Raw genomic sequence first — 57,671 nt, 5'->3', positions numbered from 1 at the left:
GTGACCGTGCTGCGCCGCGGCGAAGTGCAGGAGCAGGGCGCCACCGCGGACGTGTTCTCGACCCCCGCCGGCGAGTACACCCGGCGATTGGTGGAGTCGATCCCGAAACCGCCGGGACACACCGTGATTCAGCCGATTTCCGGAGGCCGCTCGTGAGCCGTTATCTGCATTTCACCGTCAACCTGATCCCGGGACCGTTGCAGGCATCCGACGGTTCGCATCCCTTTATCGACATCGACGACTTCGTCCGCTCGGCGCAACTGGCCGAGCGGGTGCGGCTCGACTCGGTGTTCTTCGCCGACTCGCAGGGAATAGGGCCGGACGGAAGGAGTTTCGCGTATCTGGACCCGCTGGTGACGCTGCCCGCGCTGGCTCGGGAGACCGAGCGAATCGGCCTCGTCGCGACGGTGTCGACCACCTACACCACACCGTACGCGCTGGCGCGGGCAATCCTGTCCCTGGATCACATCTCCCACGGTCGTGCGGGCTGGAACGTCATCACCACGATGGAGCCGACCGTCGCCCGCAACTTCGGCCTCACCGAGCCACCGCCACGTGCCGAACGCTACCGGCGCGCACAGGAATTCGCGGAGGTGGTCGAGAAGCTCTGGGCATCGTGGGAAGACGACGTCACCGCCACATGGGATCTGCGCAATCTGCGGCGTGCGTCGATCGACCATCGCGGCGAATTCTTCTCCGTCGCCGGGCCGTTGCAGCTTCCCCGGTCGCGGCAGGGTAAGCCGGTGATCTTCCAGGCCGGTGGGTCCGACGACGGCATCGACACCGCGGCCCGCTTCGCCGACGCGGTCTTCTCGGTCGGAGTCGACGAGGAAGCGTCGCGAACCTACCGCGAGCGGCTGAACAAGGAGGCCCGGAGCCGGCGCGGCGATTCGGCGGGCGTCCTCGTCCTGCCCGGCATCTTTCTCACCGTCGGCAGTACGGACGCCGAGGTACGGCGGCTGTTGCACGAGGCGGAACAGGCGCTGGAGGACTCGGAAACGGTGCACCGCTTCCTCTCCCGGTTCGACCTGGATCCGGCGGCGGTGAACCTCGACGGCCCGGTGCCGCCGGAGGTCGCGGTCACCGACAGCACCCGCTCGATCGGATTCGCCCAGGGCGGCGTGGATTTGGCACGCCGCCATCCGGATCTGACACTGCGCCGATTCATCGTGCTGGGTGGCGGCGGGCATCGGCGGATCTTCGGAACCCCGGAGTCGATCACCGACGAACTGATCGGCTGGGCCGAGCGCGGCGCCGCCGACGGGTTCACGGTGTTCGTCGAATCGCTGCCGCAGTTCGCCGAACACATCGTTCCGCGGCTCTGGGAGCGCGGCGTCCATCGCCGCGAATACACCGGCACCACGCTCCGTGACCATTTCGGCCAGAACGACGGCTGACCCTACATATCCAGGCCCAGGTCCAGCACCCGCACCGAATGGGTGAGGGCGCCGACCGCGAGGTAGTCGACTCCGGTGCGCGCGTAGTCGGCGGCGGCCTCGAGGGAGAGCCCGCCGGAGGATTCGAGTTTCGTGCGCGGCGAGCGGCTGTTGCGGCGCTGGACGGCGGCCTGGGTGGCCCACAGCGGGAAGTTGTCCAGCAGTACCAGTTCCACGTCTTCGGCGAGGACGGCGTCGAGCTGGTCGAGGCTGTCCACCTCGACCTCACATTCGATGTCGGGTTTCAGTTCGCGCACCGCGCGCAATGCGGCGACCACCGATCCGGCGGCCACGACGTGGTTGTCCTTGATCAGGGCGGCGTCGCCGAGGCCCATGCGATGGTTCACACCACCGCCGACACGCACCGAATACTTCTGCAGCGCACGCAGACCCGGCAGCGTTTTACGGCTGTCGCGGATCCGGCAGTTCGTGCCCTCGACCGCGTCCACCCAGGCGGCGGTGGCGGTGGCGATTCCGGACATGTGGGTGACCAGATTGAGCATGGTGCGTTCGGCGGTGAGCAGCTGCCGGGTCGGCGCGACGACGGTCAGCACCGCGTCGCCGGGGCCGACCCGGGTGCCGTCGGCGACGCGATCGGTCACCTCGTAGTTTCCGGCGCCGATCACCTCGTCGAGCACCAGCAGCCCGACATCGATGCCCGCGACCGTGCCCGGCTGCCGCGAGACCATCGCGGCCTTGACGGTCGCCTCGGCGGGAACGGTTGCCGCCGAGGTGATGTCGGGCCCATAGCGCAGATCCTCGTCGAGGGCCGTGCGGATCAGGGTGCGCAGTTCCCCGGGGTCGAGTTGCGGGTCCAGTGCCATCATCTACTCCTCGGCATGTGCGTGGGGGTCATCGGGCGCTCACCGCCGGCAGGGGGTCGGCGGTGGTGAGTGGATCGGCGACGACCTGCGGGCGGCCGTCGTCGCCGAGCCGGATCGCGACGCTGCGCCGCAACTCATCTCGTGGATCGGGATAATCGGATCGGGTGTGGCAGCCGCGGCTTTCGGCGCGGGCGGTGGCCGCGAGGAGCAGGGTCCGCGCCGCCAGTGTCAGGGCGGCGTCCTCCACCGCGGCCAGCACTCCGGCCTGTTCGCCGTGCAGCCGCGAAACCGCCTGCGGCGAGGGCATTTCCGCCGGCGCGGCATCGGAATTCGCCTGCCCGGGCGCCGATGTCGTACCGGTATCCGTTTGTGCCGCAGCGTCTTCCGGCGCATCCGCGGTCCCGGGCTTCGCCGTGCCGCTGCCCCGCAGATGCAGTACGCGCAGCATCGCCCCGCGCAGCCCGTCACCGTCGCGCACCACGGCGGCATGTGCCGACATCAACTGCTGCAGCGCGGTGCGATCGATACGCGGCAGCGACATCTCCGGCACCGACGTCACCTCCGGGGCGGAAGCGACCCGCTCGGCCGCGGCGGCCCCCGCCCGCTCGCCGACGACCAAACCCTCGAGCAGGCTGTTCGATGCCAGCCGGTTCGCGCCGTGCAGACCGGTGCGCGCCACCTCACCGGCCGCGTACAGGCCGGGGACGGCGGTGCGCCCGTGCGTATCGGTGACGACGCCGCCGCACTGGAAGTGCGCGGCCGGCGCGACCGGGATCAGATCGGTGCGTGGATCCAGGCCCGCCGCTCGGCACGAGGTCGTGATCGTCGGAAACCGTTGTGCGAAACCGTCGATCGCGCGGGCGTCGAGATACACGTGATCGGTGCCGAGCTGTCGCATCCGGGCGGCGATGGCCTTGGAGACGATATCGCGCGGCGCCAGATCGCCCCGCGGATCGACACCGGCGGTCACCGAATCACCGTTCGAGTCGACCAGTACCGCGCCCTCCCCGCGCACCGCCTCGCTGATCAGCGGCCGCCTGCCCAGCCCGCCGGGGCTGAACAGCACGGTGGGGTGAAACTGCACGAATTCCAGATCGGCGACGAGCGCACCGGCCCGCAGCGCCAGCGCGATGCCGTCGGCCGTGGCCCCGGGCGGGTTGGTGCTGCAGGCGTAGAGCTGTCCGAGGCCGCCGGTGGCCAGCAGGACGGCCGGGGCGTGGACGACCCCGAAACCCTGATCCGACACCACGATCACACCGCGTACCCCGTCGGGCCCGGTGACGATGTCGAGGGCGGCGGTGCCGAACAGCACCGGCAGTCCGGCGGCGTTCAGCGCGCGCTGCACCTCGGCGCCGGTGGCGTCACCACCGGCGTGGATGATGCGGCGCGTGCTGTGCCCACCCTCGCGGGTGCGCGACACCTGACCGTCGCGGCCGAGGTCGAAGACCGCGCCCAGATCGGTCAGCGCCGCGACGGCATCCCGGCCGCCCGACACGATGGAGCGCACCGCCTGCGCGTCGCACAGTCCGGCTCCGGCGTCGACGGTGTCGGCGACATGCGAGTCGACGGTGTCGCCGTCCGGCGCGACCACCGCGATCCCACCCTGTGCGTATTGCGTGGAGGTATCCGTCGGGCCACCCTTGCTCAGGGTCAGGACCCGCAACCCCCGCAGCGAGGCGGTGCGGGCCGCGGTCAAACCCGCGACACCACCACCGATCACCACCAGATCAGCTTCGGCTTCCCAGCCGATCGAAGGCGTCATCATCATCGATCGAACCTTTCCGGCCCGCCCGCAGGCGGGTGCCGGTGCTATTCGCCGCCGCCGGGATTGCCGATGGCGATCATGCGCTGCACCGAATTGCGTGCCAGCGCTGCGGTTTCCGGCTCGACGTGCACCTCGTCGAGTTCGTCGGTCAGGCAGCGCAGCAGCGCGGCCGGCGTGATCATCTTCATATACTTGCAGGACGCGCGATCGTTGACGGCCTGGAAGTCGATGCCGGGGGCGGCCTTGCGCAGCTGATGCAGCATGCCGACCTCGGTGGCGACGAGGACCTGGTTGGACTGCGCGGCCTTCGCGGCGTCGATCATGCCGCCGGTGGACAGGATGTGGACCCGGTCGGCCGGGAACGCCCCCTCCCCCGCGAGGTACAGAGCCGAGGTGGCGCACCCGCATTCGGGATGTACGAACAGCTCGGCATCGGGATGGGTGCGGGCCTGTTCGGTCAGTTCGTCGCCGTTGATGCCTGCGTGCACGTGGCATTCACCGGCCCAGATGTGCATGTTCTGCCGACCGGTCACCCGCTTCACGTGGGCGCCGAGGAACTGGTCGGGCAGGAACAGCACCTCGCGGTCGGGATCGATGGAGGCGACCACGTCGACGGCATTGGACGAGGTGCAGCAGATGTCGGTCAGCGCCTTCACCGCGGCGGTGGTGTTCACATACGACACCACGAGGGCGCCGGGATGTTCGGCCTTCCACGCGCGCAGGTCGTCGGCGGTGATGGAGTCGGCCAGCGAGCAGCCCGCGCGCTGGTCCGGAATCAGCACGGTCTTGTCCGGGCTGAGGATCTTCGCGGTCTCGGCCATGAAGTGCACACCGCAGAACACGATGGTGTCCTCGGGCGCCTCGGCGGCGATCCGCGACAGGGCCAGGGAATCGCCGACGTGATCGGCCACATCCTGGATCTCGGGTAGCTGGTAGTTGTGCGCCAGGATGGTGGCGTTGCGCTCGCGCGCCAGCCGCTTGATCTCCTGCGCCCACTCCGGTGTGGCCTCGACTCCGCCGAACCCGGCCGGACCGTCGATGACCTGCGCTGCGAATGCCCGCGTCGTCGGACCAGTGGTCGCTGTCGTCAGACTCGTTGACGCCATGGCATGGCTCCTTCCTCATGCGCGCGGCACTCGCGCCACGCGCATCACCCCGGGCCGATTCGCTTCAACCCGGTTTTCGACTTACAATCGAAAACGTGGCCCATAGTAGCACCATTCACGAATCGCTCACCGCGGTGTTCCAGGTTCGTCGCTTCATGGACACCGTCACCGCAGGTCCAGAGGGTGATCACTCGGTGATCGCGAGCGAACCGGTGGATCCGCAGAGTCCGCGCGGCAATCACGGCCTCCGCACCGAACTCGGGGTGCTGCTGTGGCAGCGGGCGATGGAACCCCAGACCGGCACCTGGTCGCTGCCCGGCGGCCGGCTGCGCGACGACGAGGATCTCGACACCTCCGCCCGCCGTCAGCTGGCCGAGAAGGTCGATGTACGTGAGCTGTGGCACATCGAGCAGCTGTCGGTCTTCAGCGATCCACATCGTGTGCCCGGGGTACGCCGCATCGCCTCGGCCTATCTGGGACTGGTGCCACTGACCGCGGATCCGCAACTGCCCGCCGACACCCGCTGGCATCCGGTGTCGGCCCTGCCGAACATGTCGTTCGACCACGGCACCGTCGTCCACCACGCCCGCACCCGGCTGGCGGCGAAGCTGTCCTACACCAATATCGCCTTCGCCCTGGCGCCTTCGTCGTTCACCATGTCGACGTTGCGCGAAATCTATTGCACCGCACTCGGTTACGACGTCGACACCACGAACCTGCAACGAGTGTTGAGCCGCCGCAAGGTGATCACGCCGACCGGGGAGACCGCCGCGCCGGGAAAGTCGGGCGGACGGCCCGCGGCGGTCTATCGGTTCACCGACGACGAGATCCGCGTGACCGACGAATTCGCGGCGTTGCGGCCCCCGGGGTGAGCGGCTCGCGCGGTGTGTTCCGGGCTGTGCGTGATGGGGTCCGCTTCCACCGGTTCGTGAGCCGGCGGCCAGTGGCCGCTGCTCGGGACGGGCGGACGCCCGCGGTCCGCGCACGGTAGCGTCGGCGGAATGGAATCGCTGATGCACCGGATTCTCGATATCGCGCCGGTGTGGATCTACCTGACGGTCGGTCTGCTCGTTTTCGCCGAGGACGCGATCTTCGTCGGCTTCGTGATTCCGGGCGAGACGGCGGCCGTTCTCGGCGGTGTCGCCGCCAGCCAGGGCCATGTCCTGCTGTGGGCGATGATCCTGCTGGTGGTGGCCGCCGCGATCATCGGCGACTCGGTGGGCTACGAGGTGGGCAAACATTTCGGCAGCCGCCTGCTCGCCGCCTCCTACCTGGACAAACACCGCGGCCGCCTGGACAACGCTCAGGACTTTCTCGCCCGCCGCGGCGGCTGGGCCGTCTTCCTCGGCCGCTTCACCGCCTTCTTCCGCGCGGTGATGCCGGCCCTGGTCGGCGCCTCCCGTATGCCCTACCCGAAGTTCCTTTCGTTCAACGCCATCGGCGGCATCGTCTGGGGAACGACCTTCGTGGTCCTCGGCTACGTCGCCGGCAATTCCTACGAGAAGGTCGCGAAAACCGTCGGCCGCGATATGGCGATCGCGGTCGTGGTGATCGTCGTCCTGGCGCTGATCGTGTGGAAGCTGCGCGAACGGCGCCAGGAGAAGAAGATCGAATCCGAATATCACGCCACCCACGACGGACGGTGAATCTCTACCCCCGCCGATTCATCCCCGCCGATTTACTCCGGCCGATTCACCACTGGCGATCCCGATGCTTGACCGTGCGCCGATAGGTGCGCTTGTTCGCCACCGGCTGCGCCGCAGCCGATCTGCGAAGTTCGTGCCGCCGCCGCCACGCACCGAGATCGGGCCGCTCACTCGGTTCGATTGCCGCACAATCACTTTCCGATCGCGCTCGCACTCCTGCCATTCCTACACCTCCCCTCCTGACCGATCCGGCGCAACGGTAACGAGCGTGAGCCCGGATCGCCATCGAATAAATGGCGATCCGGGGTTCGAGGACGGTCATCCACACGGGGGGGCCGATACGCCATCTGCGACAGGCGTTCCCGCCACTCGATGCCAGCCGATCGAGCAGGGCACTTCGGTTCAGCAGACGGTGACGGAACACCACAGCGTGCAGACCGGCTTGCTACCGGCTAGGGCAGCGCACCACGGTATTGTCCAGTGGCGCAACGCCCGCGGCGCGAACGACTCAGCGTTGTGAGTCGGCGTTCTGATACGACCCGGGCCGATGGTAGGGCCCGTAAGTCACCTCGGACAGCGGGGTATGCGGTGCGGGTTCCGGCGGTTCACCGCGTCCGCTTCCCAGGTCCTCGGAGGTGCTCAGCGCCGAGAGCAGGAGCACGACCAGGCCGGCGACCAGCGGTTGCAGCAGCAGCGCGGTCCAGCCTTCGACGGTGGGCGCGAGCTCCACGACGGTGTGCACGGGCGGGTTGTGGGAGCGGGGGTGGATCCAGCGCGCGACCTGTTCGCCGAACCACGACATCACCCAGGCTCCGGCCAGCGAACCGATCAGCAGACTCACCAACATGATCGGCCCGCGGATCGCGCGCCGGCGCCACACCGCGGCGGCACTCAGCAGTCCGGTCACCAGGCCGACGCAGGCGAAGATCGCCACCGCGTCGAAGCGATGCGCGCTTTCCCCGGTGAGCGCCATACCGCTACCGGGTTCGACGACGAAGACCTTCTCGGTCGGTGCGAGCATGGCCCACACTCCGCCGCCGATGACGCTGACCACCAGCACCGCCGCGACGATCCACAGCGCCGCGCGCAGCTCGCGCGGTGCGGGAGAGGCTGCGGCGGCGCCGCGGGAGGTCATCAGCGATGGTCCAGGCTGTGGGAATCGATCACCCCGTGCCGTGAGCATTTCGCCCACCAGCCGTCCGGACTCACCTGCACGATCATCCGGCGGCCGCACTGCTCGCAGAAGCGCGGCGGTTCCAGGCCCAGGGCCGCGGCCGCCGGCACCGGATCGTCGAGGCCCACGACGATCCGCTTCCCGGTGTACGGGTTGTAGCGCTCTTGCATATCAGGCTGTGGCATCTGGACCACCATTCGCGAAACCCCTCATGAAGTGCAGCTCTCCAGCTGCTCGACAATACCCGAACCGCCGCGGCCGCGGGAGCTCAGAGGGTCTCGTTGAGCGCCTTGATCGGCATCTTCAGATCGGTGAGCAGGTCCAGGTCCGCTTCGGCGGGGCGGCCGAGCGTGGTCAGGTAGTTGCCGACGATCACGGCGTTGATGCCACCGAGGATGCCCTGCTTGGCGCCCAGGTCGCCGAGGGTGATCTCCCGGCCGCCCGCGAAACGCAGGATGGTGCGCGGCAGCGCGAGCCGGAACGCGGCGACGGCGCGCAGCGCATCGGCCGCGGGCAGCACCTCGAGGTCACCGAACGGGGTGCCCGGGCGCGGGTTGAGGAAGTTCAGCGGAACCTCGTCGGGCTCCAATTCGGCCAGGTTGGCAGCGAATTCGGCCCGCTGCTCCAGGGTTTCACCCATGCCGAGGATGCCGCCGCAGCACACCTCCATACCGGCCTCGCGCACCATGCGCAGGGTGTCCCAGCGCTCCTCCCAGGTGTGGGTGGTGACCACGTTCGGGAAGTGCGAGCGCGAGGTCTCGAGGTTGTGGTTGTAGCGGTGCACGCCCATCGCGGCGAGCTGATCGACCTGTTCCTGGTTCAGCATGCCCAGCGAGCAGGCGACCTGGATGTCGACCTCGTTGCGGATGGCCTCGACGCCGGCGGCGACCTGCGCCATCAGCCGCTCGTCCGGACCGCGCACGGCGGCGACGATGCAGAATTCGGTGGCGCCGGTCTTGGCGGTCTGCTTCGCGGCCTCGACCAGGCTCGGGATGTCGAGCCAGGCGGCGCGCACCGGCGACTGGAACAGGCCCGACTGCGAGCAGAAGTGGCAGTCCTCGGGGCAGCCGCCGGTCTTGAGCGAGATGATGCCCTCGACCTCGACCTCCGGGCCACACCACTTCATCCGCACCTCGTGCGCGAGCTCCAGCAGCGCCTCGAGCTGGTCGTCGCCCAGGCGCAGCACCTCGAGGGTCTGCTCCTGAGTCAGTCCGACGCCACGTTCGAGAACCTGCTCGCGCGCGGTGGCCAGAATGTCGGTCTTCACGGGTGCCTGCGTCACAGCACGAATCCCTTCGTCCGGCCAGTACGGCCGTGCTTATTGCGGCATGGACTGGGCCCTCCGTGGTTACGCGGGCTGCCGCCTCCGGGCCTGCGCGTCCATACCGTGCAACTTGAACGGTGTTCAGGCTAGGGTAGCGGGGTCAGTGAGTCAAAACACGCGAGGGGTAGAAGTGCAGCTACATCGGGCGGATGTGATCGACGGTGCCATCGCCATCCTCGATCAGTACGGGCTCGCCGATCTGACCATGCGCCGCCTCGCCACCGCTCTGCACGTGCAGCCGGGGGCGCTGTACTGGCATTTCCCGAACAAGCAGGCGCTGCTCGGCGCGGTCGCCGACCGCATCCTCACCCCGATGGAGGAACCGGTCGCCGCCGCGGACTGGCCGGGCCAGATCAGCGAACTCGCGCATCGGCTGCGGTCGTGCCTGCTGGCCTATCGCGACGGCGCGGAGGTGGTCTCGGCCACCTACGCCTCCCGGCTGACCACCAGCAAGGGCCGGGAACGCTTGGCCAGTGCGATGATTCGCGGCGGCATGACCCACGAGGAAGCGGATCTGGCGGCCTACACGCTGCTGTACTACGTCCTCGGCGAGACGGTGGACGAGCAGTCGCGGATGCAGATGGATTCCGCGGGCGCGCTGGCGGAGGAGGATTCCCCGCTCTACGAGAACACCTCGGCCACCGAGCGATTCGACTTCGGGTTGCAGCTGTTCGTGGGCGGGGTGCTGCATCTGCTCGGGAGCCGGGTGCGCTAGCCGGACATTTCGGACGGTAGCATTCGGACCGTCATCCCCGGCGGCGCGGGAATCCGGTGGAAATCCGGAACGGTCGCGCCACTGTGACCGCGGGCGGGCGCCGATGTGCGGACCCGCTGCGGGAGTCAGACCTCGGTCGCCGGGCACTGCTCTGAAGAGGTCGCGTGATGCCTGTGGAGTTCCGGCGATGAATCGCGTCCGGACAACGATCGTCGTTCCCGTAACGCTGGCGTCGCTGCTCGTCGCGATGGTGGTGGCGACCGCGTGTGGCGCCGAACCGCTTCCGATCCCGGCGGTGCTCGAGGTGCTGGGCGGACATCTGGGCGGCTCCGGTGCGGTCGATTCCGCCTTCGACACCATCGTGTGGCAGTTGCGGGTTCCGCGCACGATCCTGGCCGCGGTGGTCGGCGCGGGCCTGGCACTCGCCGGGGCCGCCATGCAGACATTGGTGCGCAATCCCCTGGCCGATCCCTATCTGCTGGGTGTGTCCTCGGGCGCGGGGGTGGGCGCCGCTGCCGTGATCACGTCGGGGTGGTTCGCCGGGGCCGGCATCTGGGCGCTGTCGGGCGGCGCGCTCGCCGGCGCGTTGACAGCGGCGGCCACGGTGTTCGCGATCGCGATGGCGCAGGGCGGGTTGACGCCGCTGCGCCTCGTCCTGACCGGAACCGTGCTGGGATCGGCGTTTTCGGCGCTGAGCAGCTATCTCATCTTCCGCAGCGCCGACCCGAAGGCCGCGCAGTCGGTGCTGTTCTGGCTGCTCGGCAGCCTGGCCGGAGCCGATTGGACACGAATCGCGGTGCCCGCCATCGTCGTTGCGCTCGCGGCGGCGACTCTGCTGGCCGTACACGGGTGGCTCGACGCGTTGAGCGTGGGCGCCGAAACCGCCGCATCGGTGGGAGTGCCGGTGCGGGCCCTGCGATACGGGCTGTTCGTCGGACTGGCCATCCTGGTCGGCGTGCTGGTCGCGGTGTCCGGCGGGATCGGCTTCGTGGGTTTGGTGGTACCGCATGCGGCGCGGATGCTGGTGGGCTCCACCCATCGGCGATTGCTGCCGGTCGCGGCGCTGTGCGGTGCGCTGTTCCTGGTCGTGGCCGACGCGGCGGCACGAGTTCTCGTGCGGCCCACCGAAATTCCGGTGGGTGTGCTCACCGGGCTGATCGGCGCGCCGGTGTTTCTGCTGCTGATGGGCCGGCGGCACTACCGATTCGGTGCGGCGTGAACGGGCCACTCGCGTCCGGCGCGCCGGAAACCGCCGCCGCGACACTGCGGGTGGAGCGGATGACATGCGGGCCGCGCGGCAGAGTCGTTCTGACGGACGTCGATTTCGAGGTCCGGCCCGGTGAGGTGATCGGCATCGTCGGACCCAACGGCGCCGGGAAGTCGACGCTGCTGCGCACACTGGCCGGACTGCTGCGACCGCGGACCGGCCGGGTTCTGGTCGACGGTGAAGCGCTGCGGGCGATGTCGCCGCGCCGGCGTGCTCGCCTGGTCGCCCTCGTCGGACAGGACGAGCAGCCGCCCGCCGATCTGTACGCCGGTGAGGTGGTCGCGCTGGGGCGGACACCGTATCTGCCGCCGTGGGGCGCCGGCAGTCCGGCCGAACGCCGCGCGGTCGAGGACGCCTTGGCCGCGGTCGATCTCGGCGGATTCGCCGATCGCCCGGTGCGTCGGATGTCCGGTGGTGAGCGGCAGCGAGTGCTGCTGGCCCGGGCCCTGGCGCAGACGAGCCCGCTGCTGTTGCTCGACGAGCCGACCAATCACCTGGACATCACCCACCGGCTCGCGCTCCTGGATCTGGTTCGGGGACTGGGCCGCACCGTCGTGGTCGCCCTGCACGATCTGACCCTGGCGGACCGCTACTGCGACCGGGTGCTGGTCGTGCACGACGGATCCGCTTCAGACCTGCGGGCACCGCGGGAAGCATTGAGTCCGGAGGTTCTCGCCACGGTCTTCGATGTGCGGGCAGCGCGCGTGCGGCATCCGGACACGGGCGCGACACATCTTCTGCTGGAACCGAATACGGAGGCTTAGACGATATGCAACTGCTGCGATGGCTCGCCGTCGGGTCGACTGTCGCGTCCTTGGTGGCGTGTGGCCCCGCGCAGACCTCCGACGGCAATCTGACCCTCACCAATTGCGGTGAACAGGTGCGCTTTCCGGCTCCGGCGCAGCGCATGTTCGTCAACGACACCAATATGGTCGCGATGACACTGGCCTTGGGCGCACAGGATTCGGTGGCCGCGGTGGCCGGTCTGCAACAGGACGTCGTGACCCTGCGGCGGCACTACGGTGACGTCGTCGATCGGTTGAACAATGTCGCGCCGAGCTCGCCGTCCCGGGAGACGGTGCTGGCCCGGCGCCCCGATGTGATGGTGGCCGGCTGGAACTACGGCTACAGCGAGGCCACCGATCTCACGCCGGATACGCTGCGCGCCAATGGTATCGCGCCCTACATCCTCACCGAGAGCTGCCGACCGCACGCCGGTCAGCGGCAACGCGGCACCGTCGAACCGTGGGCGGCGCTGCGCGCGGATCTGTCGAATCTGGGCGCGATCACCGGTCATACCGACCGGGCCACCGCACTCGTCGCCGACATCGATACCCGCCTCCAGCGCTTGCGCGCCGCGCCGCGGGCCGCGACACCGCCGACCCTGTTCGTCTTCGACAGCGCGAGCGAAACCATCTTCTCCAGCGGCAGATTCGGCGGCCCCCAGGCCGTCCTCGAGGCCGCCGGTGCCCGCAACGCACTCGACGATGTGGCCGACACGTGGACGGCGGTGTCGTGGGAGCGACTGGCCGCCGCGGACCCGGACGCCCTCGTCTTCGTCGACTACCCGGGGCAGAGCTTCGCCCAGAAGGTGGACGCGCTGCGCGCCAAACCCGGCATCAACCGGCTGCGCGCGGTGACCGAGCAGCGGTTCCTCAACCTGCCCTATGTGCTCTGGACGTCGAGCCCGCTCAACATCGATGCCGCCGAGCAGCTGCGGGCACAACTCGAGCGGTGGAATATGCTGCCGCCCTCGGGTATTCGCCCGGCATTCGACGACACCGTGCGCTGATCCACACGCCGGATCACGGCATACCCATGGTCTGCTCGGAGTGCACCAGCCCGATGAACGGCACGATCTGCTGCGCGATCACCGTGTTGTATTCGCGCGGATGCTGCCGCGGATCGGCATGGCCGGTGCTGCGGGTCAGCACCACCAGGAGCGTGCCGTCGACACCGCCGACGGTGTCGATCAGCGCGCGATGGGTGTATTCGTCGTCCACGACGGAATCCCGGTACGGATCGTGCGGGCGGATGAAGACGATGGCCGGCCGGGCTTTGCCGGACGCGGGCTTCGCCAGCGCGTGCAGGTCGTCGATCGCGCCGCTGGCGACGATGGCCTTGAACTGATCCTCGATGAGGCCGTTGCTGGCGGCGTCGGTGTTGAAGATCTTCTGCCGCAGCACATCGGTGACCGTGCGGCCCAGCGACGCCGTCCGGATCCCCGGCGGATCGGAGCCGTAGTCGATGAATTGGTTACGGCGGGAATAGGTTTCCGCCAGCAGCCGCAACCCCCGGCTCTCCCGCGTGCCGGGGAACCAGCCGAACCAGCGCAGCAGATCCTCACCCTGGTCGCGGCTTTCCGGCCGTACCGCGGCCAGGTCGACCGGCGTGCAATCCAGGATCACCCCGGACAGGGTGCGCGTGCTGTGGGTGTGGATGTGCTTGGCGATCTCGAGTGCGATCACCCCGCCCATGCTGTGGCCGACCAACACCACCTTGTGGATGCGGGCGGCCTCGGTGACGCGGATGATCAGATCACTGATCACCTTGGTGTCGATACCGGTGTTGTCGTAGCGCACCGCCCACACCGAACCCAGCTGCCGCAGTGAGGGCAGGGCGCGCGCGGTGTCGGAGGCATCGAGCGAACCCAGGCCGACGAGGTCGAAAACCGCGGTATCGCGGTCGCTCGCGGCGGCCGGGCCCGAAATGGGCAGCACCGCGGGATCGGTGCGCGCCAGCCGTGCCTGCTCGGGGGAAACGTCGTAGTGCCAGTACTGCGCGAACACGACGAGTACGACGATCGGGACCAGCGCCGCCCGCAGCAGCACGCGCCGCGTCCGCCCCAGCGTCCGCCAGCGGTGCCCTGCACGGGTTTCGGTCAGCCGGGCCCGCCGTCGCGCATCGTCGTAATCCGCGACCGTGGAAGGGTGCCGATCTCGCATGGACATCCCTACCCACTGTAAGGGCGTTCGCGACCGGCGCATCCGTTCCGCGGTGCGGCGCGGTGATACCCGTTGTCGATTACCGCTGGTCGTCGAGGAGGTGACGGGGCGCGGCCTGGCGCCACGAATCCAGAATGATCGCCTCCAATTCGGCCCGGTCGTCCAGGGCGGCCAGCCGGGCGCGAACCCACGCGTTACCGGCCTCGTGCGCGGCGATCCAGAATTTCGCGGGCTCGGCCGCGACCAGCTCGTCGCGGTCGATGATCGGGCAGCGCACCGCCATCGAGGTCTCGGCCTCGGGCAGGGTCAGAAACAGCTTGCCCGCGACCCGGAAAGTGGGCATCCCCCAGGCGAATTGCTCCGATGTCTCCGGCAGCGACAGGGCATAGTCGCGGGCATCCTCCCCGGTTGCGCTCATGTCCCGCATCCTGCCAGGCCCCACCGACACGAACGGGGCCTCGCCACGACGGGCGGCTCAGCCCAGGTATCGGCGAACCCAGTCGGCGTGGAACCATCCGGAGGCGGTGTCGGCGAATCGCTCGGGCAGCCACTGTCCGGCGCCCTCGGGGATCACCCCCACGACCTCGACGCCGGTGACCTCCGGCAGGTCGGTGCGGTTGCATTCGGAGGCGAGATCCGGTGCGCTCGGCCAGGATCCGATGACCAGCCCCGCGCACCGCACACCGGCGGCGGCGAGGGCCCGGGTGGTGAGTTCGCTGTGGTTGAGAGTGCCCAGCCCCGCGGCCGCGACCACGAGCACCGGCGCGTCGAGTTTCTGTGCCAGGTCGAGCAGCGTGAACTCCCCGACCCGAACCAGCAGGCCACCGGCGCCCTCGATCAGGGTGAGGTCGGCATCGGCCAGGGAGTCGATGCCGGCCACCGTCTCACCGAGGGTGAGCAGCGGTTGCCCGCAGCGGCGGGCGGCGGTGTCGGGAGCCAGCGGTTCGGGATAGCGGGCCAGTTCGAGCGTGCGGGTCACACCCGCCAGCCGCTCGATCACCGCGAGGTCGCCGGCTTCGCCCGGAGCCATGCCGGTCTGTGCCGGTTTGCACACCGCGACCGTGCGCCCGGCCGAGCGCGCCGCCGCGGCCAGCGCGGCCGTGACGACGGTCTTCCCGACGTCGGTCGAGGTGCCCGTCACGATCAACCTGCTCATATCGCCTCGCTCCTCCAATTCTCGCATCACTCAGGCAGCTTGCGGGTCCCGCGCCGCGGTCAGCACCTCGTCCAGCACCGTGGCGATGATCTCCATCTCGGCCTCGGTGAGGTCGGCACGCGCGGTCAATCGCAGCCGCGAGGTGCCCTCCGGCACCGACGGCGGCCGGAAACAGCCCACGCTCAGACCGCGCGCCCGGCACTGCTGCGCGGCGTCGAAGGCCACCTGCGCCTGCCCGAGCACCACCGAGACGACCGCCGAATCCGGTTGCGGCACATCGGCGATGCGGGCGATCTCGGCGGCACGGGTGAGGACTCGCCCGCCCAGTTCCGGTTCCTTGCGCAGCAGCCGCAACGCCGCATGGGCGGCGCCCACCGCGGCGGGCGCCAATCCGGTGTCGAAGATGAAGGTGCGCGCGGTATCGATGAGGTGGGCGCGTACCCGTTCGTCGCAGAGCACGATTCCACCTTGCGCGGCAAGGGCTTTCGACAGGGTGGCGGTCACGATCAGATCCGGTTGCCCGGCCAGGCCGAGTTCCTGCACCAGGCCGCGGCCGCCGTCGCCGCGCACGCCGATGCCGTGCGCCTCGTCGACGATCAGCACCGCGCCGTTCGCGCGGACCACCCGATGCAGGTCGGTCAGCGGCGCGAGGTCGCCGTCGGCGCTGAACACCGAATCGGTGAGCACCAGCGCACGCTCCTCCGTCCGCTGCGACAGCAGCCGGTCGACGGCCTCGACATCGCGATGCGGCGCGATCTCCACCCGGGCCCGCGAGAGCCGGCAGGCGTCGACCAGCGAGGCATGACTACCGGCGTCGGAGACCACCAGCGCACCGCGACCGGCCAGCGCGGTGACGACACCGAGATTGGCGGCGTAGCCGGAGGCGAAGACCAGGCCCGCCTGCGCCCCCACGAAGTCGGCCAGGTCGGCCTCGAAGTCCTCGTGCGCGACGGTGGTGCCGGTGACCAGCCGCGATCCGGTCGCGCCGGCGCCCCAGGTCCGGACCGCCTCGACCGCGCCCGCGATCACCTCGGGGTGGCGCGACAGACCCAGGTAATCGTTGGAGGCGAGGTCGATGAGATCGCTGTGCGCCGGTCGCGCCCGCAACCGCCGCCGCAACCCGGCGCGCACCCGGTCACCCGCACGCTCGTCCAACCAGCTCAACGGATCCTCGTTCACAGCTCGGAAGCATACTTGAACGCCGTTCAGGACGGTGGCGGCGGGTGCGATCCACCGTGCCCGCCGCAGGTGGCGAACCCGTCAGGCCGGTGGCGTCCAGTCGAGGGCGCGCGCGAAGGCGCGCGGCATCGCCCAGCCGGGCATCAGCCGCAACGCGGTGTCGCGGGCACGCACCGCGGGCGTCCACGACCATTGCGCGACCGTTCCGATCCGCCGGGAACGGTGGGCGAGGGCCCGGGTGCGCGGGCGACGCAGCGCGTCGTAGCGGCGCAGCGCGTCGTCGATCTCGCCGTTGTCGAGCAACGCGGCCAGGGTGACCGCATCCTCGAGGGCGAGGTTCGCGCCCTGGCCCATATTCGGCGTCATGGCGTGTGCGGCGTCGCCGAGCAGCGCGACGCGTCCGCGGACGAACGTCGGTAGATCGGGCAGATGGTAGATGTCGTGGCGCATCACCGAATCCGGCGACACCGCGTCCAGCAGCGGCGGAACCGGATCGGGCCACGCGCCGAAACGTCTGCGCACGGCGGCGAATTCGCCGTCGGGCGCGCGCTCGCCTTCGGCCGCGTTCACCGCGCCGAACATGTATACCCGATGGTCGGCGAGCGGGACGATGCCGAAAATCTCACCGCTGCCCCAGATCTGGCCGCCCTGGCGAAGGTCGGGCTGCGGTTCGGTGATCATTCGCCACGCGGTGTATCCGGCGTAGCGGGGTGGGCGGGCATGCGGGCAGACCGCGGTCCGCACGACGCTGCGCAGGCCGTCGGCACCGATCACGAGATCCGCCGTCTCCGCTCCCCCGCTGTGCAGAACCTGCACCGCCGGGTCTTCGATGTCGACCCCGGTGACGGTGACTCCCAGGCGCAGACGGTCCTCGCCGAGCGCCGTGCGCAGGATGTCGAACAGGTCCGCGCGATGGACCGCCACCACCGGGCCGTACCGGTCGGCCACTTTCTCGGTGTCGGTGCGGGTCAGCCAGCGGCCGGAGCGGTCACGGATTCCGCCCTCGGTATCGGCCATCGCGCGCGAGCGCACCTCCGCGCCCACGCCGATCGCATCCAGTGCGCGTAACCCGTTGGGCCACAAGGTCAATCCCGAGCCGACCTCACCGACGGCGGCGGCTCGCTCCCAGACCTCGACGTCGTGTCCGCGCCGATGCAACGCGATCGCGGCGGCCATACCGCCGATTCCCCCGCCGACGACGATCACTCGCAGTGCCCGCATTCCCCACTCCTCGGCTCCTAGGCGTCGCGGTCCAGCCAAACACACCGCGCACGCCGCCGCGGGTCAGCCGCCGATGCGCGCATGTGCAAGCCGGCACAGATCCACCGGTTGCAGCGCATCGGCCCGCTCCCACCAGCCCGCCGGTACGGCCGCTCGGTGGCTGATGTGCTCGACCGTGGCGAATCCGTACCGGCGCAGGACGTCGTCGAGGGTTTCCGGGGTGAAGGTGCTCAGCCACGGTTCGCCCTGTGCGCTGGTGACGGGCTGGACGGATTCGGCGTAGGCGTGCCCGTTGCCGTCGCGCAGTGCCGGATCGAGCATGTACTCCATCACCAGTTCCGACCCCGGGGCCAGACCGGACAGGGCGGCCAGCGTGGCGCCGATCGCCTCGGCGGTGAGATACATGCTGACTCCGAGCCAGCTGACCACGGCGCGGCGTTCACAGTCGAATCCGGCATCGGCCAATTGCCGTGGCAATTCGTCGCGTTCGAAATCGACTGGTACGAAAATCACCTCGCCGACCGGCTGGATATCGCCGATGGCGAGGATTTCCCTTTTCCACCGCTGGGTGCCGGGATGGTCGACCTCGAATACCCGGACGCCTTCGGCCGGACCGCGATATCCGAAACTGTCGAGTCCCGCACCGAGAACGACATATTGCGCCGCGGCCGATTCGGCGAGGCGCTGTTCGGTCCAGTGGCTGCGCACCGTCGCCTGCGCCCGGACCGCCGCCAGCAGCGGATGGTCGCCGTGGTGCAGGTGGTAGCCGATGAGCTCTTCCGCATGCGGGCCGAGCAGGGCGGAGGCCATGGTGTCGCGGAACAGATAGGGCTCGCTGTCGATCAGCAGATGGGCCGCGCGGGCCGCGGCCGCCATCATCGCCGTGCGACTGGGTTCGGTGCCGATCATCGAATTCCCTTTCACCGTCCTGCGGACCCGGTGGATATCACCGGGCGAATTCCGATGATAGACAGGAATTTTCGCGCTCGCCGTCACCATATCACACGAAAATGAATATCCGATATACGACAAACGGCGGGCCGGAAGGGAATTCGGCTCACCCCGCCGCGGCGGTGGCGACGACACCGGCGGCGATGCGCGCGATATCGTCGGCGCTGCTGATGAACGGCGGCATGGTGTAGACCAGATTGCGGAACGGCCGCAGCCATACGCCGGCCTCGACGGCGGCGCGGGTCGCGGCGACCATATCGATCGAATGGTCGAGTTCGACCACCCCGATCGCGCCGAGCACGCGCACGTCCACCACGCGCGGATTGTCCTGCGCCGCGGCGAGTCCCGATTTCAGACCGGCCTCGATCGCGGCGACCTCGCCCGCCCAGTCCCGCGAGAGCAGCAGCTCGACGGAGGCCACCGCGACCGCACAGGCCAGCGGATTGCCCATGAAGGTGGGCCCGTGCATGAGCCCGCCGTGCGCCGCGCTGACGGTCTCGGCGATGCGGGTGGTGCACAGTGCTGCCGCCAGGGTCATATATCCGCCGGTGATGGCCTTGCCCACGCACATCACGTCAGGCGCCACGCCGGCGGCCTCGGCGGCGAAAAGCGTTCCGGTGCGGCCGAATCCGGTGGCGATCTCGTCGAAGACCAGCAGCACACCGTGCTGGTCGCACAACCGGCGCAGCTCGTTCAGGTAGCGCGGATGATGAAAACGCATGCCGCCCGCGCCCTGCACGACGGGCTCGACGATCACCGCCGCGGTCTCGTGCGCGTGCGCGGCCAGCAGCCGATCCAGTTCCGCGACGTAGGCGGGATCGAAGTCGACCGGCGGTACGGGCGCGAAGATCTGCTCGGCCAGCACGTCGGTCCACAGCGAGTGCATGCCGCCCTCGGGATCGCACACGCTCATCGGGGTGAAGGTGTCGCCGTGGTATCCGCCGCGCCAGGTGAACAGCCGCCGCTTGCCCGGCTGTCCGAGCGCCCGCCAGTACTGCAGGCACATCTTGGCCGCGACCTCGACCGACACCGACCCCGAATCGCAGAGGAACACCTTGTCCAGACCGTCGGGAGTCAGCTCCACGAGCAGCTGGGACAGTCGCACCGCCGGCTCGTGGGTGAGCCCGCCGAACATGACATGACTCATCCGCCGCGACTGCTCGACCAGTGCGGCGTCCAGCACCGGATGCCGGTAGCCGTGGACCGCCGCCCACCACGAACTCATCCCGTCGACCAGTTCGCGGCCGTCGGCGAGGGTCAGGCGGGTGCCCGCGGCCGAGGCGACCACCAGCGGTTCGGTGCTCGCGGGGAAGCCGCCGTAGGGATGCCACACATGGGCGGCGTCGAGGGCGGTGATCTGGTCGGCTGTCAGGGCCACGCGGATCCCTTCACGAGACGGTCTTGAACGCTGTTCAAGTTATCACCGCGATGAATCACGTCGGCACCGGGACCGCGCCTCCGAATATTCGTTCTCCCGCACCGCGAGGCGTTCGCGCGATATCTTTGACTCAGTCAAAGAACTGGAGGGCAGCCATGACGACTGCGGCACTCGACCACGACGACGTCGGCGCGGTGCGCGCGTTCAACCGCCGCTACACCCGGTTGATCGGCGTCCTCGAAGAACATCTGCTCGACAGCGACTTCTCGCTCACGGAGGCGCGAGTCCTGTTCGAACTCGCCCACTCCGGACCGCTCGGCGTCCGCGCGCTGCGCACCGAACTGGGTCTGGATCCGGGCTATCTGAGCCGGATCCTCGCCCGCTTCGAGAGCGCCGGGCTGGTGCGGCGGCACCGATCCGAGTCCGACGCTCGCCTGCAACTCGTACACCTCACCGACGCGGGACGCGCCGCCGCCGACGACCTCGACCGCCGGTCCGCGCACGACATCGCCGAGCTGCTGGCCGGGCACAGCGCCGCGGACCGGCAGCGCCTGCGCACCGCGATGCGCACGATCGAAGAGCTGCTCGATCCGGCCACCGCGCCAGGCCAGGTGAACACGTCCGCGGCAGGTCACACGAGCGAGGTCCGCCTCCGATCTCCGCGCCCGGGCGACTACGGCTGGATCATCCAGCGCAACGCGGTGCTCTATGCCGCCGAATACGGCTGGGACACCGAGTACGAGGCGCTGGTCGCGAAGATCGTGGCCGAGTTCCTGGCCGGGCACGACCCCGACACCGAGCGGGCGTGGATCGCCGAGGCCGGCGGCGTCGCGGCCGGCGCGGTGTTCTGTGTGCGCGAGGACGACACCACCGCCCGGCTGCGGCTGCTGCTCGTGGAACCGTCGGCGCGCGGGCTCGGCGTGGGCACCGCGCTGGTCGAGCGGTGCCTGCGGTTCGCGGCCGAGGCCGGATATCGGGACATGGTGCTGTGGACCAACGATGTGCTCACCGCGGCGCGGCGGATCTACCAGCGCGCCGGATTCGAACTCGTCGATTCCCGGCCGCACCACAGTTTCGGCGCCGACCTCGTCGGCCAGACCTGGCGGCGCGGCCTGCGGTAACCGCAGCCCATCGATAGCCACCGGATTACCGGACCGGCACGACCCGGCCCACCCGCACCGGCGACTCCGGCACGACGGTTACTGTCGATACATGGTTCGGCCCGATACATCCGGTGAGATGACGCCTCTCGGCGTCTGGCCGGGCGCCGCCTATCCGCTGGGCGCGACCTACGACGGGGCCGGTACCAACTTCTCGGTGTTCTCCGAAGTTGCCGAACAGGTCGAGCTGTGCCTGATCGATCGCGCGGGCGGTGAGCACCGCATCCCGCTCGACGAGGTCGACGGGTACGTCTGGCACGCCTATCTGCCCACCGTCGCCCCCGGCCAGCGCTACGGGTTCCGCGTGCACGGACCCTACGATCCCGCCCGCGGATTGCGCTGCGACAGCAGCAAATTACTGCTCGACCCCTACGGCAAGGCCTTCGCGGGCCGGTTCGCCACCGACGCCACCCTGCACACCTACGGCGCGGATACGCTGGGGCACACCATGACCGGCGTGGTGGTCAACCCGTACTTCGACTGGGCCGGCGACCGCCCGCCGCGGCGGCCCTACCACGAAACCGTCATTTACGAAGCCCACGTGAAGGGGCTGACGATGACGCATCCGGCGATTCCGCAGCGACTGCGCGGCACCTACGCGGGTATCGCGCACCCGGCGATCATCGACCATCTGCTGGCGCTGGGGGTCACCGCCATCGAGCTCATGCCGGTCCACCAGTTCCTGCACGACCGGATCCTGCTCGACCGCGGTCTGCGAAACTACTGGGGGTACAACAGTTTCGGTTATCTGGCGCCGCACCACGAGTACGCCGCCGACCCGCGCGCCGGGGCCGCGGTCACCGAATTCAAGGCGATGGTCCGGGCACTGCACAGCGCCGGCATCGAGGTGATCCTCGACGTGGTCTACAACCACACCGGCGAGGGCAATCACCTCGGGCCGACGATCGGCCTGCGCGGGATCGACAACGCGGCGTACTACCGTCTGGCCGAGGACGATCCGGCGCACTACATGGACTACACCGGTACCGGCAACAGCCTCAACGTGCGCCACCCGCACACGTTGCAGCTGATCATGGATTCGCTGCGGTACTGGATTGTCGATATGCACGTCGACGGCTTCCGCTTCGATCTGGCGGCCACGCTGGCGCGCGAATTGCACGATGTGGACCGGCTTTCCACCTTCTTCGACCTGGTGCAGCAGGATCCGGTGGTCAGTCAGGTCAAACTGATCGCCGAGCCGTGGGATGTCGGCGAGGGCGGCTACCAGGTCGGGAACTTCCCCGGCCTGTGGACCGAGTGGAACGGCAAGTACCGCGACACCGTGCGCGACTACTGGCGCGGCCGACCGGCGACCCTGGGTGAATTCGCCTCGAGGTTCACCGGCAGTTCCGACCTGTACGAGGCCACCGGCCGCCGGCCGGGTGCGAGTATCAACTTCGTCACCGCCCACGACGGCTTCACGCTGCGAGATCTGGTGTCCTACAACGACAAACACAATCACGCCAACGGCGAGGACAATCGCGACGGCGAGGACTACAACCGGTCCTGGAACTGCGGGATCGAAGGTCCCACCGACGATCCGGAGGTGTGTGCGCTGCGAGATCGCCAGAGCCGCAACATGATCGCCACCCTGGCGCTGTCGCAGGGCACACCCATGCTGCTGCACGGCGACGAGATCGGGCGTACGCAGCAGGGCAACAACAATGCCTACTGCCAGGATTCGCCGGTCTCCTGGATGGATTGGGGGGCCGCGCAGAAATACGCCGATCTGCTGACGTTCACGCGCGCCGCGTTCGCGCTGCGCCGTGCCCATCCGGTGTTCCGGCGCCGGCGCTTCTTCGACGGACGTCCCGGCACCCCCGGCGAACTGCCCGGCGCACACGCCGGCGATATCGCGTGGTTCACCCCCGGCGGCACGGAGATGACGACCGCCGACTGGAATACCGGCTTCGCCCGGTCGCTGGCGGTGTTCCTCAACGGCGAGGCGATCGCCGAACCGGGCCCACGCGGGGAACGAGTGCGCGATGATTCGTTCCTGCTGTGTTTCAATGCCCACGACGCACCCCTCGAATTCGCCGTACCCGGACCGGAATTCGGCGCGCACTGGACGGTGGCGCTGGACTGCTCGACACCCACCGGGCGCGCAGATGCCACCTATTCCGCAGCGACCACGGTCGCCGTACCCGCTCGCTGCCTGCTCGTTCTCCGCCGTTCCGAATCCACACCGATATCGAGATGACAGACACCCCTTCCCCTGAACACCGCACCGGCCCGATCGCCCGCCGGACGCCCGTGCGCAGTACGTACCGACTGCAGCTGCGCCCGGACGCCCTGACCTTCGCCGATGCCCGCGCGATCGCCGAATATCTACAGCAGCTGGGCATTTCGCATCTCTACCTGTCTCCGGTGATGACCGCGATGCCGGGCTCCGCGCACGGCTACGACGTCACCGATCCGACCACCGTGTCGGCGGCACTGGGCGGGCCGGGTGGGCTGAAGGCTCTCGCCGACGAGGTCCGCGCCCGCGGCATGGGGCTGATCGTCGATCTGGTGCCCAACCACGTCGGCGTCGGCGATCCGCGGCGCAATCCGTGGTGGTGGGATGTGCTGCGCAACGGCAAGAATTCGAAGTTCGCGCATTTCTTCGACATCGACTGGAGCCCGGGCAACGGCGCGGGCGGGCGGCTCGCGCTGCCGGTCCTGCACAGTGAGAACGATCCGGCGGCGCTGACCGTCGATCGCTCGGGCCCCGAACCCGTCCTCGCCCTGCGCGACCTGCGCTTCCCGATCGCCCCGGGCACCGACGGGGAGAACGCGCTGCGCATCCACGACCGCCAGCACTATCGCCTCGTCAGCTGGAAGGCCGGGATCTGCAGCTATCGGCGATTCCTGGCGGTCTCCGAACTGGCGGCCATCCGGCAGGAGGAGCCGGCGGTGTTCGACCTGACCCATCGCGAACTGGCCGCCTGGTGCGAGCACGATCTGATCGACGGGGTGCGCGTCGATCATCCCGACGGATTGTCGTATCCGGCCGCCTATCTGGCGAAACTGCGCCGGCTGATCGGTCCGCAGCGGCTGCTGATCGTGGAGAAGGTGCTCGGCCGGAACGAACCGCTCGACGCCACCCTGCCCGTGGACGGCACCACCGGATACGAAGCGCTCGCGGAGGTCGGCGGCATCTTCGTCGATCCGGCCGGGGAACACGCGCTCACCGAACTGTCGCGGCGGATATCGGGGCACGGCAGCGATGCCGCATGGATGGCCGACACCGAACATCGCATCAAACGCGCGGTGGCCGAACGGCTGCTCGTTCCCGAGGTCCGGCGATTGGTCGGCGCGGTGAAGCGCGACGCCGCGGTGAACGGATTCGATTCGGCGGCGATCAGCGATATGGCGCTGACCAATGCCACCATCGAGGTGCTGTCCTATATGCCGGTGTACCGCACCGACTACGCACCCCTGTCCGGTGTGCTCAGCGCCGTCGTGGCCGAGGTACAGCAGCGCAACCGGGAGCTGACCGCCCCGCTGTCGGTCCTGGTGCGGGCGCTGGCCGCCGGCGGAGAAGCGGCGCGGCGGATGCATCAGGTCGGCGGCGCGGTCGCGGCCAAGGCGGTCGACGACACCATGTTCTATCAGGCGGCGCGTCTGGTGTCGCTGCAGGAGATGGGCGGTGATCCGAGCCGGTTCGGCCGGTCGGTGCTGGAATTCCATCTGGCCAATGCCGAACGCGCGGTGCGCCGCCCGACCACGATGACGACGCTGTCAACGCACGACACCAAGCGCGGTGAGGATGTGCGAGCCCGCATCACGGTGCTCTCGCAGGTGGCCGACGGCTGGGCGAAGGCGGTGGGCGCGTGGCTGGAACTGGCGCCCGCACCGGACGGGCAGACCGCGATCTTCCTGCTGCAGAACATGTTCGGCGTGTGGCCGGTGGACGGCCGTCGTCCCGCCACGGTGCCGCGGTTTCGCGAACGCCTGCACCTGTTCGCCGAGAAGGCGGTGCGCGAGGCGGGACTGCGTTCCTCGTGGGAGGAGCCCGACGTCGACTTCGAGGCGGAGGTGCATCGCTGGCTGGACACCGTGATCGACGGGCCGGTCGGCGCCGAACTCGGTGAGCTGGCGACCCGGCTCGCACCGCACGCATGGTCGGATTCGCTGGGGCAGAAGCTGCTTCAGCTGTGCGGCCCCGGCATCCCCGACGTGTATCAGGGGTGCGAGTTGTGGGAGGACTCGCTGGTCGATCCGGACAATCGGCGGCCGGTCGACTTCGGTCATCGCCTGGCGATGCTGCAATCACTCACGGGCACACCGGAATTGGACAATTCCGGGGCGGCGAAGATGTGGATCGTCGCCTACGCACTGTGGTTGCGGCGGGAGCGGCCGGACTGCTTCGTCGGCGGCTCCTATACACCGCTGTTCGGCAGCGGCGACCGCAGCGAACACCTGGTGGGGTACGCGCGCGGCCGCAGCGGCGAGGCGCCGCAGGTGATCGTGGCCGCGACCCGCTACAGCGTGGCCCTGGCCGAGGGCGGGTGGGCCGATACCGTCCTCGACCTGCCCTCGGGCACCTGGACCGACCGCCTCACCGGCCATACGTTCACCGGCCGCACCCGGCTGGAGAAGCTGTTCGCCCGCCTGCCGGTGGCGCTGCTGGTGCGCTGAGGCCGGAGCGAGCCCGGATCAGTACGCCGAGAACACGCTGTCGATCGTGCCGTAGCGGTGTGCGGCGTAGTTGCAGGCGGCGGCGATGTTGGCGACCGGGTCGTAGATGTCACCCGAGGTGCCGTCGACGTGATAGGCGGCGAAGGTGGGATCGATGACCTGCATCAGGCCCTTGGACGGGATGCCGGCCGCGGCGTTGGAGTCGTAGAGGTTGATGGCACGCGGGTTGCCGCCCGACTCGCGCATGACGTTGCGGTAGATGCCGTCGTAGCTGCCCGGAATGCCGTGCTGACCCATCACGAACAGCGCGTGCTTGATCCAGCCGTCGAGGTTGTCGGCATAAGTCTGCGGGACCACCTGCTGCAGCGGCTGCGGCAGGTTCTGCAGGAATTGCTGAGCCTGATCCTGCTGCGGCTGCGGCAATCCCTGCGCCCACTGCTGGGCGCCCTGCTGCAGTTGCGGCGGCACAGCCGGGGCGTCGGCGTGGGCCGCGACGGGCACGGTGACGACGGCGGCGAGGACGGCGAGGGGTAACAGTCTTCTGATCTGCATGGCGATACGAGCTCCGGGTATGTCGAACGGTGGTGGGACCATCGCGACGATCCACAGAACAAAAGCCCGCTCGCCGCGGTGAAAACAGACCGTTGGTCTGCTTCCTGGCGAGTCACAGAATGATTGCGGCAAGTTAACGTAACCATAACGACAAATGAACAGCGGGTGTTATTACGCTGAGAAAAATCCGCTGGACCTGCAGTAATGTGTGCAACGGATCACACGCCGGTTTTATCTCGATCAGATCACGCACCACTGCCCTGCTCCGAACCGAGATCGCTCCCCACCCTTAAGCCGCTGAGACACAAGCGAACCCGGGCGCGTACCGGAAGCGCCCGGGACAGGTTTCAGCGGCCGGGGATCACCCGGCTCGGGACCACTCCACACGCCGGAAAAACACCGCCATGCCGCCACCGGTTCCGAGGCGGCACTCCCGCCGAGCGTCGAGAACCGGTCATTTCCGGCAGCAGCAAGCGGCAGCTCCCCTGAGCCGCCGCACCGCGCCGCCGGCGAACGCGCCGGGGGCACGCGGTGACTGTCAGGCGGCGGTGCCGGCGACCGAGCCGCTGCCCGCCGGATGCTCCGCGCCCGGCACATGCTGTTCGGCTGCCGGGTGGTGACCGTCGACGCCGTCGTCGTGCTCGTCGTTGTGCTCGCCGACCGGCAGGGTGGGCAGCGGTCCGGCGAGTTCCTCGGCCCAGCGGACGACGTTCGGCGGGCGGTAGGTCGCGCACGGCGCGGCACAGTCGGCGAGGTAGACGAGCCGATCGCCGGGTGCGCACAGACGGCGCCAGGAATCGGCGTAGAAGCGGGGGTTGCGCGGATGCAACGCCCACCCCACCCGATTGAGGACGCGGTAGAAGACGGTCAGCGAATCATGCGCCCGCGGAGGCGAATTCGGCGTCGAATCCGCCACGGCGACAGTCGAATCCGGCGCGGCGGCCGATTGCGCCGGGGTACCGCGGCCCAGGAGCTGTTCGACGCGCTCGTCGTCGAAACTCAATCCGGCCCCGCGAGCCTGGTCGACCATCCAGCGCAGCGTGATGTCGGAGAGCCGGCTGTCGGCGTAGCCGCCGCCGATATCGGTGTGCACTCCCTGGAACCACACCTGCTGCACCCGGTCGGCACCGACCGGGCCGCCCTCGGGGTCGTCGGTGACCTCCCACAGGCAGGGCGCGTACATCCGGCGGCGCTCGTCGATCGCCAGCGCTTGCCGCGCGTACCGCACATTGCGCGACAGCCGCACATCGTGGAAGCGGTAGCGCCACGAGGTCAGCAGCGGCACCCCGAGCGCGCCGACGGTGTCGAAGACGCCGACGAAGTGGATCGGCACCGGATAGACGCAATGCCGCTCACGGAATTCGATCCACTCCGGCCGATCCGGGCCGTCGGGATCCAGTTTGCGCTGGCGGTAGATCGCCAGCGCCTCCGGATACGTCCGCTCGATCATCGCGTCGGCGGTGAGCAGCCCGAGCCGGTTGACCATCCCGACCAGGCTGCGGGCCGTATAGGCCCCGCGGCTGAAGCCGAAGACGTAGATCTCGTCCCCCGGCTCCCAATTCAGGGCGAGCTGCCAGTACATCGTGGACAGATTGGCGTCGAGTCCGAGCCCGAACGCGCCGCCGAGCAGTTTATCGGCCAGATAGCCGCGGGAGCCGGGGCCGTCGACATAGAAAACCCGTTGTCCCACATGGTCGCCCGCGTCGGTGACGGCACTCGACCGCACCGACTCGGCGATCTTCACAACATTGGAGACCGTCGGAGTGCTCTCCGATCCCCACGTGCCGTCACAGCACACAACCAAACGCTTCATACCGGTAATCCTCCCGCCCCGTACCGTGTCGCTCGCGAGTAGCGAACTACTCGAATCATCGCGCAGCGCGAGTGATTACGTTAATGCTCGCGCGCATCGGATGTCGGGAACGCGAGTAGTGGGAGGCCGCCCGCTCGCGATCCGCCGGCAACTACCTACGGCGGCGTTCGACGACGAAGACAACGGTGAAGGGAATGATGACGGCCGACCGCCCTCGTCTCGGTCGACCGTCATCGGCGAGACGGGGAGTGGCCCGAAGACCACCGACCGCCGTGACGCACCGATCTGCCCTTGTGGACCGTTCGTCTCTCGCAGCCGGGTTATCGCCGCCGGGCCCGCGCGGCGTTACCGGGGGCCACTCGAATCCCTTCCGGCTATCGCCCGCTGCGGTGAGATTCGCCACGGTGATGCGGGCGGTTCGCGGCGATTCCGGCGGACTCGCCGCGAACCGCCGAACCGCGAATTGCACGCATGTAGTTCCCTGGCGCCGGGTGTCGGTCCGGTCGACTAGGATTCCTCGCGTGGCCGACTCGGGATTCGTACATCTGCACAATCACACCGAGTACTCGATGCTCGATGGCGCCGCCAAGATCACGCCCCTGTTCAAGGAGGCGGAGCGGCTCGGGATGACCGCGGTCGGGATGACCGACCACGGCAACATGTACGGCGCCTCGGAGTTCTACAACTCGGCCAAGAAGCAGGGCATCAAGCCGATCATCGGCATCGAGGCGTACATCGCGCCCGAGTCGCGGTTCAACACCAAGCGCGTGCAGTGGGGCGACCCGAGCCAGAAGAGCGACGACGTCTCCGGTTCCGGCGCCTACACGCATATGACGATGGTCGCCGAGAACGCGACCGGTCTGCGGAATCTGTTCAAGCTGTCGAGCCTGGCCTCCATCGAGGGACAGCTCGGCAAGTGGGCGCGGATGGACGCCGAGATCATCGCCCAGTACGCCGAAGGGATCATCGCGACCACCGGCTGCCCGTCCGGCGAGGTGCAGACGCGGTTGCGCCTGGGCCACGACCGCGAGGCCCTGGAGGCCGCGGCCAAGTGGCAGGAGATCTTCGGCAAGGACAACTTCTTCCTCGAGCTCATGGACCACGGGCTGTCCATCGAGCGCCGCGTGCGCGAGGGCCTGATCGAGGTCGGCAAGAAGCTGGGCATCCCGCCGCTGGCCACCAACGACTGCCACTACGTGCACGAATCCGACTCCACGAATCACGAAGCGCTGCTGTGCATTCAGACCGGTAAGACGCTCTCGGACCCGACCCGCTTCAAATTCGACGGCAGCGGCTACTACCTGAAGTCGGCCGCGGAGATGCGCGAGATCTGGGACGGCGAGGTCCCCGGCGCCTGCGACAACACGGTGCTGATCGGCGAGCGGGTGCAGTCCTACGAGGACGTGTGGACCCACCGCGACCGGATGCCGAAATTCCCGGTTCCCGAGGGTGAGACCGAGGCGTCGTGGCTACGCAAGGAGGTCGCGCGCGGCCTCGAGTACCGCTTCCCCGACGGTGTCCCGCAGAAGTATCTCGACCAGGCCGAATACGAGATCAACGTCATCCTCGAGATGGGCTTCCCGGCCTACTTCCTCGTCGTCGGCGACCTGATCAATCACGCTCGCGAGGTCGGGATCCGGGTCGGGCCCGGTCGTGGTTCGGCCGCCGGCTCGCTGGTCGCCTACGCGCTGAAGATCACCAACATCGACCCGCTGCCGCACGGTCTGCTGTTCGAGCGATTCCTCAACCCCGAGCGCGTGTCGATGCCCGATATCGATATCGACTTCGACGATCGCCGCCGCGGTGAAATGGTCCGCTACGCCACCGAGAAGTGGGGCACCGACCGGGTCGCCCAGGTCATCACCTTCGGCACCATCAAAACCAAAGCGGCGCTGAAGGATTCGGCCCGCGTGCTGTTCGGCCAGCCCGGCTTCGCGATCGCCGACCAGATCACCAAGGCGCTGCCGCCGCCGATCATGGCCAAGGACATCTCGGTGTCGGGTATCACCGATCCCGAGCACGAGCGGTACAAGGAGGCCGCCGAGGTCCGCACCCTCATCGAATCCAATCCCGATATCGCCAAGATCTACGACACGGCGAAGGGACTGGAAGGCCTGATCCGCAACGCCGGTGTGCACGCCTGCGCGGTGATCATGTCCTCGGAGCCGCTGACCGACGCGATCCCGGTGTGGAAGCGAGCCCAGGACGGCGCCATCATCACCGGCTGGGACTATCCGTCGTGTGAGGCCATCGGCCTGCTGAAGATGGACTTCCTCGGCCTGCGCAACCTCACCGTGCTCGGTGACGCGATCGACAACGCGAAGGCCAACCGCGGTGTCGACGTCGACCTGGACGCGCTGCCGCTGGACGATCCGAAGACGTTCGAACTGCTCGCCCGCGGTGACACGCTCGGTGTGTTCCAGCTCGACGGCGGGCCCATGCGCGATCTGCTGCGGCGCATGCAGCCCACCGCCTTCGAGGACATCGTGGCCGTCGGCGCGCTGTATCGCCCCGGCCCGATGGGCATGAACGCGCACAACGACTACGCCGACCGCAAGAACGGGCGCCAAGAGGTCAAGCCGATCCATCCGGAGCTGGAGGAACCGCTCAAGGACATCCTCGGCGAGACCTACGGTCTGATCGTCTACCAAGAGCAGATCATGCACGTCGCGCAGAAGGTGGCCGGGTACTCGCTCGGACGAGCAGACATCCTGCGCCGCGCGATGGGTAAGAAGAAGGCCGAGGTGCTGGCCGCGGAGTTCGAGGGCTTCGAGAAGGGCATGCTGGAGAACGGTTTCTCCAAGGCCGCGATCAAGGCGCTGTGGGACACCATCCTCCCGTTCGCCGGCTACGCCTTCAACAAATCGCATGCCGCCGCGTACGGCCTGGTCTCCTACTGGACCGCCTACTTCAAGGCCAACTATCCGGCCGAGTACATGGCCGCCCTGCTCACCAGCGTCGGCGACGACAAGGACAAGGCCGCGGTCTACCTGTCGGACTGCCGCCGCCTGGGCATCACGGTGCTGCCGCCCGACGTCAACGAGTCCGAGCAGAACTTCGCGCCGGTCGGCACCGACATCCGGTTCGGTCTGGGCGCGGTGCGCAACGTCGGCACCAACGTGGTGGCCTCGATCATCGCCGCCCGCACCGAGAAGTCGAAGTTCACCGATTTCTCCGACTACCTGAACAAGATCGACACCATCGCCTGCACCAAGAAGGTCACCGAATCCCTCATCAAGGCAGGCGCTTTCGACTCGCTCGGCCATCCGCGCAAGGGCCTGCTGCTGGTGCATTCCGACGCCATCGACGCGGTGATGGCCACCAAGAAGGCCGAGGCGATCGGACAGTTCGACCTGTTCGGCGGCCTCGACGACGGTGACGATTCGATCTCGTCGGTCTTCGACGTCAAGGTGCCCGACGAGGAGTGGGAGGCCAAGCACAAGCTGGCCCTGGAACGCGAGATGCTGGGCCTCTACGTGTCCGGCCATCCGCTCAACGGGGTGGAGCATGTGCTCGCCGCCCAGGCGGATACGCCGATCCCGGCGATTCTGCAGGGCGACGTCAAGGACGGCGCGCAGGTGACCATCGGCGGCATCCTCGCCTCGGTGACCAGGCGCGTCAACAAGAACGGAATGCCCTGGGCCTCGGCGCAATTGGAGGACCTCACCGGTGGTATCGAAGTGCTGTTCTTCCCGCAGGCCTATTCGGTGTACGGGATGGACATCGCCGAGGATGCCGTGGTGCTGGTGAAGGCGCGCGTCTCGGTGCGCGACGACCGGATCTCGCTGATCGCCAACGATCTGGTGGTGCCGGATCTGTCGTCGATCGGTATGGAGAAGCCGCTGGCGGTGACGATCCCGACCCGGCTGTGCACGCCCGACAAGGTGAACGCGCTCAAGCGCGTCCTGTCCAGCCACCCCGGCACCGCCGATGTGCACATCCGCCATGTCGGATCGCGGGAGAAGACCACCTTGCTCAAGGTCGCCGACAACTTGCGGGTGTCGCCGTCCTCGGCGCTGATGGGTGATCTGAAGGCGCTACTCGGCCCGGGCTGCCTGGCGAGCTGAGGACGCGCGGCGCCGCGCATCGACCGGTGCGTCGTGCCGCAGTCCGCTACCGACGACAGAGCATCGCCGACGGGAGCATGTTCGACGTGAGGATGGGCGCTGATAACCCGTGGGGTCAGTCGGTGTAGCGCGGGCGATCCGCCACGAGTCCCACGATCCAGCGCAGTGCCGCGAATCCGGCGCCGATCAGCACCGCGAGCTGCGCCGACCCGGTGATCAGGCCCAGCATCAGCGCGAGCAGCAGACCCAGCGCGACGGCCTCGAGTTTGTACACCGGCCACGGCACACCGGCGAGCCGCACCGTATGCGTGGCACGGCGGACCGGGCGAACGATGGGGCTGACCGCTGTCATGTCGTCAGGTTACACGTATCCCGAAGTTCGGTCCACCGAACATTTGCGGCGATCCGGTCACGAACGACGCCGGGAACACATCCGCGGGCCGCGATTGTTATGCCGGGCATGCCACTCACCGGAGAATACGCACCCAGCTCGTCCGACTGGTCCCGCGAGCAGGCCGAGAAGTACGAGGCCTCCAACGGAACACAAGCCAACACCCTGCTCGACCGGGGAATTCCGATCATCCTGGTCACCAGCGTCGGCGCCAAGACCGGCAAACTGCGCAAGACTCCGCTGATGCGCGTCGAGCACAACGGCGAGTACGCGGCGGTCGCCTCCCTCGGCGGCGCCCCGAAGCATCCCGTCTGGTACTACAACCTCAAGGCCAATCCGACCGTCGAACTGCGCGACGGCGATGTGGTCAAGGACTACACCGCGCGCGAGGTGACCGGCGAGGAGAAGGCCGTGTGGTGGGAGCGCGCGGTCGAGGCCTATCCGGACTACGCCGACTATCAGAAGAAGACCGACCGCGAGATCCCGGTCTTCGTCTTGACCCCGAAGTCCTGATTCACCGGTCCGCGATCATCGCTGCGACGCCCGGCCCTCGGTCCGGGCGTCGCCGGTTTCCGGGCGTACCGGACCGCTGGGGAAACTGCCGCGCGCCGCACCTACCGCGACCGATAGCATGTTCGGGTGTCTGAACCGCTGGATGTCGTAGAGAAAGTATCCGCTCCGCTGCCCGAACTGAGCGCGGACGAGATCGACGCGGCCGCCAAGCGAATTTCCGACATCGTCGAGCCGACCCCGCTACAGCGAATCGAGCGGTTGTCGGCGGCCACCGGTGCGAACGTCTACCTCAAGCGTGAGGACCTCACCGCGGTCCGCTCCTACAAGCTGCGCGGCGCCTACAACCTGATCGTGCAACTCGATGCCGGCGAACGCGCGGCCGGCGTCGTCACCGCCAGCGCCGGCAACCACGCCCAGGGCGTGGCCTTCGCCTGCCGCGCCATGGGAATCCAGGGCCGCATCTACGTGCCGACCACCACGCCCAAGCAGAAACGCGACCGCATCCGCGCCCACGGCGGCGAATTCGTGGAGTTGATCGCCGTCGGCGACACCTTCGACGCGGCGGCCGCGGCGGCCGCCGACGACGTCGCCCGCACCGGCGCCACCATGGTCCCGCCGTTCGACGACGCCCGCACCGCGGCCGGACAGGGCACCGTGGCGGTGGAGATCCTCGAACAGCTGCCGACCGCCCCCGATCTGGTGATCATCCCCGTCGGCGGCGGCGGTTGCCTGGCCGGTATCGGCACCTATCTGCGCGACCGTTCGCATACCACCGCCATCCTGGGCGTCGAACCGGCGGGCGCGGCCTCGATGACAGCCGCGCTCATCGCGGGCGGCCCGGTCACGCTGCCGCAGATCGATCCGTTCGTCGACGGCGCCGCCGTGCGGCGGGTGGGCGAGCTGCCCTATGCCACGGTGTCGAAATTCGGTGGACGCGTGGTGTCACATGCGTCGCTGCCGCTGCTCATCGGCACCGAATCCCCCCGGGGCGCAGGCTCTTTCCGCATGATGCAGGTTGACGAGGGCGCCATCTGCACCGCCATGCTCGAGCTGTATCAGAACGAGGGTGTGATCGCCGAACCGGCGGGTGCGCTGGCGGTGGCCGCGCTGGCCGAGATCGACATCGAGCCGGGGTCGACGGTGGTGTGCCTGCTGTCGGGCGGCAACAACGACATCTCGCGCTACGGCGAGATCATCGAGCGCTCGCTGGTACACCGGGGCCTCAAACACTATTTCCTGGTGAACTTCCCGCAGGAACCCGGTGCGCTGCGCCGCTTCCTCGACGAGGTGCTCGGCCCCGACGACGACATCACCCTGTTCGAATACGTCAAGCGCAACAACCGGGAGACCGGGGCCGCGCTGGTCGGCATCGAACTGGGCGCGCCCTCCGGCCTGGCGGCACTGCTGGCGCGCATGGACGATTCGCCGATCCAATGCCAGCAGCTCGATCCCGACTCCCCCACCTACCAGTACCTCACCTGATCTCCCCCCACGCACCGCCCTGTGCCGCGAAACCTGACGCGGCACAGGGCAGTTCGGCGTTCAGAGCCCGATCAGGCCGCGCGGCGCTGCGACGAACGACGGCCGTCGAGCATGGCCCGTGCACCACGCATCACCAGCGGCAGCACCCAGGCGGCGGCCAGCTGATCCCACACGAACGACTGGGGCGTGAACCGGTTGTGCACGAAGCCGACGGACAGTCCCAGCCGCGGTTCGGCCCAACCGAAGCACCCGGCCAGGCCGATATGGCCGAATCCGGAGGAGGCACCCGGGATCGGGAACGTGTGATAGCCCAGATGCCACATCATCGGGAAGTAGAACAGGGCGTGATCGAGCCGGCGGGTCTGCACCCGCCGGATCTGGCGCATGGTCTGCGCCGACAGGTACCGGCGACCGGCGATCATGCCGTCGTTCGCGAGCGCGCTGTAGACCGAAGCCAGTGCACCCGCGGTGAAAACTCCGTTCCCAGCAGGCATTTCGGTCGCGAGAATAGACGGCTCGTCACCGTCGAAGAGGGCGTGCAGGCCCGGCAGGAACAGTGCGCGGGTGGCGGCGCCGGGCGGGCCGGGAAAGCGTCCGGCCTGCCCGAGCAGCAGGGCGCCCAATGCCGTGCCCGCCACGGCCAGCCGGGAACCGGCGAGCGCGGCGACCGTGGTGGCCGAGTCCGGCGCCGGGCGGCCCAGATGCAGGCCGTCGATGCCCAGCGGCTCGGAGACTTCGGTGCGGAACAACTCGCGCATACTCGTGCCGGTGACCGAACGGGCGAGTCCCGCCAGTAGCCATCCGTAGGTGAGTGCGTGATAGGCCGGAACGCCCAGCAGCCGATCCGGCGCCGCGGCGGCCAGCCGGTGTTCCATAAGTTCGTGATCGAGCACCTCGTCGAGCCCGCCGGCTACACTCGGCAGCGACGACAAGCCGGAGCGGTGAGTGAGCAACTGCGCCACGGTGATTCGCGACTTTCCTGCCGCGCCGAATTCCGGCCAGTACTCGGCCACCGGCGCGTCGTAGTCGATCAGGCCGCGGTCGGCCAAACGATGGATCACGGTGGAGGCGATGCCCTTGGTCGCGGAGAACGCGACGCTGCCCGTCTCGCGGGTCCACGGGGTGGCGAGATCGGAGTAGCCGGTCCACACATCGACCACCGGCTCACCGTGCCGAAGCACGGTCAGACCGCCTCCGGCTCCGGCACGGCCCCCGACAATGCGTGCGAAATTACGCACCAAGGGCTCGAACTCGACCGCGGCCGAGCCACGCACACCTGCGGGCAGAGCCGCGGAACCTGCGGGTAAAGCGTCGTTGCTCACGAACCCTACGGTACGGGCGTACCGTTGTGCGGGCAACGGCGTTGTCCGCACGGTGACACCCCCGAGACCGGTTCGACGCGGACCGCACGCGGCGCGGGTCCGACCTGTGACCTCCCCGGCCGCTTCGACATCCCATGTCGTGACCTGGCGAAACAGCCCTGCGCCCGCAACGGTGTGTCATGGTTGAGACATGCGATCGTCGCGGTCTGAGAGTTCCGATTTGCCGGGATCCCGCAGCCGGGCGGGGACACCGCCGACATCGCGGCGGCATCGGGACCTGATCGCGGTGGTCGCCACGCTGCTCGCCGTGGCCCTCGTGGCGGCCTGTTCGAGCTCCGACAAGGTGACCGCGACGCCGCGCCCCGCACCGGTGACCGGCGACTGGAACGGAGTGCTGCCGCTGCCGAATCAGCAGCTGCCGATCGGGGTGACCTTCACCGAAGACGGTGGGAGCGTGACGGTTCCGGCCCAGGGCATCTTCGATCTGCCCCTCGAACAGGTCGATATCGCGCCGGATGCGATCGCTTTCACGATCCCCGGACTGCCGGGCGATCCACACTTCGACGGCCGCTACGACCGGCGCACCGATGTCGTCACCGGCACCTTCACCCAGTCCGGTCACGATCTGGCGCTCACCCTGCACCGTGGGAAAGTGCCGGCCCCGCCGCGCCCGCAGGAGCCGCGGCCGCCGTGGCCGTATCTCTCCGAGGACGTCGGCTACCGCAGCAGCGACGGCACCACCATCGCCGGAACGCTCACCCGGCCACGAGGGCCGGGACCGTATCCGGCGGTCGTCCTGGTATCCGGCAGCGGACCTCAGGATCGCAACGAGGAGATCGCCGGGCACAAACCGTTCCTGCTGCTCGCCGATACGCTCACGCGCGCCGGATACGCCGTCCTGCGCACCGACGATCGAGGCGTGGGCGGCACCGGCGGACAGCTCGACACCTGCAGCTACACCGACCTCACCGACGACATCATGGCCGGGCTGGGCTATCTGCGCAGCCGTCCCGATATCGACGGCAACCACATCGGCCTGCTCGGCCACAGCGAGGGCGGCTATCTCGCACCGCTGGCCGCCACCCGCCCCGACAGCCGGCTCGCCTTCGTGATCATGATGGCCGGGCCCGCGGTGTCCGGCTCGGAGGTGCTGCTCGCACAGAACCAGCTGCTGCTGCGCAGCGAGCACGCCGACGCCGACGCCATCCGCAAACAGGTCGGCTACATCACCACGCTGACCACGTTGATCCGCACCGGTGACGACGAGCAGGTCCGCCGCTTCGCCACCGAGCACAACGACTCACTACCGCCGGAGCAGCGACAGTCACAATCGGCGCTCGATCAGCTGACCACGCCGTACTTCCGAGCGCTGGTCGACTACGACCCGGCACCGGCCCTGCAGGCGCTGCGCATTCCGGTGCTGGCCTTCTACGGAACCAAGGATATGCAGGTTCCCGCCGCCCAGAGCGCCCCGGCCGCCCGGGCGAACCTGGCGGGCAACCCGAATGCCGACGTTCATGTCTTCGACGGACTCAACCATCTGATGCAGCCGGCCGACACCGGCAGCCCGAAGGAATACCCGACCATCGAAACGACGATCGCGCCCGAGGTGCTGAACTACATCACCACCTGGCTCGGCACATACGTCACACCGGTGCCGTAGCGATCCGGGCGGCGCCTCAGACGAGGTGGAGATACGTGTCGCCGCTGAACACCGTGCGGTAGATGTCCCAGCCACCGCTGATCTTCTTCCCGCCTTCACCGTCCTGCCACGTGGCGGTGCCGTCCCGCCAGCCGGCGTGGCGATACCACTGCAGATCACCGTTGGGCTTGATGCCGTAGATCGCGCCGTCGTAGCCCGCGAACACCGTGTCGTAGATGTCCCAGCCACCACTGATCTTTATCCCGCCCGCACCGGCGGTCCACCTGGCGGTACCGTCCACCCAGCCGTCATGCCGATACCAGTGCAGATCACCGTTCGGCTTGATGCCGTAGATCACGCCGAGGTAGCTGCCGAACACCGTGTCGTAGATGTCCCAGCCACCACTGACCCGGTTACCGCCGGCACCGGCGGTCCACCTGGCGGTACCGTCCTCCCAGCCGTCGTGGCGGTACCACTGCAGATCACCGTTCGGCGCGAGGCCGTAGATCACGCCGCGGCCGATGCTGAATACCGTGCGATAGATGTCCCAGCCGCCGCTGATTCTGTTGCCGCCCGCACCGGCGGTCCAATAGGCGCCGCCGTCCTGCCACCCGTCATGGCGATACCACTGCAGATCACCGTCCGGTTTGACGGCGTAGATCACGCCGCTGTCGCGGCCGCTGAATACCGTGGGGTAGATGTCCCAGCCGCCACTGATCTTCTTTCCGCCCTCACCTGCCGTCCAATAGGCGCCGCCGCTCTGGACGCCGTCGTGGCGATACCATTGCAGATCGCCATCCGGCTTGATTCCGTACAACGCAGTGCCGACAACCGTGGTCATTTCCGTTCCTACCTTTCTCTGTCACGAGTGAGACTGCTGTCGTCATGTCGACGACGTCGCGGCTGCCCGGCCAACCTTCGGCGATGATTTCAGGACGCCGGGCCGCGAACACCCGTAGTCGACTACTCGTTTTCGGGACATAGCCGACAAATTGCGGCCGTCGGCATACGTCACCCCCGGTGCCCCGGCGGGTAGCGGCGCGCAGAGCGACTTGACACAGTGAGGGGGTGGGAATCTACAGCGAGCGGGTGCTGCCGCGGTTGATCGATCGGGTGTGCGGAGTGGCGGCCAACGAGCGGTTGCGCCGCCGGGTGTGCGCCGGGTTGCGCGGCCGGGTGGTGGAGATCGGTTTCGGCTCGGGACGCAACGTGCCGTTCTATCCCGCCGGGGTGAGTAGCGTCAGCGCCGTGGAACCCGCGGATCTGGGGTGGCGGCTGGCGGCGAAACGGGTCGCGGACGCGCCGGTGCCGGTGGAGCGGGCCGGGCTGGATGGTCAGGCATTGCCGTTCGCGGACAACAGTTTCGACTGCGCGCTGTCGACGTGGACGCTGTGCACCATTCCGGATGTCGCCGTCGCGCTGCGAGAGGTGCGACGAGTTCTGGTGCCCGGCGCCACTTTTCATTTCGTCGAGCACGGTCTGGCGCCGGATGCGAACGTGCGCAGCTGGCAGCATCGGCTGGATCCGATCCAGCAGGTGATCGCGGGTGGCTGCCACCTGAACCGCGACATTCGCGGATTACTGGACGAGGCCGGCTTCGAGATCACCGAGCTGGATCGGTTCTACGATTCTCCGGCGCCGAAGACGTTCGCCGCACTGTCGCTGGGTGTCGCCGTCTCGCCCTGACAATTCGATTTCGGAAAAAGCCGGCGGCCGAAGCGAATTCGGCCGCCGGTCACGCACTACCGGTGTTCGCCGGTCGCCGCGGGCCAACCGCCGTACGGTACGGTCAGCAATTCCATATAGTGACCGCTGGGGTCGAGGAAATAGATTCCGCGACCGCCGTCGTTGTGGTTGATCTCGCCTTCCCGGCTCTGCTGCGGATCGGCCCAGAACGGCAGCCCGCGATCCCGGATCTTCGCGTAGGCCGCGTCGAATTCGGGTTCGGAGACCAGCAGGGCGTAATGCTGCGGCTGAATCTCGGTGATATGCGGCGGTACTCGGGCGAAGTCGAAGGTGACGCCGTTGTGCACGGTGACCGGAATGAACGGGCCCCACGGCGTTCCCACACTCAACCCCAGAATATCGGCCCAGAATTGCGCCGATTCCCGATTGTCACGACAGCCGACAATGGTGTGGTTGAACTGGATGGACAGGATTTCTCCTCTGATAGTGACGATCCCGACCCCGGACCGGTACTCGTCGGCCTACGGGAGCATCGCCACGAATCCGACATTAACCCAGCAGGTCCCGCCGTGCCAAGCGCCGGGATCGCCGCAGCGCGTCCCCGGTGAAGACCGCCAGAGCCGTCCAGATCAGCCCGAATCCGATCCAGCGCGAGGCCGGCATCGGTTCGTGGCCCACCAGCACGCCCCACGCCAATTGCAGTGCGGGAGTGAGATATTGCAAAATCCCCATGGTCGACAGCGGCACCCGCGACGCCGCGAAGGCGAACAGCAACAGCGGGATCAGCGTCACCGGTCCGGTGGCGACCATCAGGGCGGTGTGGCCGGCACCGTGCCCGAATTCGGCGTCCCCGCGCACGCCCAGCGCGATCACGACCGCCAGCGCGAACGGCGCGGACACCACGCCCTCGGCGGCGACGCTGCGCATCGGGTCGAGCCGGATCACCTTCTTCACCAGACCGTAGGTGGCGAACGAACAGGCCAGGACGAGCGCGATGACCGGCGGCTTGCCGTAGTCGACGGTCAGCACCACCACCGCGGCCCCGCCGAGCCCGAGCGCGACCCACTGCGGCCACACCAGCCGCTCCCGGAACAACACCACGCCGAACAGGACGGTGACCAGCGGGTTGATGAAATAGCCGAGCGCGCATTCCACCACGTGCCCCGAGGTCACGCCGTAGACGTAGGTGCCCCAGTTGATCGAGATCGCCGCCGCGGCGACCGCCGCCAAGCGCCACGTGCGGCCGTCGATCGCCCCCAGTTCGCGCAACCGCCCGGCCGCGAGCAGCAACGCCAGCACCACGACCAGGGTCCACAGAATCCGCTGCGCCAGGATCTCCACCGGCCCCGCGAAGTCGAGCAATCCGAAGAAGGCGGGAAACATTCCCCAGATCAGATACGCCCCGGCGCCGACCGCCACCCCGCCGCCGGTGAGTGACCGCCCGAACCGCCGCCGCGCCGAGCCGCCCGCGCCGGACAACTCCTCCGTACCGCTCACCGATCCACGCACCCGCACGTGCGGCACGCTACTTCCGTCCGGCAACATCTGTCGAGCGGGTTTCGGACGGCGCTCTGGTCAGTGCGGAAGGGACAGGGTCTGCTCGTGCGGCAGCCGGACCACGCCGTCGAGGTAGCGGTGGCAGCGGCCGGTCAGCAACACCCGGGAACCACTCACCGTGCACCGCAAGCGGCCGGTGCGCGCGGACAACTGGCGGGCCGATAATTCGCTGCGGCCGAGATCGCGGGCCCACAGCGGTGCCAGCTGGGCATGCGCCGAGCCGGTGACCGGGTCCTCGTCGACGCCGACGCCGGGGGCGAAGAAGCGGGAGACGAAATCGCAGCGCTCGCCGGGCGCGGTGAGGATCACACCGCGCCGCAGCGCCGGGAAAGCGGAGAAACGGGGGCGAGCCCGTCGCACTTCGGCTTCGGTGGCGACCACGACCACCTCGTCCTGGCCGGTCAGCACCCGCACCGGCCGCACCCCGAGCGCCGCGATCAGATCCGGATCCGGGACGGTGTCCACCGATTCCACCAGCGGCAGGTCGAGCTCGAGCTCCGCGCCGTCGCGTTCGACGCCGAGCCAGCCGCTGCGGGTGAAGAAGTGCAGCCGGTCGGCGGTGGGATGCATATCGTCGAAGATCTGCGCCGCGGTGGCGAGGGTGGCGTGCCCGCACAGGTCGACCTCGGTGGCCGGAGTGAACCAGCGCAGCCAGAACGCCGGGCCGTCACCGGGCGGCAAACCGGCCTCCACCGGCAGCGCCGAGGTGTAGAAGGCCGTCTCGGACAGCCGGTTCTCCTCGGCCAGCCGCTGCAGCAGCTCGTCGGGCAACCAGCCCAGCAGCGGCATCACCGCCGCCGGATTACCCGTGAAGGGCGCATCCGCGAACGCATCGATCTGATGCAGCAGGACCTCCATACTGCCGAAGGTACCCGCGTTGCGAATCGATGCGTGGCACAAGGACGTTCACGGCGCGCCATACCATGCGACCAGTTGACGCGCCGTCGAGGCTCAGTCCTTGTGCCCCAGGGGCTTACGGCCCGGTGAATCCGGGAACAGGTGCCGCTGTTCGCCGGTCACCATCGCGGTGATCCACCACGCCACCTCCACCAGCACGATGCCGACGGCGCCGCAGGCGAATGCCACCCCGGTCAGCTCCGCGTTCGACGGGTCGAGTTTGAAGAAGTGGCGGGTGAACGGCACCGTGAACAGGATCAGATAGCCCGCGACCGAACCGGCGATGAGCAGGATCTTCCACCAGTTCCACGGCCGCGCCACGATCGCCAGCACCCACACCGCGATCACCAGCAGCGTGATCAGCGCCGTCGTGCCGATCTGCACCTCGCGTGCCTCGGTCGGCAGGCTCTGGTCCGCGCTCCAATAGGCGATCAGGTAGGCGATGAAGGTCATCACCCCGATCACCGTGCCGGAGGGGATCGCCAGCCGCAGCACCCGCGGCACGAAACCCGTTCGCGCCCTTTCGTTGTTGGGGGCCAGCGAGAGGATGAAGGCCGGGATGCCGATGGTGAACCAGGCGGCGATGGTGACGTGACGCGGCAAGAACGGATACGACAGCGGGGCGTAGTCGAAAATCTGCGATCCGATGCCGGCCACGCCGACCAGGAAGGCCAGCAGGACCGAGTACACGGTCTTGGTGAGGAACAGATTCGAGACGCGCTCGATATTGCCGATCACCCGCCGGCCCTCCCCCACCACGTACGGCAGGGTGGCGAAACGGTTGTCCAGCAACACGATCTGCGCGACCGCGCGGGTGGCCGGACTGCCCGACCCCATCGCGACACCGATATCGGCGTCCTTGAGCGCCAGCACGTCGTTGACGCCGTCGCCGGTCATCGCGACGGTGTGCCCGCGCGACTGCAACGCTCCCACCATGGCCCGCTTCTGATCCGGGCGGACGCGGCCGAAGGTGGTTTCGCGGTCCAGCACATCGGCCAATTCGCCCTGGGCGGTGGGCAATCGGCGCGCGTCGACGGCATGGTCACCGCCGGGCAGGCCGAGCGAGGACGCCACCGCACCCACCGACACCGCGTTGTCGCCGGAGATCACCTTGATCGAGACGTCCTGGCCGGCAAAGTAATCCAGTGTTTCGCGCGCATCTGGGCGCACCTTCTGTTCCAGCACCACCAGCGCCTGCGGCGTCACCGTGCCCGGCGCGTCCGGATCGTCGACCGGCCGATCCGAGGAGGCCAGCAGCAGCACCCGCAGACCCTGCGCGCCGATGTCCTGCGCGGTGGCGGCGATGCCGGAATCGGGATCGAGCAGCACGTCCGGTGCGCCGAGCAGCCAGTTGCCGTGCTCGCCGTAGGAGAGACCGCTCCACTTCTTGGCCGAGCTGAACGGCGCGACCGCGGTGGACGACCAGCCCGGATCCTCGGTCATGGCCTCGGCGATGGCGAGCACGCTGGCGTTGGGACGCGGATCGTCGTGGGCGAGCGCGGCCAGCACCGAGCGCAACCGCTGTTCGGGAACATCGCCGACCACCCGCAGCTCCGACAGCCGCATCCCGTTCTCGGTGAGGGTGCCGGTCTTGTCCGCGCACACCACGTCGACCCGGGCCAGGCCCTCGATCGCCGGCAACTCCTGGACCAGGCACTTGCGCTGCCCCAGCCGCACGACGCCGACCGCGAACGCGATCGAGGTCATCAGTACCAGGCCCTCCGGCACCATCGGGACGAGCGCGGCGACCATACCGTTGAGCGCGTGCCGCCAGCTCTGGTGGCTGGAGAACAGCTGGTTGTAGATGGTGACCAACCCCGCCGGAATCAGCAGGTAGGTGATCACCTTGAGGATGGTGTCGATACCGCTGCGCAGTTCCGAGTCGACCAGGGTGAATTTCGACGCCTCGTCGGCCAGTTGCGCGGCATAGGCGTCCTTGCCGACCTTGGTGGCCCGGTAGGCGCCCGATCCGGCGACCACGTAACTACCCGACATCACCTTCGCGCCGACCGTTTTGTCGATCGGATCGGCCTCACCGGTGAGCAGGGATTCGTCGACCTCGAGCAGTTCGCATTCGACGACCTCGCCGTCGACCACGATCTGGTCGCCGGGACCCAGTTCGATCAGATCGTCGAGCACCACGTCCTTCGGGCCGACCTCGGTGGCGGCGCCGTCGCGGCGCACGACCGGCTTGGCCTGGCCGACGATGGCGAGTTTGTCCAGGGTCTGCTTGGCGCGCAGCTCCTGCACGATGCCGACCACGCTGTTGGCCACGATCAGCAGGCCGAACATGCCGTCGATGATCGATCCGGTGGCCAGGACCAGCACGAACAGGACGCCGAGGATGGCGTTGATCCGGGTGAACACATTGGCCCGGACGATGTCGGCAACCGATCGGCTCGCACGATCCGGCACGTCGTTGGTCTGCCCGTCACGAACACGCTGTGCGACCTCGGCCGCGGTCAGACCCGGTGCGCGCGCTTGCTGCTCGGTGATCGACATGTCCGACAGCCTAGAGCGTTTCCGGCGAATCGGACGGCATCCGGTCCGGGGCCCGAGACGGGCAACCATCCGGCATCCGGCCGGGTGCGGTGCGCGGTTCAGCGATCGACGATGCGGCGGGTGAGCGCGACCAGATCGTCACCGCGCAGCCGCGGATATCCGTGCAGCAGCGCGACCCACTGCGGTGGGATCGCCGAGGCGCCCCAGCGGGCGCCCAGTAATCCGCCCGCGATGGCGGCGGTGGTATCGGTATCGCCGCCCGCGCGCACGGCCGCTTCCAGCGCGGCCGGTAGGGATTCGGTATGGGTGATCGCCCACCACGCCGTCTGCAGCGCGTGCACCACCCAGCCGTTCTTCGGAAAGTCCGCGGGAGTGCCGGATTCGGCCTCGTCCAGCAGCGCGGCCCAGAAATCGGCGTCCACGAAGGCCAGGCCGCCGCGCACGCCGTCGTAGTCGCCGTAGAGCACGGCATGCCGGATCGCCCACGTCCACAACACGCATGCCTCGCCGGCCCGCACGTCGCTGTGGGTGAGTTCGCTCACCGCCCGGGCGGCGCGGGCGCAGTTGTCCGGATCGTCGAGATAACACAGGGCCACCGGCGCGGTGCGCATCAGCGACCCGTTGCCGCCGGTGAGACCGTCGAGTTCGACGGAGCGGCGGCGCATATCGGCCGCGTCCGAGCTGCGCCACTGCAGCACCTGACTGGTCTGATAGCCGACGTCCTTGGGGCGGCTGTCCCACCAGCGCACGAACTGGCGGGCGACGGCGTCCAAACCCGCCGGGTGGTGCAGCGCACCGTGTTCGGCGGCCGCCAGCGCGACACCGACCGCCATCGCGGTGTCGTCGGTCCACTCCCCCGGCTCCCACCGCAGTGAGCCACCGCCGCGCATCTCGATCACCGAATCCGCTGCCGGATGGGTGAATTCGTAACCGGCGCCCAGTGCGTCACCGGCGGCGGTCCCCAGCAGCACCCCCTGCGCCCTGTCTCGCAGCCCCGCGTCTCGATCCACCGGCACATCCTCTCCCCTCGCCTGCCTCGATTATGCCGGGTGGCACCGACAGGGCCGGTCCGGATTCAGTGGTCGGGGATCGGGCCGTCGTCGGGTCCCGGCGCCACGACGTCGACGTGTCCGGGCAGGAGCGGCAAGACCGCGAACGCACCCGCGGAGGCATCCGGTGGCAGCGCCTGCACACTGCGAATCCCGCTGCGGGAGGCCAACCCTCGCAACTGGGCGAGGGTGCCGCGGACCACCAGATTCACTGCGCAGGCGCAGCCGGAGTGCAGGCGCGCGGCCAGCACCGCCGCGAGGCGCCGGGTGCGGTCGTCGTCGGCTTGCACGTGATCCATCGCGCCCGCGGCCGCAGACTGCGCCGCACGCAGCGCGGCGGTCCCGGCCGGAACCGGCACCGCGATCACCGGGGTGTACACGCGGTCGATCGGAACGTGGTAGAGCACCTGCGAAATACGCAGTCCCGCACCGATGTCGACGACGGCGTCGGTGGTCAGCCCGGTGCTCGCGGTCGCCAGGGCCCAGCGGGGCGCGGTATCCGCGCCGGACAGCGACTCGTGCGCGCGCTCGAGATAGCCGGCGACGCGTTCGCCGGAGTCCGGCCCGAGCCGGTCGGTGCCGAGGATCGACGCGCGCGGCGGCCGCGCCCAGCCCAACGCGACGATGGCGATCAGCAGCACCACCACGACCACGAAACCGGCTGCGGCGCGCCACTTCTCGTTCACCGCACGCATCCGTCACACCGTGCGCAGCACATCCAGGGCATGCTCCAGATCGTCGGGGTAGTCGCTGGTGATCTCGATCCAGCGGCCGTCGGCGGGATGGGCGAAGCCGAGACTGCGCGCGTGCAACCACTGCCGCTGCAGACCCAGCCGCTCGGCCAGCCGCGGATCGGCGCCGTAGGTGAGATCACCGCAGCAGGGGTGGCGGATCGCGGAGAAATGCACGCGGATCTGATGGGTGCGCCCGGTTTCCAGATGGATGTCGAGCAGGCTCGCGGCCTGGAACGCCTCGACGGTGTCGTAATGGGTGACACTGGGCCGGCCGTCGGCGGTGACCGCGAATTTCCAGTCGTTACCGCGGGCCCGCCCGATCGGGGCGTCGATGGTTCCGCTGGACGGATCCGGATGTCCCTGCACCAGCGCGTGATACCGCTTGTCGACCGTGCGTTGTTTGAAGGCCCGCTTCAGCACCGTGTAGGCGTGCTCGGACTGCGCCACGACCATGACCCCGGAGGTGCCGACGTCGAGCCGGTGCACGATGCCCTGGCGTTCGTGCGCGCCGGAGGTGGAGATGCGGTAGCCCATCGCGGCCAGCCCGCCCACCACGGTGGGACCCGACCAGCCGACTCCGGTGTGCGCGGCGACGCCGACCGGTTTGTCGACCGCGACGATGTCGTCGTCGGCGTAGAGGATCTTCATCCCCTCGACCGGGGTGGCCTCGACGGTGAGTTCTCGTTTCGGTTCGGGGAACTCCACTTCCAGCCAGGCTCCGGCCACGAGCCGATCGGACTTCCCGGCCGCGGTGCCGTCGATCTGCACCGAACCGTCCTCGGCCAATGCGGCGACCGCGGTCCGCGACAGGCCCAGCAGCCGCGAGAGTCCGGCGTCGACCCGCATGCCGTCCAGGCCGTCGGGGATCGGCATGGCTCGTGTCTCTCTCATTCGCCCGCCTTCCCGTCATCGTCGTGGCCGGCGCGGGTGCCGTCGGGTTCGAAACCGAACACCGTCAGCACCACCAGCAGAATCGCGCCGCACACGATCGAGGAATCGGCGACGTTGAACACCGGCCACCATTTGGTGACGGCGATGAAGTCGATCACATGCCCCTGCAGCGGGCCGGGCGAACGGAACAGCCGGTCCACCAGATTGCCCAGCGCACCACCGAGAACCAGGCCGAGACCGATCGCCCAGTTCAGCGAGCGCAGGGTGCGGCCGATACGGATCACCCCGATCACGACGGCGACCGCGATCAGGGTCAGCAGCCAGGTCATGCCCGTGGCCATCGAGAACGCCGCGCCGGAATTGCGGATCAGGGTCAGCCGCACCACGTCGCCGATGATCGAAATCGGTTCGCCGGGCGTCATCTTCGCCACCACCAGGGCCTTGGTGCCCAGATCCACGGCCAGCACGACGGCCGCGATCAGCAGCAGCCACGGCAGGCGGCGCGGGAACGCCGCCGGGGCGCCGGACATCCGCGCGGCCGCCGAATCCGCACCGGTTCCAGCGGCGCTCGCGGTCTCGTCCCCGCCGCTGCGGTCCGACGCGGGCCCCTCCTGAGCTGCCGAGTCCGAGCCGCCCGCTGCCGGAGCGGAACCCGCGCCGTGGTCGCGCGCGCCGGATTCGTCGTCGCGATCGGCGCCCCGATCCGCCGCGGACGCGCGCGGGGGTTCGTCGGGATCGTCGAGGTGCTGCTCACGCGGCCGGTCCGTATTCACAGCTAGCCATCATTCCTTATCACGTCACCACCGGTTCGCGGTGCCGTCACCCGGCACGTGGCCGGGCCGGAGTCAAAGCTGTTTTTCAGGAACCGGTCGTACCCTGATCGGCGTGACGGTGTTGTCTTCCCACTCCTGCGCCTCGGTAACCGGTCTGCGCCCCGCGGGTGCGTCCGGCCGGGGCCCGAATCCGCGTGCGGCGCGCTCGGGAGTGCTGTTGATGGTACTGGCGGTGACCCTGTCCGCGCTCGGCGTCGGTTGCAGCGACGGGACCGAGGCCACCAGCGACGCCGAGGTGGAGCCGTCGGGTTTCGGCAAGGAGGTCACCCTGCCGATCTCCGCCGCGGTCGCCACCCTGGTCACTCCGGGCGAGGAACCGCACGCTCCGCTGCGCCCGGCCGTCCGGCCCGGCACGTCCCAGCAGGTGACCCTGCGCACCGACCACCATGTCGAACAACAGATCAACGATCAGGCGGTGCGGGACTTCTCGCCGCCGTCGGTGACGATTCCGCTGACCGCGGACGCGAAGGCCGACGGCGTGGACCTCGTCCTCGGCACGGCCACGTCACCGGACCCGGCCCTGGATCAGCAACTGCTGGCGGCCGACGGATCCCACGCCGGCATCGAGTTCACCGATCTCGGCGCCGTCACCGCGCTGCGGATGGCACCCGCCCCGTCGACGCCCGACACCGCCCGCGCCGCCATCGAACAGGCCTTCTACCAGGCGGTGTACGAGGCGATCGCCTTCCCCGCCGACGCGGTCGGCGAGGGGGCGGTGTGGACGGTCCATCAACGCGTCTCGGGTGTGGTTCCGCTGGACCAGATGACGACCGCGACGCTCACCAAGCGCGACGGCAATCTGCTGACCATCGCCCTCGACATCACGCAGACGCCCAAGTCGGCCACCTGGCAGTTGCCCAACGACTCCGGTGACCTCGACATCATCGACTACCTGATGCACGGCGCGGGCACCATCACCGTGGATCTCGGCCTGCCGCTTCCGGTGTCGGGCGCGATCACCATCGGCGGCAATCAGTGCTACCGCGATCCGCACACCGATGTGCTGCTGCGCCAGGACGTCCGGACGCAGGTGCGATGGGGCGAGTGAATCGCGCCGCGGTCGTCCTCGCGGGCGTCGTCGTCGGGGTGAGCGCGTGCGGACATCACGACGATTCGCTGCCGGCGCTGCCCGCGACGGCGACCGTGCCGCCCATCACCGCCCCGGCCGTCACCGATTCCGATGCGCTGCGGGCGCGGTTGCTCACCCCGGCCGACCTTCCCCCTGGTTTCACCCAGCTTGAGGACACCGCACCGGGTAACGGGCAGACACCGCCGGACCGCTCCCGCACCGATCCGGCCGAATGCGCGAAAGTGCTCGCGCCCGTGGGTGATCTGTACAGCGGGCCGTCCGCCCGCGGCGCGGTGCACTACTCGTCGCCCAATTTCGCCAGTATCGATATCGATATCGCCAGCTATGCCGACGGCAATGCGGCGCAGGCGTTCGCGGCGGCACAGAAGCTGCTGCGCGACTGCCGCGGCTATTCCGGCACCGACGCCGACGGCACCTCCGTCGACTACCGGCTGGGCGGGCTCGATCAGCCGAAGGCAGGTTCGGTGTCGACCTCGTTCCAGATCCGCACCACCAGCGGCGGTATGTCGCTGTATTCCGCGGCCACGATCGCCGTCGTCGGCAGCAGTGTGGTGCAGATCGCGGAAACCTCACCGGCGCAAGTGGATCCGGCCTCGCTGCAGGACCTCACGGCCAAACAGGTCCGGCGACTGGAACGCGCCGCCGGACCCTAGCGTCCTCAGCCCCGGGCGGTGTCGATTCAGCCCCGGGCGGTGTCGATTCAGCCCCAGGCGGTGTTGATGTGGCCCGGATTCCACATGCCGCCGTGGGTCTCCCGGGTCACCGTGGGCACCGCGGCGGTCGCGGAGGTGTCGCGCGGGGTCAGCCGCTGTAGCTCACCCCAGTCCCGGCGCCAGTCGTCCTTCAGATAGGTGGCCAGGGTCTGCGAGCTCAGCAACTGCTGGCTCCAGCCCAGCGGGCCGCCGCCGTCGTGGCTCTCCCACAGTGTGGTGTCGTGTGCGGCGGTGCGATCGGGCAGGATGCGCCAGTTGGGAACCTGCGCGATCCCGTCGCGGTGGTCGTAGGGCCGCTGGCACGGGAACTGCAGTCCCACCGCCCAGTCCAGCAGTACCGGACTGTGCGAGCCCACCATGTCCTGCAGGGTCGTGGTGCGCGGGACGCGTGGCGGTGTCAGCGCCAGCCACTGGTTGGGATCGCGGCTGCTGTCCTGGGCGACGATGCGGATCACATCGGCCTGCGGCGGGATCTGACCGAACGGCACCCGCAGGTTGCGCCACGACGGCGTCGGCCCGATATCGACGGGGATCACCGAGCCCAGCGGATGCGCCGCGGCCGGTGAATCGCTGGTGCCGTATTCGATCTCGACCCGCTGGCCGGGGGTGACCACACCGTCCTTGTCGATCGAGCGGATGCGCCCGGCCGCGGTGATCGCCACGATCCCGGTGCGCTCGGCGGCCGGGGGCAGCCGGTACCAGCCGGTGGTGAGTTCGGCCGGATCCTGCTGGCCGGCGGTGCCCAGTTCCGGGGTGGTGGCCGAGTCCAGGCCGTACGGCAGTGGCGCACCGGCGGTCTGGGTGCCGGCCTCGCCCTGGTTCTTCCCGCTGTCGAAGGCGCTGGAGATACTGCTGCTGTTGGTCGGCTCCCCCTCCGGGGTCAGATCGCCGACCCCGTTGGGCACGAATCCGGTGGCGCCGGCGGTGAACGTCGTCTGCGGATCACCCGTCAGCGGCGCCAGCATCGAGGCGTTGGGATCGGTTTCGACGAGTACGTCGTTGGCCAGTCCGCACGGTTCACCCAGTACCGCATCCACATTGGAGCGGGCCAGCGAGAACGCCGGATACTGGGCGACCGCGCCCTTGGCGAACGAGGCCATCTCGAACACCACCAGCAGCGCCGCGGCCACGGTCAGCGGCGGAATCTTCGCCCACCGCCACGCCGGGCGCGAAATCCGGTGCGGCGTACCGGGTTCCGGTGCGCGCACATGCCACCATCCGGCCAGCGCCAGCAGCACCACGGCCACGGCGAGGAAGAGCTTGCTCAGCCCGAAGCCGTGGATCGAGGGCGGCTTGTCCCACCACGGAATGCCGTAGCTGGACACGTACCACCATTCGTTGACGCTGGTGAAGATCTGCGCCATCACCAAGGCGACCACGGCGCCGAACAACGCCCGGTTGCGCGGTGAGCGCATCACCCGCGGGCCGACCGCGACCGCGGTCAGCACCGCCACCGCACCCGCGAGTCCGGCGTACACGCCGTTGTGGTGGGTGAATTTGGTGGGCGTGGTGGCCATGAGCAGCATCGACGCGAAGGTGATGCCGAGCAGCCGCCGCGCCGGCCCGCCCGCGGTGAACGGGATGCGCCCGCCCTTGCGCAGCAGGACGAACACGCAGACCAGCAGGCCCAGCCACATCGCCACCATGCCGAAGCGGCGCCCGATCGAACCGTCGGCGGTCGGCATGAACAGCCACTGATAGTTCAGGTAGTCGTTGTACCAGGGGTCGGACGGGCCGACCGCGGTGTGCACGCGGCGCATCTCGAACATCGCCGAGAGCGGCTGCACCGAGAACGCGAAGGCCAGCACCAAGGCTCCGGCCGCCGCCAGCGGCGCGAGCAGGGAACCGTAGCCGTACAGCACGGCCCAGCGGGAGCGATGTTCCCCTGTCTGCGGATCGGCGGCCAGCTCGCGCGCCCGGGCGCTGCCGAAGCGGAACACCGATCGCATACCGGCCAGCAGCGGCGCCACACAGATCACGCCCGAGGGCGCCGCGGTGAAACTGAACGCCGCCACCAGGATCGCGATCGCGTACGGCAGCAGGCGCCGGGTCGCGATGGCGCGTTCGACGAAACACCAGGTGAGCAGCACACAGACCGCGATCACGGGTTCCGGTCGCAGACCGTTGTTGTAGGGCAGCCAGACCGCCAGGAAGATCAGCGCGCCGGTCCACACCGCCACCCGGTCGTGACGCACCGCCACACCGAGCCGCGGAATCACCTCCCGGCTCAGCGCCAGCCAGGTCACCACACCGGCCAACAGCGTCGGAATCCGCATCCACGGACTCGCGGTACTGATCTCGGTCATATGCGCGATGATGTCGTACGGCGGTGTGCCGACCGGGTTTTCGGGCACGCCGAAGAACCGGAAGTAGTTCGCCATATATCCCGACACCAGCGACGCGCGCGCCATGCCGAACTGATAGCCGTCGTCGGAGGTGGTCGAGCCGATGAAATGCCAGATCACCAGTCCGCCCAGGACCACGGCGTCGACCGGGCCGAAGCTCCACCACCGCTGCGGCAGCCAACGCCGGATGCGGCGGCCGTCGAGCCGGTCCAGGCGGAACAGCGCGGCAAGCGCGATGAGGGTGAACGCCACCGCCAGCACGGTCGCGATCCGCTTGAGCACGGTGGGCACCACCGAGAATCGGCTGTCGACCTGGGCGGTGACGCTGGTTCCGGCGGCCCGGGACAGGTCGCTGTACACGCCCACCAGCTGCGGGCGCCAATCTCCCTGCAGTGTCACCGGTTTCACATCGGCGCCGGTGAAAGTGGCTGTGGTGTGCGAGATTTCGGAATGCACGGTGAAGGCGCAGTCGCCGCCGAGCCGGTCCACCGGCACACTGGCCAGGGACTGGTTGCGCAGCACCGCTTCGAACTGGCCGGGCTTACCGTCGGTTCCGGGCCGGACCCGCGCGACGAAACCGTATCGCTCCAGGTCCGGGGCGCCGGACGGCATGGTCGCGGTCAGTGTGGAGCCCTCCGCGGGCAGCTGTGCGAGCGCCGCGCACGGGACGGTGGCGTCGAAGGTCAGCGGTGCGTAGGAGACCAGCGGCGCGTCGATGCCGCGGGTCGAGCCCTGCTGCGGCCACGACAGGGTGGTGTGGTCGACCTGCACCGGCAACAGCGGTACCGCGATGGCGCAGAGGGCGCCCAGGAGTCCGGCGATCAGCGCGATCGGCTGGGCCCAGCGAGCGAGTCGTGACCGGTCGACCCGGTGTCCCTGTCCTGCCGCGGGCGTGTCGTCCGCCCTCACCATCGTGTCGGTCACGGAGGCAGATGCTAGCGCGGGGCCTCCGGAACGAACGAAGTCGTCCGACCTTTCTCAGTCTTTGTTTAGTTTCGTTGTGCGTCCGTCACGACCCAGCGCCTCGTCATCGTGCCTGGTCATCACGCTGGGAACGACTCGGGCCGGCGTTCCGCGCGGAACGCCGGCCCGGGCCGGTACGACGAGAACTACTCGCACGCGGGCGACTGCTGGCCCAGGTTCTTCAGGCCGGCGCAGGCCCAGCTCTTCTGCAGCTTCCAGCTGTTGTCCTGGGCGACGAACGGCACGTCGGCCTTGGTCGGCGCACCGCCGTTGACGGAGAAGTCCACCTTCGCGGTCAGCGTGTCGCCGCCGAGATACGCCACATCGGTGACGTTGATCTTGGCGTTGTTCTGCTGGTACGCGTCGGTCAGCTTCTGCATCATCTCGGGATCCTTGGCCAGGGCGTCCTGGCCGTCCTCGAGCCACTGGGCCTTCTGCGCGGCCGGCACGCCCGGGTCCAGCGCCTGCGCCAACTCCGAGTTCAGATCGGCGACCGTGGGCACCGGCGGCACGTTGGCGGCCGAGGTGGCGGCGGCCTTGGTCGTGGTGGACTTGTGGCTCGAGTGCTTGTCACCGCTGCCGCAGGCAGACATGCCGAGCGCAGCCACGACAGCCAGGGTGGCGACCGCGATGCGTCCAGTCATCTGAAGCTTCAATGCTCGTCCTTTGCGTTCGAGTTGGTCTGGTTCCGTTCACGTGACAGCTCCCACCCGACCGGCGGCAGTGCACGAGTGGCCTCACGCTACCCGCCAAATTTCAACGAAGACTAAGGAGCGGATCGGCCGGGGTGAGATCGTCATCGTCGGCAGCGAACGTATACGCCGGGCCCGGCCCTGTCGAGCGGGTCTCGAATCGGACGGTGACCCGCCCGTGCCCGCTGCCCTGTACCCAGCCGTGACCATACCGGGGATGGCCGACATCGCGTCCGGGATACCAGAACTCGGTGGTGTAGGAGCGGGTCGGCGGCGGCACGACCGGCTCATCCGCCGGCACCGGCCCGGCGATCGGTTCCTCGAAGACCGCGTCGCCCACCGCGCCGGTGTCGCGATCCAGCTCGGGGAACAGCGATTCCTGCCGCACCGCCGACAAACCACCGAATCCCACGCCCACCAACCGAATCGAGCCCAATTCGACGGGATCGATGGCCGAGCGCTGGGCCGCCGCGGTGAGCGTGGCCGGATCGGTGGTGGCGTAGGGCAGGGTGAGCGAGCGCGTCACGATGCTCATATCGCTCTTCTTCAATTTCAGGACCACCGTGCGGGCCGCGCGGCCGTCGCGCAGCAGCCGCCGGTGCGCGGCCTCGGCCATCGCCTCGATCGCCGGACGCAGCTGCGCCAGCGTGACGATGTCGGTCTCGTAAGTGGTTTCGGCGCTGATCTGTTTGGCCTCGGCTCGCTCGGCGACCGGTCGTTCGTCGATACCGCGGGCGAGCCGGTGCAACGCCGCGCCGGCACTGCCACCCAGCAGCGACGCCGCCTCCGGTTCGGGCAGGGCCGCGAACGCGCCGACGGTTTCGATGCCCACCGAACGCAGCCGGTGTTCGGCCACCGGCCCGATCCCCCACAGTTTGCGCACCGGCAGCCCGGCCAGCAGCGCCTGCTGTTCGGCCGGTGAAATCACCCGCACCCCATCGGGTTTCGCGAGTCCCGACGCGATCTTGGCCAATTGTTTGCCGGTGCCGGCGCCGACGGAGGCCACCAGCCCGGTTCGCTCCCGCACCGATTGCCGCAGCTGCTCGCAGAATTCGCGCACCTGCGCCGCGTTCGCCCCGGCGAGTTCGGCGGGCTCACCGAACGCCTCGTCGAACGACAGCGTCTCGAGCACCGGAATCCACGACCGCAGGGTTTCGAAGACCTGCCCGCTGACTTCGCCGTAGACCACCCCGCGCGGCGGGATCACCACCGCGGTGACGCCGACCAGCCGGCGCGCCTGATGCATGGGCATCGCCGACCGGGCGCCGAAGACCCGCGCCTCGTAGCTGGCGCCCGCGACCACGCCGCGGCCGCCCATCCCGCCGACGAGTACGGGCCGGCCGCGCAATGTCGGACGAGTCAACTGTTCGACCGAGGCGAAGAAGGCATCCATATCGATATGCAGCACCCAGCGCCGCGCCACCACCGTGTCGGCTCCGAAATTGCTGTCGGGTTCCTGTGCGTGCAGATGCACTGCCGACCCGCCCCCGGCACCCGCATCGACCCCGGCGGATGCCCGCTGACCAGGCACGAGACGGCCGGTAGCCGCGTCGGGGGCAGAGTGCATACCCGGAAATCTACGCGTGGGGACCGACATATCCGGCAGCGGAAGTGTGTGATGATCGGTTCATGACCATCCGCAAGGCAGTGATCCCAGCCGCCGGCATCGGCTCCCGCCTGCTGCCGCTGACCAAGGCCATCCCCAAGGAGATGCTGCCGGTCGGCGACAAACCGGTGATCGAGCACACCGTGCGGGAGCTGGTAGCTTCCGGCATCACCGATATCACGATCGTGGTGAGCGGCGGGAAGTCCCTGATCCAGGACCATTTCCGTCCCAATCCGGCATTGGTGGCGCAGCTGCGCGCCGACGGTAAGGCCGCCTATGCCGACGCCGTGGAAGAGGTCGGCGAACTCGGCCGGCTCGGCCACATCACCTATCTGGACCAGCACGGCCCCTACGGCAACGGCACGCCGGTGCTCAACGCCGCCCGCGCGCTGGGCGACGAGCCGATGCTGGTGCTGTGGCCCGACGACGTCTTCGTCGCCGAGGTGCCGCGTGCGCAGCAGCTCATCGACGCCTACAACAAGACCGGCTCGCCGGTGCTGGCGTTGATGCCGATGGATCCCGCCGACTCCCAGCGTTACGGCGTGCCGGTGGTCGAGGATTCCTACGAGCCCGGCCTCATGCGCATCAGCGGGCTGCGGGAGAAGCCGAAGCCGGAGGACGCGCCCTCGGCCTATGCCGCGATCGGCGGATACGTCGTCACCCCCGGCATCGTCGACGAGCTGCGCAAGCAGGTCGACCAGTGGTACACCCACCACACCGGCGAGGTGTATCTGACCGACGCCATCAACGTGTTCGCCGCCTCGAACCCGGTCTACGGACAGGTGATCCGCGGCCGCTGGTACGACACGGGCAATCCGGCGGACTATCTGGTCGCCCAGTTCGCCTCCGCGCTCAGCCACCCCCAGTACGGGCCGCTGCTGCGCGATCTGTGCAACGAGTGAGGCGCTGAGCGCCGCGACGATTGTCGCGGCGGAGATCCGCACCCGCCACCTCCGGGGACGGGCGTCGACGAACGGCGGCGTTCAGCCGCCGTCCGCCGCGTTGTAGCGCTCCAGATAGGCGGCGAGCCGGGCGACGTCATGGTCGTCCCAGTCGCGGAAGCGTTCGTTCACCGCGGCACTGCGCGCCCGCTCCGAGTCGGCCGCGACGCGCCGGCCCTCCGGCGTGGCGTGCAGGACGTGGTTGCGGCGGTTGGCCGGGTCGACCTCCTTGACGAGGTAGCCCTGCTTCTCCAGCGCCGCTACCTGTCTGCTCATCGTGGACTTGTCGAGCACGAAATACTCGGCCAGTTCGGCGGCGAGGCAGCCGTCGCGCGCGATCACCAGATCGAGAATGCTGTAGGCCACCAGCGGTAGTTCCGGATGTAGTTCGGCGGCACGCCCGCGGGCCCGACGGGCGAACGCGGTGAGCTCGCGCTGGATTGTCTGAATCGCCACACTGCGGGACGGGTATGGCTGCAACCCCTTCATGGTTGTATAGTACAACAAACGATAGTTGTATTTACCAACCTTTGGAGTGACGATCATGTCCCTGCACCAGCTTCGGCACATGGCCGGGCATCTGCTGACCCCGTTGCTGATGTGCCTGGGCATGGGCCTGGCCTACCTGGGCGCCTTCCACCAGCCCGAACCCCACCATGTGCAGGTCGCGATCGTCGGCGACAGCCCCCAGGTCAAGGTGATGGCACAGACGCTGAAGGACCGGGCCGGCGACGCGCTCGACGTCGTCACGATCGCCGACCGCGCCGACGCCGTGAACAGGTTGCGGCACCGCGATCTGGCCGGCGCCTTCGTCTCCGACGCGCAATCCCCCGAACTGCTTGTCGCCGAGGCGAATTCGGATACCACCGCCATGGCCGTCGAGACGGTGTTCGGCGCCGTGACCGCCCAGCAGAATCTGCCGCTGCGCACGACCGATATCGCGCCCACCGCCTCGGGCGATCCGACCGGACAGGGCCTGTTCTTCGTCCTCGTCGCGCTCAGCATCGGCGCCTACGGCAGCGTCGCCGCGATCAGTGTCGCCGGCGCGGGCACCCGCATGGCCGTGCGGGCGCTGACCGCGGTGGCCACCTCGTTCGTCGTGAGTGTGATCGGCATCGTGCTGGCCGGCCCGGTCTTCCACGTCGTCGACCACGACTACGCCTCGGTCTGGGCGATGGGCTGGTTGTACGCCGCGGGCATCCTCTTCATCGGTATCGGCCTGCACCCGTTCCTGAAGCGCTGGACCACGCTCGCGATGATGGTGCTGTTCGTGATGCTGAACTTCACCACCTCCGGTGGCATCTACCGACCCGAACTGCAGAACGGCTTCTTCGGTGCCCTGCACTCGTTCTGGAACGGCGCGGGCTTCGTCGAGGGCGCCCGCAGCCTGCTCTACTTCGACGGCAACGGCGGCCTCGGCGGCCGGATCGCGAGTCTGGCGCTGTGGTTCGCGGCCGGTGTGGTGCTGGTGGTCGTGGGTGGCGCCTGCGAACGCCGCCGCGCCGCCGCGCAGTCCACGG

50 protein-coding genes (1 of these 50 running past the window's edge) are annotated in these 57,671 nt (G+C 68.8%); 20 read left to right on the top strand and 30 right to left on the bottom strand.

The features are described 5' to 3' along the window. Together AC5592_RS16635 and AC5592_RS16630 are read left to right on the top strand one after the other, a co-directional pair. Window positions 1-156: the 3' portion of a dipeptide ABC transporter ATP-binding protein gene (locus AC5592_RS16635; protein ID WP_063064754.1), read on the top strand. The gene continues 1,536 nt to the left of window position 1, outside the view; only the last 156 of its 1,692 coding nucleotides appear in the window; its start codon lies beyond the left edge, outside the window; it ends in the stop codon at window positions 154-156. Beyond that, window positions 153-1,397, top strand: coding sequence for an NtaA/DmoA family FMN-dependent monooxygenase (locus AC5592_RS16630; protein WP_063064753.1), 1,245 nt, complete (start codon window positions 153-155; stop codon window positions 1,395-1,397). The genes AC5592_RS16635 and AC5592_RS16630 overlap by 4 nt, the downstream gene beginning before the upstream one ends. Window positions 1,398-1,399: 2 nt before the next feature. On the opposite strand, the gene nadC is transcribed toward AC5592_RS16630, so the two are convergent. From nadC to nadA, 3 genes are read right to left on the bottom strand one after another with little or no spacing between them, the layout of a single operon-like run. Further along, a complete protein-coding gene (nadC, locus tag AC5592_RS16625) occupies window positions 1,400-2,260 on the bottom strand; it encodes a carboxylating nicotinate-nucleotide diphosphorylase (protein ID WP_063064767.1) in 861 nt (286 codons plus the stop codon). A gap of 28 nt (window positions 2,261-2,288) precedes the next feature. Further along, complete coding sequence (locus tag AC5592_RS16620; RefSeq protein ID WP_063064766.1) at window positions 2,289-4,025, bottom strand: L-aspartate oxidase; 1,737 nt, start codon at window positions 4,023-4,025, stop codon at window positions 2,289-2,291. Window positions 4,026-4,069: 44 nt separating this feature from the next. Beyond that, window positions 4,070-5,131, bottom strand: coding sequence for a quinolinate synthase NadA (nadA, locus tag AC5592_RS16615; protein WP_063064752.1), 1,062 nt, complete (start codon window positions 5,129-5,131; stop codon window positions 4,070-4,072). Between the two features lie 95 nt (window positions 5,132-5,226). On the opposite strand from nadA, the gene AC5592_RS16610 reads away from it, so the two are divergent. Together AC5592_RS16610 and AC5592_RS16605 are read left to right on the top strand one after the other, a co-directional pair. Beyond that, a complete protein-coding gene (locus tag AC5592_RS16610; RefSeq protein ID WP_063064751.1) occupies window positions 5,227-6,003 on the top strand; it encodes an NUDIX hydrolase in 777 nt (258 codons plus the stop codon). Between the two features lie 129 nt (window positions 6,004-6,132). Further along, window positions 6,133-6,777, top strand: a complete 645-nt coding sequence (locus tag AC5592_RS16605) for a DedA family protein (protein WP_036500485.1) — start codon at window positions 6,133-6,135, stop codon at window positions 6,775-6,777. Between the two features lie 508 nt (window positions 6,778-7,285). Here AC5592_RS16605 and AC5592_RS16600 read toward each other — a convergent pair. From AC5592_RS16600 to bioB, 3 genes are all read right to left on the bottom strand, one after another. Then, window positions 7,286-7,912 carry a DUF2567 domain-containing protein gene (locus AC5592_RS16600; RefSeq protein WP_063064750.1) on the bottom strand — a complete coding sequence of 209 codons (627 nt, stop codon included), beginning with the start codon at window positions 7,910-7,912 and terminating at the stop codon, window positions 7,286-7,288. Further along, window positions 7,912-8,136, bottom strand: a complete 225-nt coding sequence (gene bsaP / locus AC5592_RS16595) for a biotin synthase auxiliary protein BsaP (RefSeq protein WP_036500577.1) — start codon at window positions 8,134-8,136, stop codon at window positions 7,912-7,914. Before bsaP ends, AC5592_RS16600 begins: the two co-directional genes overlap by 1 nt. A gap of 83 nt (window positions 8,137-8,219) precedes the next feature. After that, the gene (gene bioB / locus AC5592_RS16590; RefSeq protein WP_030514661.1) at window positions 8,220-9,233 is read right to left on the bottom strand and encodes a biotin synthase BioB; all 1,014 of its coding nucleotides are present in this window, start codon (window positions 9,231-9,233) and stop codon (window positions 8,220-8,222) included. A 172-nt stretch (window positions 9,234-9,405) separates the two neighbouring features. Here bioB and AC5592_RS16585 point away from each other — a divergent pair, with 172 nt between their 5' ends. The 4 genes from AC5592_RS16585 to AC5592_RS16570 all read left to right on the top strand — a co-directional run bounded on the left by AC5592_RS16585 (window position 9,406) and on the right by AC5592_RS16570 (window position 13,049). Next, the gene (locus AC5592_RS16585) at window positions 9,406-9,990 is read left to right on the top strand and encodes a TetR family transcriptional regulator (protein ID WP_036500482.1); all 585 of its coding nucleotides are present in this window, start codon (window positions 9,406-9,408) and stop codon (window positions 9,988-9,990) included. A 187-nt stretch (window positions 9,991-10,177) separates the two neighbouring features. Further along, window positions 10,178-11,209, top strand: a complete 1,032-nt coding sequence (locus tag AC5592_RS16580) for a FecCD family ABC transporter permease (RefSeq protein ID WP_063064749.1) — start codon at window positions 10,178-10,180, stop codon at window positions 11,207-11,209. Further along, window positions 11,206-12,021, top strand: a complete 816-nt coding sequence (locus AC5592_RS16575; RefSeq protein WP_232329390.1) for an ABC transporter ATP-binding protein — start codon at window positions 11,206-11,208, stop codon at window positions 12,019-12,021. The genes AC5592_RS16580 and AC5592_RS16575 overlap by 4 nt, the downstream gene beginning before the upstream one ends. Window positions 12,022-12,026: 5 nt before the next feature. Continuing rightward, window positions 12,027-13,049, top strand: coding sequence for an ABC transporter substrate-binding protein (locus AC5592_RS16570; protein ID WP_063064748.1), 1,023 nt, complete (start codon window positions 12,027-12,029; stop codon window positions 13,047-13,049). Between the two features lie 13 nt (window positions 13,050-13,062). Here the strand turns inward: AC5592_RS16570 and AC5592_RS16565 are convergent, their stop codons facing one another. The 7 genes from AC5592_RS16565 to AC5592_RS16535 all read right to left on the bottom strand — a co-directional run bounded on the left by AC5592_RS16565 (window position 13,063) and on the right by AC5592_RS16535 (window position 20,087). Continuing rightward, window positions 13,063-14,208 carry an alpha/beta fold hydrolase gene (locus tag AC5592_RS16565; RefSeq protein ID WP_063064747.1) on the bottom strand — a complete coding sequence of 382 codons (1,146 nt, stop codon included), beginning with the start codon at window positions 14,206-14,208 and terminating at the stop codon, window positions 13,063-13,065. A 73-nt stretch (window positions 14,209-14,281) separates the two neighbouring features. Continuing rightward, window positions 14,282-14,620: an MmcQ/YjbR family DNA-binding protein gene (locus AC5592_RS16560; RefSeq protein ID WP_036500475.1), complete on the bottom strand. Its 339-nt coding sequence runs from the start codon at window positions 14,618-14,620 to the stop codon at window positions 14,282-14,284. 57 nt (window positions 14,621-14,677) lie between these two features. After that, on the bottom strand, window positions 14,678-15,358 hold the full coding sequence (gene bioD, locus AC5592_RS16555; RefSeq protein WP_063064746.1) for a dethiobiotin synthase: 681 nt from the start codon (window positions 15,356-15,358) through the stop codon (window positions 14,678-14,680). Between the two features lie 30 nt (window positions 15,359-15,388). After that, window positions 15,389-16,537, bottom strand: a complete 1,149-nt coding sequence (locus AC5592_RS16550; RefSeq protein ID WP_063064745.1) for an 8-amino-7-oxononanoate synthase — start codon at window positions 16,535-16,537, stop codon at window positions 15,389-15,391. Between the two features lie 81 nt (window positions 16,538-16,618). Next, complete coding sequence (locus tag AC5592_RS16545; RefSeq protein WP_063064744.1) at window positions 16,619-17,758, bottom strand: FAD-dependent monooxygenase; 1,140 nt, start codon at window positions 17,756-17,758, stop codon at window positions 16,619-16,621. A 63-nt stretch (window positions 17,759-17,821) separates the two neighbouring features. Then, on the bottom strand, window positions 17,822-18,667 hold the full coding sequence (locus AC5592_RS16540; protein WP_198163860.1) for a class I SAM-dependent methyltransferase: 846 nt from the start codon (window positions 18,665-18,667) through the stop codon (window positions 17,822-17,824). 148 nt (window positions 18,668-18,815) lie between these two features. Then, a complete protein-coding gene (locus AC5592_RS16535) occupies window positions 18,816-20,087 on the bottom strand; it encodes an adenosylmethionine--8-amino-7-oxononanoate transaminase (protein WP_063064743.1) in 1,272 nt (423 codons plus the stop codon). Between the two features lie 155 nt (window positions 20,088-20,242). Here AC5592_RS16535 and AC5592_RS16530 point away from each other — a divergent pair, with 155 nt between their 5' ends. The 3 genes from AC5592_RS16530 to treY all read left to right on the top strand — a co-directional run bounded on the left by AC5592_RS16530 (window position 20,243) and on the right by treY (window position 25,870). Beyond that, window positions 20,243-21,208 carry a bifunctional helix-turn-helix transcriptional regulator/GNAT family N-acetyltransferase gene (locus tag AC5592_RS16530; protein WP_036500454.1) on the top strand — a complete coding sequence of 322 codons (966 nt, stop codon included), beginning with the start codon at window positions 20,243-20,245 and terminating at the stop codon, window positions 21,206-21,208. A 91-nt stretch (window positions 21,209-21,299) separates the two neighbouring features. After that, window positions 21,300-23,447 carry a glycogen debranching protein GlgX gene (gene glgX, locus AC5592_RS16525; protein WP_063064742.1) on the top strand — a complete coding sequence of 716 codons (2,148 nt, stop codon included), beginning with the start codon at window positions 21,300-21,302 and terminating at the stop codon, window positions 23,445-23,447. Continuing rightward, on the top strand, window positions 23,444-25,870 hold the full coding sequence (gene treY, locus AC5592_RS16520) for a malto-oligosyltrehalose synthase (protein ID WP_063064741.1): 2,427 nt from the start codon (window positions 23,444-23,446) through the stop codon (window positions 25,868-25,870). Before glgX ends, treY begins: the two co-directional genes overlap by 4 nt. A gap of 18 nt (window positions 25,871-25,888) precedes the next feature. Here treY and AC5592_RS16515 read toward each other — a convergent pair whose 3' ends face one another. Together AC5592_RS16515 and AC5592_RS16510 are read right to left on the bottom strand one after the other, a co-directional pair. Next, a complete protein-coding gene (locus AC5592_RS16515; RefSeq protein WP_086007217.1) occupies window positions 25,889-26,422 on the bottom strand; it encodes a transglycosylase SLT domain-containing protein in 534 nt (177 codons plus the stop codon). Between the two features lie 538 nt (window positions 26,423-26,960). Next, window positions 26,961-28,235, bottom strand: coding sequence for a T6SS phospholipase effector Tle1-like catalytic domain-containing protein (locus tag AC5592_RS16510; protein WP_084506759.1), 1,275 nt, complete (start codon window positions 28,233-28,235; stop codon window positions 26,961-26,963). Window positions 28,236-28,756: 521 nt separating this feature from the next. Here AC5592_RS16510 and dnaE point away from each other — a divergent pair. Further along, window positions 28,757-32,302: a DNA polymerase III subunit alpha gene (dnaE, locus tag AC5592_RS16505; protein ID WP_036500439.1), complete on the top strand. Its 3,546-nt coding sequence runs from the start codon at window positions 28,757-28,759 to the stop codon at window positions 32,300-32,302. Window positions 32,303-32,417: 115 nt separating this feature from the next. On the opposite strand, the gene AC5592_RS16500 is transcribed toward dnaE, so the two are convergent. Beyond that, window positions 32,418-32,654: a hypothetical protein gene (locus AC5592_RS16500; protein WP_063064740.1), complete on the bottom strand. Its 237-nt coding sequence runs from the start codon at window positions 32,652-32,654 to the stop codon at window positions 32,418-32,420. Between the two features lie 108 nt (window positions 32,655-32,762). Between AC5592_RS16500 and AC5592_RS16495 the strand changes: the two genes are divergently transcribed. Continuing rightward, complete coding sequence (locus tag AC5592_RS16495; protein ID WP_063064763.1) at window positions 32,763-33,206, top strand: nitroreductase family deazaflavin-dependent oxidoreductase; 444 nt, start codon at window positions 32,763-32,765, stop codon at window positions 33,204-33,206. A 126-nt stretch (window positions 33,207-33,332) separates the two neighbouring features. Continuing rightward, window positions 33,333-34,688: a threonine ammonia-lyase IlvA gene (gene ilvA, locus AC5592_RS16490; protein ID WP_051024513.1), complete on the top strand. Its 1,356-nt coding sequence runs from the start codon at window positions 33,333-33,335 to the stop codon at window positions 34,686-34,688. Between the two features lie 71 nt (window positions 34,689-34,759). Here the strand turns inward: ilvA and AC5592_RS16485 are convergent, their stop codons facing one another. After that, a complete protein-coding gene (locus AC5592_RS16485; protein ID WP_051024512.1) occupies window positions 34,760-36,010 on the bottom strand; it encodes a serine hydrolase domain-containing protein in 1,251 nt (416 codons plus the stop codon). Between the two features lie 220 nt (window positions 36,011-36,230). Here AC5592_RS16485 and AC5592_RS16480 point away from each other — a divergent pair, with 220 nt between their 5' ends. Further along, complete coding sequence (locus AC5592_RS16480) at window positions 36,231-37,673, top strand: alpha/beta hydrolase family protein (protein ID WP_232329389.1); 1,443 nt, start codon at window positions 36,231-36,233, stop codon at window positions 37,671-37,673. 16 nt (window positions 37,674-37,689) lie between these two features. Here AC5592_RS16480 and AC5592_RS16475 read toward each other — a convergent pair whose 3' ends face one another. After that, window positions 37,690-38,493 (bottom strand): tachylectin-related carbohydrate-binding protein, encoded by an 804-nt coding sequence (locus AC5592_RS16475; RefSeq protein ID WP_063064739.1) that lies wholly within the window; start codon window positions 38,491-38,493, stop codon window positions 37,690-37,692. Between the two features lie 227 nt (window positions 38,494-38,720). Here AC5592_RS16475 and AC5592_RS16470 point away from each other — a divergent pair, with 227 nt between their 5' ends. Next, the gene (locus tag AC5592_RS16470) at window positions 38,721-39,338 is read left to right on the top strand and encodes a class I SAM-dependent methyltransferase (protein ID WP_063064738.1); all 618 of its coding nucleotides are present in this window, start codon (window positions 38,721-38,723) and stop codon (window positions 39,336-39,338) included. Window positions 39,339-39,394: 56 nt separating this feature from the next. Here AC5592_RS16470 and AC5592_RS16465 read toward each other — a convergent pair whose 3' ends face one another. From AC5592_RS16465 to lspA, 8 genes are all read right to left on the bottom strand, one after another. Next, a complete protein-coding gene (locus tag AC5592_RS16465; protein ID WP_063064737.1) occupies window positions 39,395-39,808 on the bottom strand; it encodes a VOC family protein in 414 nt (137 codons plus the stop codon). 79 nt (window positions 39,809-39,887) lie between these two features. Beyond that, on the bottom strand, window positions 39,888-40,817 hold the full coding sequence (rarD, locus tag AC5592_RS16460; RefSeq protein WP_063064761.1) for an EamA family transporter RarD: 930 nt from the start codon (window positions 40,815-40,817) through the stop codon (window positions 39,888-39,890). 96 nt (window positions 40,818-40,913) lie between these two features. After that, window positions 40,914-41,753 (bottom strand): PhzF family phenazine biosynthesis protein, encoded by an 840-nt coding sequence (locus AC5592_RS16455; RefSeq protein WP_063064736.1) that lies wholly within the window; start codon window positions 41,751-41,753, stop codon window positions 40,914-40,916. A gap of 93 nt (window positions 41,754-41,846) precedes the next feature. Beyond that, the gene (locus tag AC5592_RS16450; RefSeq protein ID WP_063064735.1) at window positions 41,847-44,294 is read right to left on the bottom strand and encodes a cation-translocating P-type ATPase; all 2,448 of its coding nucleotides are present in this window, start codon (window positions 44,292-44,294) and stop codon (window positions 41,847-41,849) included. Between the two features lie 98 nt (window positions 44,295-44,392). Then, window positions 44,393-45,304 carry an ADP-ribosylglycohydrolase family protein gene (locus AC5592_RS16445; RefSeq protein WP_063064760.1) on the bottom strand — a complete coding sequence of 304 codons (912 nt, stop codon included), beginning with the start codon at window positions 45,302-45,304 and terminating at the stop codon, window positions 44,393-44,395. A gap of 65 nt (window positions 45,305-45,369) precedes the next feature. Further along, window positions 45,370-46,038, bottom strand: a complete 669-nt coding sequence (locus tag AC5592_RS16440; protein WP_063064734.1) for a hypothetical protein — start codon at window positions 46,036-46,038, stop codon at window positions 45,370-45,372. A 3-nt stretch (window positions 46,039-46,041) separates the two neighbouring features. Then, window positions 46,042-46,968 carry an RluA family pseudouridine synthase gene (locus AC5592_RS16435; RefSeq protein WP_036500401.1) on the bottom strand — a complete coding sequence of 309 codons (927 nt, stop codon included), beginning with the start codon at window positions 46,966-46,968 and terminating at the stop codon, window positions 46,042-46,044. Further along, entirely contained in the window at window positions 46,965-47,498 is a 534-nt protein-coding gene (lspA, locus tag AC5592_RS16430; protein WP_063920335.1) for a signal peptidase II, read from the bottom strand. Before lspA ends, AC5592_RS16435 begins: the two co-directional genes overlap by 4 nt. Window positions 47,499-47,853: 355 nt before the next feature. Between lspA and AC5592_RS16425 the strand changes: the two genes are divergently transcribed. Both AC5592_RS16425 and AC5592_RS16420 read left to right on the top strand, forming a co-directional pair. After that, window positions 47,854-48,849, top strand: coding sequence for a hypothetical protein (locus AC5592_RS16425; protein ID WP_232329388.1), 996 nt, complete (start codon window positions 47,854-47,856; stop codon window positions 48,847-48,849). Next, entirely contained in the window at window positions 48,837-49,544 is a 708-nt protein-coding gene (locus AC5592_RS16420) for a sensor domain-containing protein (RefSeq protein WP_063920333.1), read from the top strand. The genes AC5592_RS16425 and AC5592_RS16420 overlap by 13 nt, the downstream gene beginning before the upstream one ends. Window positions 49,545-49,591: 47 nt before the next feature. Here AC5592_RS16420 and AC5592_RS16415 read toward each other — a convergent pair whose 3' ends face one another. The 3 genes from AC5592_RS16415 to AC5592_RS16405 form a co-directional block, all read right to left on the bottom strand. Continuing rightward, window positions 49,592-52,861 carry an arabinosyltransferase domain-containing protein gene (locus AC5592_RS16415; protein ID WP_157121948.1) on the bottom strand — a complete coding sequence of 1,090 codons (3,270 nt, stop codon included), beginning with the start codon at window positions 52,859-52,861 and terminating at the stop codon, window positions 49,592-49,594. A 197-nt stretch (window positions 52,862-53,058) separates the two neighbouring features. Next, the gene (locus AC5592_RS16410) at window positions 53,059-53,556 is read right to left on the bottom strand and encodes a WKL family lipoprotein (RefSeq protein ID WP_104363133.1); all 498 of its coding nucleotides are present in this window, start codon (window positions 53,554-53,556) and stop codon (window positions 53,059-53,061) included. A gap of 112 nt (window positions 53,557-53,668) precedes the next feature. Further along, window positions 53,669-54,997, bottom strand: coding sequence for a DNA polymerase IV (locus AC5592_RS16405; RefSeq protein ID WP_232329394.1), 1,329 nt, complete (start codon window positions 54,995-54,997; stop codon window positions 53,669-53,671). 236 nt (window positions 54,998-55,233) lie between these two features. On the opposite strand from AC5592_RS16405, the gene AC5592_RS16400 reads away from it, so the two are divergent. After that, window positions 55,234-56,112, top strand: a complete 879-nt coding sequence (locus AC5592_RS16400; RefSeq protein ID WP_036500395.1) for a UTP--glucose-1-phosphate uridylyltransferase — start codon at window positions 55,234-55,236, stop codon at window positions 56,110-56,112. A gap of 81 nt (window positions 56,113-56,193) precedes the next feature. On the opposite strand, the gene AC5592_RS16395 is transcribed toward AC5592_RS16400, so the two are convergent. Beyond that, entirely contained in the window at window positions 56,194-56,640 is a 447-nt protein-coding gene (locus AC5592_RS16395; protein ID WP_063064730.1) for a MarR family winged helix-turn-helix transcriptional regulator, read from the bottom strand. 55 nt (window positions 56,641-56,695) lie between these two features. On the opposite strand from AC5592_RS16395, the gene AC5592_RS16390 reads away from it, so the two are divergent. Further along, the coding region (locus tag AC5592_RS16390; protein ID WP_198163859.1) for an ABC transporter permease at window positions 56,696-57,671 on the top strand (976 nt) is incomplete at its 3' end.

The organism is Nocardia violaceofusca NBRC 14427, assembly GCF_963869435.1.
GTDB lineage: Bacteria > Actinomycetota > Actinomycetes > Mycobacteriales > Mycobacteriaceae > Nocardia > Nocardia aobensis.
This window is presented reverse-complemented; position numbering and strand designations above follow the sequence as displayed.

Excerpts from the sequence above, each read along its gene's own strand:
- AC5592_RS16495 (WP_063064763.1), top strand. The coding sequence starts at position 32,763 with ATGCCACTCACCGGAGAATACGCACCCAGCTCGTCCGACTGGTCCCGC.
- AC5592_RS16605 (WP_036500485.1), top strand. The coding sequence starts at position 6,133 with ATGGAATCGCTGATGCACCGGATTCTCGATATCGCGCCGGTGTGGATC.
- AC5592_RS16475 (WP_063064739.1), bottom strand. The coding sequence starts at position 38,493 with ATGACCACGGTTGTCGGCACTGCGTTGTACGGAATCAAGCCGGATGGC.
- AC5592_RS16455 (WP_063064736.1), bottom strand. The coding sequence starts at position 41,753 with ATGGAGGTCCTGCTGCATCAGATCGATGCGTTCGCGGATGCGCCCTTC.
- AC5592_RS16560 (WP_036500475.1), bottom strand. The coding sequence starts at position 14,620 with ATGAGCGCAACCGGGGAGGATGCCCGCGACTATGCCCTGTCGCTGCCG.
- AC5592_RS16510 (WP_084506759.1), bottom strand. The coding sequence starts at position 28,235 with ATGAAGCGTTTGGTTGTGTGCTGTGACGGCACGTGGGGATCGGAGAGC.
- AC5592_RS16405 (WP_232329394.1), bottom strand. The coding sequence starts at position 54,997 with ATGGATGCCTTCTTCGCCTCGGTCGAACAGTTGACTCGTCCGACATTG.
- nadC (WP_063064767.1), bottom strand. The coding sequence starts at position 2,260 with ATGGCACTGGACCCGCAACTCGACCCCGGGGAACTGCGCACCCTGATC.
- lspA (WP_063920335.1), bottom strand. The coding sequence starts at position 47,498 with ATGTCCGGCGCCCCGGCGGCGTTCCCGCGCCGCCTGCCGTGGCTGCTG.
- bioD (WP_063064746.1), bottom strand. The coding sequence starts at position 15,358 with ATGAGCAGGTTGATCGTGACGGGCACCTCGACCGACGTCGGGAAGACC.
- AC5592_RS16565 (WP_063064747.1), bottom strand. The coding sequence starts at position 14,208 with ATGTCCATGCGAGATCGGCACCCTTCCACGGTCGCGGATTACGACGAT.
- AC5592_RS16530 (WP_036500454.1), top strand. The coding sequence starts at position 20,243 with ATGACGACTGCGGCACTCGACCACGACGACGTCGGCGCGGTGCGCGCG.
- glgX (WP_063064742.1), top strand. The coding sequence starts at position 21,300 with ATGGTTCGGCCCGATACATCCGGTGAGATGACGCCTCTCGGCGTCTGG.
- AC5592_RS16515 (WP_086007217.1), bottom strand. The coding sequence starts at position 26,422 with ATGCAGATCAGAAGACTGTTACCCCTCGCCGTCCTCGCCGCCGTCGTC.
- AC5592_RS16620 (WP_063064766.1), bottom strand. The coding sequence starts at position 4,025 with ATGATGACGCCTTCGATCGGCTGGGAAGCCGAAGCTGATCTGGTGGTG.
- AC5592_RS16420 (WP_063920333.1), top strand. The coding sequence starts at position 48,837 with ATGGGGCGAGTGAATCGCGCCGCGGTCGTCCTCGCGGGCGTCGTCGTC.
- AC5592_RS16400 (WP_036500395.1), top strand. The coding sequence starts at position 55,234 with ATGACCATCCGCAAGGCAGTGATCCCAGCCGCCGGCATCGGCTCCCGC.
- AC5592_RS16410 (WP_104363133.1), bottom strand. The coding sequence starts at position 53,556 with ATGACTGGACGCATCGCGGTCGCCACCCTGGCTGTCGTGGCTGCGCTC.
- treY (WP_063064741.1), top strand. The coding sequence starts at position 23,444 with ATGACAGACACCCCTTCCCCTGAACACCGCACCGGCCCGATCGCCCGC.
- bsaP (WP_036500577.1), bottom strand. The coding sequence starts at position 8,136 with ATGCCACAGCCTGATATGCAAGAGCGCTACAACCCGTACACCGGGAAG.
- AC5592_RS16540 (WP_198163860.1), bottom strand. The coding sequence starts at position 18,667 with ATGATCGGCACCGAACCCAGTCGCACGGCGATGATGGCGGCCGCGGCC.
- AC5592_RS16440 (WP_063064734.1), bottom strand. The coding sequence starts at position 46,038 with ATGCGTGCGGTGAACGAGAAGTGGCGCGCCGCAGCCGGTTTCGTGGTC.
- AC5592_RS16500 (WP_063064740.1), bottom strand. The coding sequence starts at position 32,654 with ATGACAGCGGTCAGCCCCATCGTTCGCCCGGTCCGCCGTGCCACGCAT.
- AC5592_RS16600 (WP_063064750.1), bottom strand. The coding sequence starts at position 7,912 with ATGACCTCCCGCGGCGCCGCCGCAGCCTCTCCCGCACCGCGCGAGCTG.
- AC5592_RS16395 (WP_063064730.1), bottom strand. The coding sequence starts at position 56,640 with ATGAAGGGGTTGCAGCCATACCCGTCCCGCAGTGTGGCGATTCAGACA.
- nadA (WP_063064752.1), bottom strand. The coding sequence starts at position 5,131 with ATGGCGTCAACGAGTCTGACGACAGCGACCACTGGTCCGACGACGCGG.
- AC5592_RS16580 (WP_063064749.1), top strand. The coding sequence starts at position 10,178 with ATGAATCGCGTCCGGACAACGATCGTCGTTCCCGTAACGCTGGCGTCG.
- AC5592_RS16415 (WP_157121948.1), bottom strand. The coding sequence starts at position 52,861 with ATGGTGAGGGCGGACGACACGCCCGCGGCAGGACAGGGACACCGGGTC.
- AC5592_RS16545 (WP_063064744.1), bottom strand. The coding sequence starts at position 17,758 with ATGCGGGCACTGCGAGTGATCGTCGTCGGCGGGGGAATCGGCGGTATG.
- AC5592_RS16435 (WP_036500401.1), bottom strand. The coding sequence starts at position 46,968 with ATGAGAGAGACACGAGCCATGCCGATCCCCGACGGCCTGGACGGCATG.
- AC5592_RS16450 (WP_063064735.1), bottom strand. The coding sequence starts at position 44,294 with ATGTCGATCACCGAGCAGCAAGCGCGCGCACCGGGTCTGACCGCGGCC.
- AC5592_RS16570 (WP_063064748.1), top strand. The coding sequence starts at position 12,027 with ATGCAACTGCTGCGATGGCTCGCCGTCGGGTCGACTGTCGCGTCCTTG.